The sequence below is a fragment of the Streptomyces sp. NPDC001985 genome, from assembly GCF_040296845.1.
GTDB lineage: Bacteria > Actinomycetota > Actinomycetes > Streptomycetales > Streptomycetaceae > Streptomyces.
This window is the reverse complement of the sequence record NZ_JBEOYB010000033.1, coordinates 1-55758: the sequence shown is the minus strand read 5'-3', so window position 1 is coordinate 55758 and position 55758 is coordinate 1. Positions and strand designations below refer to the sequence as shown.

The 55758-nt window shown below is 72.7% G+C and carries 50 protein-coding genes; 23 read left to right on the top strand and 27 right to left on the bottom strand.

Going from position 1 to position 55758, the window contains the following annotated elements:
• Positions 1 to 138: 138 nt before the first annotated feature.
• Positions 139 to 618 carry a hypothetical protein gene (locus ABT122_RS16975; protein WP_351551912.1) on the top strand — a complete coding sequence of 160 codons (480 nt, stop codon included), beginning with the start codon at positions 139 to 141 and terminating at the stop codon, positions 616 to 618.
• Positions 619 to 723: 105 nt separating this feature from the next.
• Here the strand turns inward: ABT122_RS16975 and ABT122_RS16970 are convergent, their stop codons facing one another.
• Positions 724 to 1653: a DUF4231 domain-containing protein gene (locus tag ABT122_RS16970; RefSeq protein ID WP_351551910.1), complete on the bottom strand. Its 930-nt coding sequence runs from the start codon at positions 1651 to 1653 to the stop codon at positions 724 to 726.
• Between the two features lie 202 nt (positions 1654 to 1855).
• Here ABT122_RS16970 and fxsA point away from each other — a divergent pair, with 202 nt between their 5' ends.
• The 5 genes from fxsA to fxsT are packed head-to-tail and all read left to right on the top strand — an operon-like array spanning position 1856 to position 10572.
• A complete protein-coding gene (fxsA, locus tag ABT122_RS16965) occupies positions 1856 to 2020 on the top strand; it encodes an FxSxx-COOH cyclophane-containing RiPP peptide (protein ID WP_351551907.1) in 165 nt (54 codons plus the stop codon).
• 50 nt (positions 2021 to 2070) lie between these two features.
• Entirely contained in the window at positions 2071 to 4392 is a 2322-nt protein-coding gene (gene fxsBH, locus ABT122_RS16960) for a radical SAM/SPASM protein FxsBH, inactivated beta-hydroxylase extension form (protein WP_351551904.1), read from the top strand.
• Entirely contained in the window at positions 4385 to 5245 is an 861-nt protein-coding gene (locus ABT122_RS16955; protein WP_351551902.1) for an AAC(3) family N-acetyltransferase, read from the top strand. Before fxsBH ends, ABT122_RS16955 begins: the two co-directional genes overlap by 8 nt.
• 31 nt (positions 5246 to 5276) lie before the next feature.
• Positions 5277 to 6647 carry a TIR-like protein FxsC gene (locus ABT122_RS16950; RefSeq protein WP_351551899.1) on the top strand — a complete coding sequence of 457 codons (1371 nt, stop codon included), beginning with the start codon at positions 5277 to 5279 and terminating at the stop codon, positions 6645 to 6647.
• Positions 6631 to 10572, top strand: coding sequence for an FxSxx-COOH system tetratricopeptide repeat protein (gene fxsT / locus ABT122_RS16945; protein WP_351551896.1), 3942 nt, complete (start codon positions 6631 to 6633; stop codon positions 10570 to 10572). The genes ABT122_RS16950 and fxsT overlap by 17 nt, the downstream gene beginning before the upstream one ends.
• A gap of 42 nt (positions 10573 to 10614) precedes the next feature.
• Here the strand turns inward: fxsT and ABT122_RS16940 are convergent, their stop codons facing one another.
• Positions 10615 to 11481 carry an alpha/beta fold hydrolase gene (locus ABT122_RS16940; protein WP_351551893.1) on the bottom strand — a complete coding sequence of 289 codons (867 nt, stop codon included), beginning with the start codon at positions 11479 to 11481 and terminating at the stop codon, positions 10615 to 10617.
• Between the two features lie 302 nt (positions 11482 to 11783).
• Here ABT122_RS16940 and ABT122_RS16935 point away from each other — a divergent pair, with 302 nt between their 5' ends.
• On the top strand, positions 11784 to 12890 hold the full coding sequence (locus ABT122_RS16935) for a S1 family peptidase (protein ID WP_351551891.1): 1107 nt from the start codon (positions 11784 to 11786) through the stop codon (positions 12888 to 12890).
• A 58-nt stretch (positions 12891 to 12948) separates the two neighbouring features.
• Here ABT122_RS16935 and ABT122_RS16930 read toward each other — a convergent pair whose 3' ends face one another.
• Complete coding sequence (locus ABT122_RS16930; protein ID WP_351551888.1) at positions 12949 to 14031, bottom strand: ABC transporter permease; 1083 nt, start codon at positions 14029 to 14031, stop codon at positions 12949 to 12951.
• A 160-nt stretch (positions 14032 to 14191) separates the two neighbouring features.
• Entirely contained in the window at positions 14192 to 15199 is a 1008-nt protein-coding gene (locus tag ABT122_RS16925) for a lytic polysaccharide monooxygenase auxiliary activity family 9 protein (protein WP_351551885.1), read from the bottom strand.
• A gap of 702 nt (positions 15200 to 15901) precedes the next feature.
• Here ABT122_RS16925 and ABT122_RS16920 point away from each other — a divergent pair.
• On the top strand, positions 15902 to 16330 hold the full coding sequence (locus ABT122_RS16920) for a pyridoxamine 5'-phosphate oxidase family protein (RefSeq protein ID WP_351551882.1): 429 nt from the start codon (positions 15902 to 15904) through the stop codon (positions 16328 to 16330).
• A 132-nt stretch (positions 16331 to 16462) separates the two neighbouring features.
• On the opposite strand, the gene ABT122_RS16915 is transcribed toward ABT122_RS16920, so the two are convergent.
• Positions 16463 to 17152: a response regulator gene (locus tag ABT122_RS16915; RefSeq protein ID WP_351551992.1), complete on the bottom strand. Its 690-nt coding sequence runs from the start codon at positions 17150 to 17152 to the stop codon at positions 16463 to 16465.
• A 128-nt stretch (positions 17153 to 17280) separates the two neighbouring features.
• On the opposite strand from ABT122_RS16915, the gene ABT122_RS16910 reads away from it, so the two are divergent.
• Genes ABT122_RS16910 through ABT122_RS16900 form a run of 3 tightly spaced genes read left to right on the top strand, consistent with a single transcriptional unit; the run spans position 17281 to position 20309 of the window.
• A complete protein-coding gene (locus ABT122_RS16910) occupies positions 17281 to 18264 on the top strand; it encodes a Bug family tripartite tricarboxylate transporter substrate binding protein (RefSeq protein ID WP_351551879.1) in 984 nt (327 codons plus the stop codon).
• Positions 18261 to 18809: a tripartite tricarboxylate transporter TctB family protein gene (locus ABT122_RS16905; protein ID WP_351551876.1), complete on the top strand. Its 549-nt coding sequence runs from the start codon at positions 18261 to 18263 to the stop codon at positions 18807 to 18809. The genes ABT122_RS16910 and ABT122_RS16905 overlap by 4 nt, the downstream gene beginning before the upstream one ends.
• A 3-nt stretch (positions 18810 to 18812) precedes the next feature.
• On the top strand, positions 18813 to 20309 hold the full coding sequence (locus ABT122_RS16900; protein ID WP_351551873.1) for a tripartite tricarboxylate transporter permease: 1497 nt from the start codon (positions 18813 to 18815) through the stop codon (positions 20307 to 20309).
• Positions 20310 to 20415: 106 nt separating this feature from the next.
• Here the strand turns inward: ABT122_RS16900 and ABT122_RS16895 are convergent, their stop codons facing one another.
• Positions 20416 to 20919, bottom strand: a complete 504-nt coding sequence (locus tag ABT122_RS16895; RefSeq protein WP_351551870.1) for a ribonuclease FAU-1 family protein — start codon at positions 20917 to 20919, stop codon at positions 20416 to 20418.
• Positions 20920 to 21066: 147 nt separating this feature from the next.
• On the opposite strand from ABT122_RS16895, the gene ABT122_RS16890 reads away from it, so the two are divergent.
• Positions 21067 to 21441, top strand: coding sequence for a GntR family transcriptional regulator (locus tag ABT122_RS16890; protein WP_351551867.1), 375 nt, complete (start codon positions 21067 to 21069; stop codon positions 21439 to 21441).
• 31 nt (positions 21442 to 21472) lie between these two features.
• On the opposite strand, the gene ABT122_RS16885 is transcribed toward ABT122_RS16890, so the two are convergent.
• The 5 genes from ABT122_RS16885 to ABT122_RS16865 form a co-directional block, all read right to left on the bottom strand.
• A complete protein-coding gene (locus ABT122_RS16885) occupies positions 21473 to 22585 on the bottom strand; it encodes a DUF5925 domain-containing protein (protein WP_451066966.1) in 1113 nt (370 codons plus the stop codon).
• 111 nt (positions 22586 to 22696) lie between these two features.
• Positions 22697 to 23476, bottom strand: coding sequence for a polysaccharide deacetylase family protein (locus ABT122_RS16880; protein WP_351551989.1), 780 nt, complete (start codon positions 23474 to 23476; stop codon positions 22697 to 22699).
• A 20-nt stretch (positions 23477 to 23496) separates the two neighbouring features.
• The gene (locus ABT122_RS16875; protein WP_351551862.1) at positions 23497 to 24627 is read right to left on the bottom strand and encodes a glycosyltransferase family 2 protein; all 1131 of its coding nucleotides are present in this window, start codon (positions 24625 to 24627) and stop codon (positions 23497 to 23499) included.
• A complete protein-coding gene (locus ABT122_RS16870; RefSeq protein WP_351551859.1) occupies positions 24624 to 25475 on the bottom strand; it encodes a glycosyltransferase family 2 protein in 852 nt (283 codons plus the stop codon). The genes ABT122_RS16875 and ABT122_RS16870 overlap by 4 nt, the downstream gene beginning before the upstream one ends.
• 332 nt (positions 25476 to 25807) lie before the next feature.
• Positions 25808 to 26224, bottom strand: a complete 417-nt coding sequence (locus tag ABT122_RS16865; RefSeq protein ID WP_351551856.1) for a hypothetical protein — start codon at positions 26222 to 26224, stop codon at positions 25808 to 25810.
• Positions 26225 to 26386: 162 nt separating this feature from the next.
• Here ABT122_RS16865 and ABT122_RS16860 point away from each other — a divergent pair, with 162 nt between their 5' ends.
• Together ABT122_RS16860 and ABT122_RS16855 are read left to right on the top strand one after the other, a co-directional pair.
• On the top strand, positions 26387 to 27196 hold the full coding sequence (locus tag ABT122_RS16860; RefSeq protein WP_351551853.1) for an SGNH/GDSL hydrolase family protein: 810 nt from the start codon (positions 26387 to 26389) through the stop codon (positions 27194 to 27196).
• A 327-nt stretch (positions 27197 to 27523) separates the two neighbouring features.
• Positions 27524 to 27787, top strand: a complete 264-nt coding sequence (locus tag ABT122_RS16855) for a hypothetical protein (protein ID WP_351551850.1) — start codon at positions 27524 to 27526, stop codon at positions 27785 to 27787.
• A 590-nt stretch (positions 27788 to 28377) separates the two neighbouring features.
• Here the strand turns inward: ABT122_RS16855 and ABT122_RS16850 are convergent.
• The 3 genes from ABT122_RS16850 to hmgA all read right to left on the bottom strand — a co-directional run bounded on the left by ABT122_RS16850 (position 28378) and on the right by hmgA (position 31777).
• Positions 28378 to 29538, bottom strand: a complete 1161-nt coding sequence (locus ABT122_RS16850; protein WP_351551847.1) for a type ISP restriction/modification enzyme — start codon at positions 29536 to 29538, stop codon at positions 28378 to 28380.
• Positions 29539 to 29662: 124 nt separating this feature from the next.
• A complete protein-coding gene (locus ABT122_RS16845) occupies positions 29663 to 30415 on the bottom strand; it encodes a GntR family transcriptional regulator (RefSeq protein ID WP_351551844.1) in 753 nt (250 codons plus the stop codon).
• A 30-nt stretch (positions 30416 to 30445) separates the two neighbouring features.
• Positions 30446 to 31777, bottom strand: a complete 1332-nt coding sequence (gene hmgA / locus ABT122_RS16840) for a homogentisate 1,2-dioxygenase (RefSeq protein WP_351551842.1) — start codon at positions 31775 to 31777, stop codon at positions 30446 to 30448.
• Between the two features lie 365 nt (positions 31778 to 32142).
• On the opposite strand from hmgA, the gene ABT122_RS16835 reads away from it, so the two are divergent.
• From ABT122_RS16835 to ABT122_RS16825, 3 genes are all read left to right on the top strand, one after another.
• The gene (locus ABT122_RS16835) at positions 32143 to 33576 is read left to right on the top strand and encodes a CitMHS family transporter (protein ID WP_351551839.1); all 1434 of its coding nucleotides are present in this window, start codon (positions 32143 to 32145) and stop codon (positions 33574 to 33576) included.
• Between the two features lie 202 nt (positions 33577 to 33778).
• Entirely contained in the window at positions 33779 to 35137 is a 1359-nt protein-coding gene (locus ABT122_RS16830) for an ABC transporter ATP-binding protein (protein ID WP_351551836.1), read from the top strand.
• Between the two features lie 85 nt (positions 35138 to 35222).
• Positions 35223 to 36617 (top strand): aldehyde dehydrogenase family protein, encoded by a 1395-nt coding sequence (locus ABT122_RS16825; protein ID WP_351551833.1) that lies wholly within the window; start codon positions 35223 to 35225, stop codon positions 36615 to 36617.
• Positions 36618 to 36644: 27 nt separating this feature from the next.
• Here the strand turns inward: ABT122_RS16825 and ABT122_RS16820 are convergent, their stop codons facing one another.
• A complete protein-coding gene (locus tag ABT122_RS16820; RefSeq protein WP_351551831.1) occupies positions 36645 to 37592 on the bottom strand; it encodes a DMT family transporter in 948 nt (315 codons plus the stop codon).
• Positions 37593 to 37738: 146 nt separating this feature from the next.
• Here ABT122_RS16820 and ABT122_RS16815 point away from each other — a divergent pair, with 146 nt between their 5' ends.
• Entirely contained in the window at positions 37739 to 38383 is a 645-nt protein-coding gene (locus ABT122_RS16815; protein WP_351551828.1) for a TetR/AcrR family transcriptional regulator, read from the top strand.
• A gap of 7 nt (positions 38384 to 38390) precedes the next feature.
• Here ABT122_RS16815 and ABT122_RS16810 read toward each other — a convergent pair whose 3' ends face one another.
• Positions 38391 to 38852, bottom strand: coding sequence for a MaoC family dehydratase (locus tag ABT122_RS16810; protein ID WP_351551825.1), 462 nt, complete (start codon positions 38850 to 38852; stop codon positions 38391 to 38393).
• A 100-nt stretch (positions 38853 to 38952) separates the two neighbouring features.
• On the opposite strand from ABT122_RS16810, the gene soxR reads away from it, so the two are divergent.
• The gene (soxR, locus tag ABT122_RS16805; protein ID WP_351551823.1) at positions 38953 to 39423 is read left to right on the top strand and encodes a redox-sensitive transcriptional activator SoxR; all 471 of its coding nucleotides are present in this window, start codon (positions 38953 to 38955) and stop codon (positions 39421 to 39423) included.
• Positions 39424 to 39670: 247 nt separating this feature from the next.
• Here soxR and ABT122_RS16800 read toward each other — a convergent pair whose 3' ends face one another.
• The 4 genes from ABT122_RS16800 to ABT122_RS16785 form a co-directional block, all read right to left on the bottom strand.
• Entirely contained in the window at positions 39671 to 40282 is a 612-nt protein-coding gene (locus ABT122_RS16800) for a hypothetical protein (protein WP_351551986.1), read from the bottom strand.
• Between the two features lie 298 nt (positions 40283 to 40580).
• Positions 40581 to 41885 carry a serine-threonine protein kinase gene (locus ABT122_RS16795; protein ID WP_351551983.1) on the bottom strand — a complete coding sequence of 435 codons (1305 nt, stop codon included), beginning with the start codon at positions 41883 to 41885 and terminating at the stop codon, positions 40581 to 40583.
• 147 nt (positions 41886 to 42032) lie between these two features.
• Complete coding sequence (locus tag ABT122_RS16790; protein ID WP_351551821.1) at positions 42033 to 43394, bottom strand: erythromycin esterase family protein; 1362 nt, start codon at positions 43392 to 43394, stop codon at positions 42033 to 42035.
• Between the two features lie 91 nt (positions 43395 to 43485).
• Positions 43486 to 44733, bottom strand: a complete 1248-nt coding sequence (locus ABT122_RS16785; RefSeq protein ID WP_351551819.1) for an exo-beta-N-acetylmuramidase NamZ family protein — start codon at positions 44731 to 44733, stop codon at positions 43486 to 43488.
• 159 nt (positions 44734 to 44892) lie between these two features.
• Between ABT122_RS16785 and ABT122_RS16780 the strand changes: the two genes are divergently transcribed.
• A complete protein-coding gene (locus tag ABT122_RS16780; protein ID WP_351551817.1) occupies positions 44893 to 45657 on the top strand; it encodes an SDR family oxidoreductase in 765 nt (254 codons plus the stop codon).
• A 136-nt stretch (positions 45658 to 45793) separates the two neighbouring features.
• Positions 45794 to 46387, top strand: a complete 594-nt coding sequence (locus ABT122_RS16775) for a TetR/AcrR family transcriptional regulator (RefSeq protein ID WP_351551814.1) — start codon at positions 45794 to 45796, stop codon at positions 46385 to 46387.
• A gap of 34 nt (positions 46388 to 46421) precedes the next feature.
• On the opposite strand, the gene ABT122_RS16770 is transcribed toward ABT122_RS16775, so the two are convergent.
• The 5 genes from ABT122_RS16770 to ABT122_RS16750 all read right to left on the bottom strand — a co-directional run bounded on the left by ABT122_RS16770 (position 46422) and on the right by ABT122_RS16750 (position 50809).
• Positions 46422 to 47636 (bottom strand): acyl-CoA dehydrogenase family protein, encoded by a 1215-nt coding sequence (locus tag ABT122_RS16770; RefSeq protein WP_351551811.1) that lies wholly within the window; start codon positions 47634 to 47636, stop codon positions 46422 to 46424.
• 8 nt (positions 47637 to 47644) lie between these two features.
• Positions 47645 to 48667, bottom strand: coding sequence for a phosphotransferase family protein (locus tag ABT122_RS16765; RefSeq protein ID WP_351551808.1), 1023 nt, complete (start codon positions 48665 to 48667; stop codon positions 47645 to 47647).
• 822 nt (positions 48668 to 49489) lie between these two features.
• Positions 49490 to 49819 (bottom strand): DUF202 domain-containing protein, encoded by a 330-nt coding sequence (locus ABT122_RS16760; protein WP_351551805.1) that lies wholly within the window; start codon positions 49817 to 49819, stop codon positions 49490 to 49492.
• Complete coding sequence (locus tag ABT122_RS16755) at positions 49816 to 50241, bottom strand: YidH family protein (RefSeq protein WP_451066931.1); 426 nt, start codon at positions 50239 to 50241, stop codon at positions 49816 to 49818. The genes ABT122_RS16760 and ABT122_RS16755 overlap by 4 nt, the downstream gene beginning before the upstream one ends.
• A gap of 7 nt (positions 50242 to 50248) precedes the next feature.
• The gene (locus ABT122_RS16750; protein ID WP_351551800.1) at positions 50249 to 50809 is read right to left on the bottom strand and encodes an NUDIX domain-containing protein; all 561 of its coding nucleotides are present in this window, start codon (positions 50807 to 50809) and stop codon (positions 50249 to 50251) included.
• A gap of 100 nt (positions 50810 to 50909) precedes the next feature.
• Between ABT122_RS16750 and ABT122_RS16745 the strand changes: the two genes are divergently transcribed.
• Positions 50910 to 52562, top strand: a complete 1653-nt coding sequence (locus ABT122_RS16745; RefSeq protein ID WP_351551797.1) for an FAD-binding dehydrogenase — start codon at positions 50910 to 50912, stop codon at positions 52560 to 52562.
• 202 nt (positions 52563 to 52764) lie between these two features.
• Here the strand turns inward: ABT122_RS16745 and ABT122_RS16740 are convergent, their stop codons facing one another.
• Both ABT122_RS16740 and ABT122_RS16735 read right to left on the bottom strand, forming a co-directional pair.
• A complete protein-coding gene (locus tag ABT122_RS16740) occupies positions 52765 to 54162 on the bottom strand; it encodes a GntT/GntP/DsdX family permease (protein ID WP_351551794.1) in 1398 nt (465 codons plus the stop codon).
• Between the two features lie 75 nt (positions 54163 to 54237).
• Positions 54238 to 54747, bottom strand: a complete 510-nt coding sequence (locus ABT122_RS16735; protein WP_351551791.1) for a gluconokinase — start codon at positions 54745 to 54747, stop codon at positions 54238 to 54240.
• Between the two features lie 154 nt (positions 54748 to 54901).
• Between ABT122_RS16735 and ABT122_RS16730 the strand changes: the two genes are divergently transcribed.
• Positions 54902 to 55618: a FadR/GntR family transcriptional regulator gene (locus tag ABT122_RS16730; protein WP_351551789.1), complete on the top strand. Its 717-nt coding sequence runs from the start codon at positions 54902 to 54904 to the stop codon at positions 55616 to 55618.
• Positions 55619 to 55758 lie beyond the last annotated feature (140 nt).

Sequence of the window (55758 nt, the reverse complement as noted above, 5' to 3'; positions counted from 1 at the left end):
GGTGCTTGCCAGGGGGCCCGGCCCGATTCGGCGGCGACGTGGCGTCCGGCCCTGGTCACCCCCGTGGGTGAGGGCCCGCCGCACGGCCGAGATCCGGGACGGCGGCTCGGCGGGACGCGGGGACGGGGGCGCGGGGACATGAGACGCATCGGGATCACCGGCCACCGGTTCATCCCTCCGGAGGCCCACGGCCACATCCGTTCCGGGCTCCGCTCGGCGCTCGACCGCCAGGGCGCGGCGCTGGAGGCCATCTCCAGTCTCGCGGTCGGCGCGGACCAGATCTTCGCGGACATCGCGCTCTCCTGCGGCGCCGAACTGACCGTGGTCATCCCCAGCGGCGACTACGCGGACGGCTTCACCGAACCGGATGAACTCGCCCGCTTCCAGGAGCTGAGGGGCCGGGCGGCCCGGGAGATCCGGCTCGGCTTCGCGCACTCCACCGACGAGGCGTACTACGCGGCGGGCGCGTACATCGCCGACAACTGCGACCGGCTGCTGGCCGTCTGGGACGGCGCCCCGGCGCGCGGCCTGGGCGGAACGGCCGATATCGTCCGCTACGCCCAGGACCGGGGCACCCCGGTCACCGTCATCTGGCGCGAGGGCCTGGAGCGCCCCTGAGTGCGGCGCCCGGGCCCCGGGCCACCGGCGCCCGCGCGGCCGGAGGCATCCCGGGCCCCGGCGCCCGTACGGCCGGCGGCACCCGCTGCCACCCGGTGGCACCCGTCAACTGCGGTGCCGCGCCAGCCAGTCGGTGTGCTGCGGCGAGACGATGCGCTCGGTCTCGTACACCGCCGAAGGCCACTGCGCCTCCGTGACCGAGGTCTCCATCGCCGTGTGCATCGCCGCCAGATCCTCCTTCACCAGGGAGTGCGCGGCGATCAGCGGCTGATGCCGGCGGATCTCGCTCCACGCCACACAGCCGGCCGCCGCCGCCGCGAGCGGGGCCGCCGCGGTGGCCGAGCCGGTGAGCGCGAGGGCGTGCAGCAGCGAGAGGAAGAGCGCCGCCAGGGTGAGCAGCCCGATCGAGAGCGACCACAGCCGGGTCGCCCTGCGGGAGTTCGCCGCGCTGCGGTGGTACCAGTTGCGCTGTTCGATCAGCCGGTCCCGGATGAAGGTCTCCTTGCGGACGCCGAACGGCCCGGCGCGCAGCCGCCGCATCGCCGGCGTGATGAGTTCCCCGGCGGCGAGTTCGGGCTCCGAGTCCCGCGGATCGTCCCAGCCGACTTTTGTCAGCTCCCGTAAGCCTTCCTTTAGCCGGGAGATGAAGACTTCGTCCGATTCCGTGGACCTGTCGTCGAAGGGTGTTCCATGCACGGAATAGCGCCAGCACATCGACTTGATGAACTCGGCCGCGGAGCGATTCAGTTGCCATTGCGACTTTGCACTGCGCCTGGAGGTGCGGTAGCCCAGCAGGAGCACTCCGGCGTACGCCAACGCGGCGAGCGCGCCGCCCAGTTGGACATCCGCCCACAGCGGCGGAAGCGGCAGCACCACGGCCGTGGCACCGGCCGTCAGCAGCAGGAGTTGGTAGCGCGTGGCGGCAATGGCCTCGCGCTGCCGGGCGATGGCGATCGCGTCGGTACGGTGGAAGAGAGCGGGGAGATCGCTGTTGCGGAACACGATGCTGCCCGTTGCGCCAGGAAACTTGGTCATGTGCCCCCCTGACTGCGTTATGCCTTCACTCTTTAGGCGGAATGGTCTGGTCCGCACCCGCCTGGGAGAATGTGACGAAACTCTTTTGTTCCATGTTCCCGTGCTGAGTTGCTGGCAGTGGGCATGAGAGTAAAGTCGTGCCGCCACCACCGCAATGGTGCGTGGTGCACCGTGCTAGGACACAAGATCAAGGACGGCCGTCATGACGTTTCAGACCACCGCAGTCTTCGCCGTCGCGAAGAAGAACCGAGTCCCGCTGGGGCAGATCGACGTCCGTGGTGGGGACGCGGCCAGAAAGCTCGCGCGCGTCCTGCCCGCCGGGGACGGGCGGACCGGACGTCCGGCGACCTTCAACTCCGCTCTCTAGCAAGGCCCGGAACCCCGGAACGGGCGCCGGACCGCCCCTAGACTGGCGGAATGAAAGGACCACTGGTCCCGTTCCGCGAGATCGTCCTCAAGGTTCACAGCAGATGTGATCTCAGCTGCGACCACTGCTATGTGTACGAACACGCCGATCACAGCTGGCGCGACCGCCCCCGGGCAATCTCCGACGAAGCGATTTCCCAGGCAGCTCTGCGACTGGCCGAGCACGCCAAGTCCCATGCCCTGCCCTCCGTGACAGTGATCCTGCACGGAGGGGAGCCCCTGCTGGCGGGGCCCGCGCGACTGCGCCGGGTCTGCGAGGAACTGACCGCCGCACTCGACGGCGTGGCCGGACTCGATCTGCGCGTCCACACCAACGGGCTCCAGCTCAGCCCCCGCTACCTCGATCTCTTCGACGCCTTCGGCGTCCGGGTCGGCATCTCCCTCGACGGGGACCGCGACGCCAACGACCGGCACCGCCGGTTCGCCGACGGCCGCAGCAGCCACCCCCTGGTCCTGCGCGCGGTCCGGCTGCTCCGCGAGGAGCGCTACCGCCATCTCTACCTCGGTCTGCTCTGCACGGTCGACGTGGCCAACGACCCGGTCGCGGTGTACGACGCGCTCGCCGAACTGGAGCCCCCGCGCGTCGACTTCCTGCTGCCGCACGCCACCTGGGACACCCCGCCGCCCCGCCCCGGAGGCTCGCCCACCGCCTACGCCGACTGGCTGCTGCGGGTCTTCGACCGCTGGGACGAGCGGGGCCGGACCATCCCGGTACGGCTCTTCGAGTCCGTGCTCTCCACCCTCGCGGGCGGCCCGAGCCTCACCGAGTCCCTGGGGCTCGCCCCCACCGACCTGGTCGTCGTGGAGACCGACGGAGCCCTGGAGCAGACCGACTCCCTCAAGACCGCCTACGACGGCGCCGCCGCCACCGGCTTCGACATCTTCACCCACTCCCTGGACCTGGTGGCCGCGCACCCGGGGGTCCGGGCCCGCCAGCTCGAACTGGCCGGGGTCGGCGAGACCTGCCGCACCTGTCCCGTGGTGCGCTCCTGCGGCGGCGGCCTCTACACCCACCGCTACAGCTCCCACCGGGGCTTCGACAACACCTCCGTCTACTGCGCCGATCTCGAGGCCCTGATCCGGGGCGTCGAGCGGCGCTCGGTCCGTCCGCTGACGCCCGCCGCGCTCACCGGGCCCGGGGCCCTCGCCGCCGAGCACCTCGATCTGACCGCGACCCTGCTGGCCTCGCTCCACCGGGAACTCGACGGCCGGGGCGGCGAGAGCTGGGAGCGGGCCTGGGAGACGGCGCTCGCGCTCGACACCGCCGGGCTGCTCGACCCCGTGCTGCGCCACCCCTACACCCACACCTGGCTGCGCCGCACCCTCACCGCGCTCGCCGCCGGCCGTCCGTCGGCCCGCGCCGACGCCCTGCGGCTCCCCGCCCATCTGGCCACCGCCCTCGTCGCCGCCCACGACCCGGCCCCGGTCCGCGTTCCGTACGCCGGCGGGCTGCTGCATCTGCCCGCGCTCGGGACCCTGCGCGTGGGCCCGCCCGGCGCGCGGGGCGAGGCCGTCGTACGGGCCCGGGGGGCGGACGGCTTCTCGGTGGCGGTGGCCGGCCTGCCGGAGCGCCGGGTGCGCCCCGGGGAGGAGGCGGCCGGCTGGCTGCCCGTGCGGACCGTCGGCGGCCGGGACGGGGCGCCGCTGCTCCGGCTGGACGACCTGGACCCCTGGCGGGACTGCTTCGACGCCACCCCGCGCCCCCGGCTCTCCGCCGGCGAGGCCGCCGACTGGGACCGGCTGCTGGTCCGGGCGTGGACGGAGCTGCGGGCCAGGGCCCCGCGCCAGGCGGCGGAGGCGGCCCGGTCCCTGACCACCCTGACCCCGCTGGCCCCGGCGCCTCCCGCACCCCCGCCGGTGTCCCCCGCGGCCCCGGCGCCCCCGCGGCCCCCCTGGCCGGCGCCGGACTTTGGCCGGTCCTCCACGCGTGAGCCGGGCGTGCGCGGGCACGGATACGGAGCGCTGGGGATCGCCCTGACCGCCGCCTCCCCCGACCCGGCCGCCGCGCTGCTGCGCGGTTTCCGGCGGGCGAAGCTGAACGCCCTGCTGGAAGTCGCGGATCTCTATGCGCAGGATGGCTGGTGGCGTCATCCGGCGCCCTGGCAGGAGGGTGAGGTTCCGGTGTCCGAACTGCTGGCGGGAGTCTGCGAGCGGGTGGGCCTCGCGCCCCTCGACCCCGAGGGGGCGCATCAGGCCAGAGCGGGGCTGAAGACGCTGGAGGGCGCGCCAGAGCTGACCACCGGCGGGCGGCTGCTCGTGGCGGAGCTGCGGGACGAGCTCGACGGCCCCGGCGCGGAGCGCGCGCATGGCTGAGGCCGGCCGCCCGGCCCCGCGCCCCACCCGCCCCGGGAGCCCCGGGGACCACCAGCGGCTGGTGCGGTCACTGCGGACGCTGGGTGTGCGGGAGGGCGAGATCCTGCTGGTGCACGCCGCCCTGCGCACCACCGGACTCCGCTCGGACGACCTCAGGGACGCGCTGCTCGACGCCCTGGGGCCCCGGGGCACCCTGGTGACCCCCGCGTTCACCGAGGCGAACTCCGACACCTCCGACGCCTACCGCGCGCTCACCGCGCGGATGACCGAAGGCGAAGCGGAAACCTTCCGGCGGAACATGCCGGCCTTCGACCCGGCCACCACCCCCAGCCAGGGCATGGGACGGCTCGCGGAGTCCATCCGTACCGCCGAGGGAGCCGTGCGCAGCGCCCACCCCCAGACCTCCTTCGCCGCCCTGGGAGCCCGCGCCGCGGAACTGCTCGCCGGTCACACCCTCTCCTCGCACCTCGGCGAGGAATCACCGCTCGGCGCGCTCTACCGGGAAGGTGCCCGGGTATTGATGATCAACGTGGATTTCGATGTCTGCACCGCCTTTCATCTCGCCGAGTACCGGACCAATGCACCCCTTCGGTCGTACCGTTGTGTAGTTCGGCTCCCCGACGGGGGTAGGAAATGGACGGAGTACGAGGACGTCCGGCTCGACGAGAGCGACTTCGGCGCGATCGGCGCCGCATTCACCTGGGGCATGGAACAGAAGGGGCAGTTGAGGGGAAGGCCCGCACGGCTGTTCTCGGTCGGGGCCGCGGTTGATCACGCCGTGGCCTGGATGAACGAAAAGCGGCGCGGCCGGACCGGACAGCAGCGGAACGGAGCGAATCCGGCTCCGGAATGATGAATTCGCCCGTGGACCGCGTCAACGGCGGATGGGGGAGCGGGTGCTCACACAGGACGGGGGTCGTGTGTCGGAAACAGCGCAACGCGCGCCGGACCACCGGCCGTACTTCTTCTTGAGTTACGCGCACACACCGAGGTTCGGGGTCGGAGGGCCCGACCCCGACATGTGGGTCGAAAGGCTGTTCAGAGATCTCTGCGGCCATGTGCTGGCCCTGACCGATCTGCCGGCCGGCTCCCCGGCCGGCTTCATGGACCGGGAGATCCGCACCGGCGAGGGCTGGTCGGAGCGGCTCGGAGAGACCCTCTCCACCTGCCGGGTCTTCGTCCCCCTCTTCTCCCCCCGGTACTTCGCCAGCGAGATGTGCGGCAAGGAGTGGTACGCCTTCGCCCAGCGCGCCATCTACCACCACGCCAAGAGCAACCGCTCGGTGGAGGCCATCGTCCCCGCGCTCTGGGTGCCCGTCCCGCCGAAGCAGCTCCCCGGACCCGCCGAGCGGCTCCAGTTCAACCACCGGGCCTTCGGCGACCTCTATGTCACCGAGGGGCTCTACGGCCTGATCAAACTGCGCCGGTTCGCCGAGGAGTACGAGGCCGCCGTCTACGAACTGGCCAAGCGCATCGTCAGCGTCGCCGACACCACCCGGGTCGCCTCCGGCAGCCCCGTCGACTACCGGCACGCGCCCAGCGCCTTCGGCAAGCCCAGCGGCGGACCCCGCCCCATGCATCTCACCGTCGCCGCACCCACCCGGCACGACCTCCCCGACGGCCGCGCCCCCGAGTACTACGGCAAGGACCCCCAGGACTGGAACCCCTACCACCCGGACTCGGCCCGCCCGCTCGCCCTGGTCGCCCAGGACCTGGTCCGCTCCCTCAACTACCAGGCCACCATCTCCTCCTTCGACCACGAGTCACCGCCCGACCCCCGGCAGCCGCCCACCCGGCCCGAGATACTCCTGATGGACCGCTGGGCGCTGGAGGACGACGAGCGCTGCGCCCGGCTCGCCGCCTTCGACGCCGAACCGCGCCCCTGGGTCAGCCTGGTCGTCGCCTGGAACCGCGACGACCCCCAGAGCCGGGCCTCCGAGTCCGATCTGGTGCGGAAACTGGAGCGGATCATGCCGCGCCAGATGAGCCAGGGCCGCCCCGCCTGCCGGCTCGCGGCCCGGGGCGTGTTCAGCATGGAGGCCTTCGGGCACATCCTGCCCGAGGTCGTGGAATCGGCCGCCCAGGAGTTCCTGCGGCACGCCGAGGTCTTCCCGCCCGCCCCGCCCGCCGTACCGCCGGCGCGCACCCGGTTCCGGCTGACCGGCCCCGCGGGCTACCCCGACACCATCCCCGGCGACACCCACTCACGTGGCACAGACCCCGATGCGGAGGACACGGATGACGGCCAGTCGTGACGGACGCATCGTCACCTTCTACTCATACAAGGGCGGCACCGGCCGCACCATGGCCCTGGCCAACACGGCCTGGATTCTCGCCTCCAACGGCAAGCGGGTCCTGGCCGTCGACTGGGACCTGGAGGCGCCCGGCCTGCACCGCTTCTTCCACCCCTTCCTCGACCCCTCCACCCTCGGTGCCACCACCGGCGTCATCGACCTCATCACCGAGTACGCCTGGGCCGCCATCACCCCCGACACCGGCCGCCGCGACGACTGGCACACCGACTACGCCCGCATCCAGCCGCACGCCGTCTCCCTCTCGCCGGAGAACCTCGGCTGGGAGTTCCCCGCGGGCGGCACCCTGGACTTCGTCTCCGCGGGGCGCCAGAACCGGGAGTACTCGGCCACCGTCTCCACCTTCGACTGGGACAACTTCTACGACCGCCTCGGCGGCGGCCTCTTCTTCGACGCCCTGCGCGAGGACATGAAGGCCACCTACGACTACGTCCTCATCGACAGCCGCACCGGCCTCAGCGACATCGCCGACATCTGCACCGTCCACCTCCCCGACGTCCTCGTCGACTGCTTCACCCTCAGCGACCAGTCCATCGACGGCGCCGCCTCCGTCGCCCGCCAGATCGACGAGCGCTACGGCGGCCGGGGCATCAGGATCTACCCGGTGCCGATGCGCATCGACGAGGGCGAGAAGGAGAAGGCCGACGCGGGCCGGGCGCTGGCCCGGGTGAAGTTCGACCGCTTCCCCACCGGCCTCACCGGCGAGGAGCTGACCTCCTACTGGGGCGCGGTGGAGATCCCGTACCGCCCCTACTACGCCTACGAGGAGACCCTCGCCACCTTCGGCGACGAGACCGGGCTGACCAACTCCCTGCTCTCCGCCTTCGAACGGCTCACCTCCGTCATCACCGAGCACCGCGTCACCTCCATGCCCGCGGTCGGCGACGAGATCCGGCTCCGCATCAAGGACGCGTTCACCCGGCGCAGGCCCGCGCTCCCCGCCGATCTGCTGCTCAGCTATGTCGCCGAGAACCGCATGTGGGCCGACTGGGTCGAAGCCGTGCTCACCCGGGCCGGATTCCGGGTCGTCCCCCGCGATGTCTCCGTCGAGCGCGACCCCGCCGAGGCCCCGCCCTCCGCCGGCACCACCTCCCGTACCGTCTTCCTGCTCTCCAGCGCCTACCTCAAGTCACCCCGCGCGATGAGCCTCTGGCAGCGCGCCTTCGCCGAGGACTCCGGGGGCACCCGCCGGCACGTGCTGCCGCTGCGCATCGGCGACGTCCGGCTCAACACCCCCTTCGCCGACCGCAACAGCGTCGACCTCTTCCGGCTGGACGAGGTCCAGGCCACCAGCGCCCTGCTGCGCGCCCTGGAACGCCCCGTGCAGCCGCCCGACGCCCAGTCGCCGGGACCGCGCTTCCCCGGCACCGTCCCCAAGATCTGGAACGCCCCGCCCCGCAACCCCGGCTTCACCGGGCGCTCCGTCGCCCTGGAGCAGATGCGCGACCGGCTCGGCGGCGGCATGGCGGTGGCCGCCGTACTGCCCCAGCCGCAGACCCTGTACGGACTCGGCGGCGTCGGCAAGACCCAGGTCGCCATCGAGTACGTGCACCGCTTCATGGCCGACTACGACCTGGTGTGGTGGATCTCGGCGGAGCAGCCCGACGATGTCATCGAAGGACTCGCCGACCTCGCCACCCGGCTCGGCGCCCAGGGCGGCGAGGACATGGCCGCCGCCTCCCGGGAGGCCATCGACCTGCTGCGGCGCGGTGTGCCGCACGCCCGCTGGCTGCTGGTCTTCGACAACGCCGACGACCCCGAACAGCTGAAGCGGTTCTTCCCGCCCCAGGGCCCCGGGCACATCCTCGTCACCTCCAGGAACCAGACCTGGTCGCAGTACGGCGACGCGCTCGCCATCGATGTCTTCACCCGCGAGGAGTCCATCGAGCACCTCCAGCGCCGGGCCCGCGGACTGACCATCGACGACGCCGACCGGGTCGCCACCGCCGTCGGCGATCTCCCGCTCGCCGTCGAGCAGGCCGCGGCCTGGATCGCCGAGACCGCGACCCCGGTCTCCGACTATCTGGAGCTGCTCGGGGAACAGGCCACCAGCGTCCTCGCGCTCAACCAGCCCGCCGGCTACCCGGAGCCCGTCGCCGCGACCTGGAACGTCTCCATCGAGAAGCTCAAGGAGCGCTCACCCGCGGCGGTGCGGCTCCTCCAGCTCTGCGCCTTCTTCGCCCCCGAGCCGATCTCCGCCAACCTCCTCTACAGCAAGGAGATGATCGACGCCCTCAAGCCGTACGACGCCTCGCTCCAGGAGAAGCTGGTCCTCGGCCGGGTCATCCGGGAGATCGGCCGGTTCGCCCTGGCCAAGGTCGACCAGGTGAACAACAGCATCCAGGTGCACCGGCTGGTGCAGGCCGTCATCCGCGCCCAGCTCACCGAGCAGGAGCAGCGCGACGCGCGGCACGCCGTCCACCGGGTCCTCGCCGGAGCGCGGCCCGACGACGACGAACCCATCGACAACCCCAGCACCTGGGAGCGGTTCGGCACCATCTGGCCGCATCTGGCCACCTCGGAGGCGCGCACCTGCCGGGAGCCGGAGACCCGGCGGCTCCTCATCGACCGGGTGCGCTATCTCTGGAAGCGCGGCGACTGGGTCACCGCCAAGGCCGTCGCCGACGAGGTCCGCGAGACCTGGCGGACCATGCTGGGCACCGACGACCTCCAGTACCTCTACCTCTGCTTCCACATCTCCAACCTCTACCGCTCGCAGGGCCGCTACCAGGAGGCCATGACCCTCGACCAGCAGACCCTGGAGCGCCAGCGGGTGGTGCTCGGCGCCACCCATCCGCACACCTACATGACCACCAGCGGACTCGCGATGGACCTGGGCACCCTCGGCCAGTACGGCAGGGCGATGGAGCTGGCGCGCGAGGCCCACGAGGGGTTCAGCCAGATCTTCCACGAGTCGCACCCCCGGACCCTGGCCGCCGCCAACAACCTGGCGCTCAATCTGCGGATGGTCGGCCAGTACTCCCGGGCCCGCGAGATCGACCAGGAGGTCTTCGACCGGCGCACCGAGGTGCACGGCCCCATCCATCCGTACACCCTCTCCTCCGCCACCTCCCTCGCCCGCGATCTGCGCGAGGTCGGCCGGTACGAGGACTCGGTCACCCTGCTGGTGCGCACCTACGAGCTGTACAAGGACCACATGGGACGGACCTTCCCGGGCACCCTGGCGGCGGCCAAGTCCCTGGCCGTCTCGCTGCGCAGGGCCGGCCGGCTGGAGGACGCCCGGCGGCTGACCACGGCCACCCGCAACCGCTACCGCGCCGGGTACAACAGCGCCACCCCCGACTCCCTCGCCTGCGATCTCAACCTCGCCGCGGACCTCTTCGCCGCCGGTGAGCCGGTCGCGGCCCGCGATCTGGCGCAGGAGGTGGTGGACCAGTACATGAAGGTGCCGGGGGAGCGGCACCCGTACACCCTCGCCGCCATCAACAACCTCGGGATCTACCAGTGGGGCTGCGGCGACCCGGAGTCCTCGGAGCACCTGCTGCTGAAGGTGAGCACCCGGATGCGGGAGGTCCTCGGCGACAGCCATCCCCACTACCTCTACAGCACCATCAACCTCGCCAACGCCCTCGCCGACCTGGGCGGCGCGGAGGAGGCGCTGGAGATCGAGGAGCGTTCGGTGGCCCGGCTGCGCGAGGTGCTCGGACCGCACCACCCCGAGGTGCTCGGTGTCGCCTCCAACCTCGCGGTGACGCTGGGGTCGCTGGGACGCAAGGCCGAGGCCGCGCAGCTGAGGGCGGAGACCGTGGAGGAGCTGGGCCGGCAGTTGAGCGAGGATCACGCCCTGACCAGGATCGCCCGCGACGAACGCCGGGTGCACCGGGATCTGGAGCCGCTCGCCGTCTGACCCGGGGCCCGGGCCCGGCCCTCCGCCGGACGGGACCGGGCCTCACTCCTCCAGCAGCCAGGTCAGCACCCGCGGCAGCGCGTGGAGGGCGTCGAAGTGCGCCGCCGCGGGTTCCAGCACGGCGGTCACCCCCGGGATGCGCTCCGCGAGCCAGCGCGAGTGACCCACCGGTGAGAAGACGTCCTTCTCACCGTGCCAGAGCAGCACCGGACCCTTGATGTCCGCCGGGTCGAACCCCCAGGGGGAGCAGAAGGCCAGCGCGTCGTCGATCCAGCCGTACGCCGATGTCCGCAGTGCCTCCTGGTAGTTGCGCAGCAGCATCCGCCGCACCCCCGCGTCCGCCACCACCATCCGGTCGGAGTCCGTCAGCTCCCTGCGCAGATCGTCGAGGAGTCTGATGGGGTCCTTCCGGATCTGGGCCGAGCGGAGGATGAACCGCTCCGTGAGCACCGCCGGATTGTCCGACGCGAAGGTGAACTCCAGCACATTGGAGGCCGCCATCCCCTCGAACCAGTCCAGACCGTCCGCGTCCCGGGGGGCCAGTGTCACCAGGGCCGCGGTCCGGGTGACCCGCTCCGGCATCAGGGCCGCGCAGGCCAGCGCGTGCGGCGCGCCGCCCGAGCGGCCCACCACGGCGAACCGGTCCAGCCCCAGTTCGTCGGCGATGGCCCGGACATCCTCGGCGACATCGACCACACTCCGCCCCGCGAGCCGGTCCGAACCCCCGTACCCGGGGCGGTCGTAGGCGATCAACTGGGTGCGCCGCTGGTAGAGCACCATGCCGCGCGGGGCCGGCCCCAGTCTGCTGCCGGGTGTCCCGTGCAGCAGGAAGACCGGTCTTCCGCGCGGATCACCCAGCCGCTCCACCATCAGATGCCGCCCGTCCGCCGCGTGCACCCGATGCCGCACACCCGCCCCTTCCGCCGTATGCGTCCCACGCGAGCAGTCATGAGATTCCGCCATTTCCCACCCCCCATCACGTCTACCCAGCGGGGTCGTTGATCGGGCCTGGTTCCACCGTCTTTCGGGAAATCCCGCCGAAGCGCCCGTACGCACGCGGTGAAGGCGCCGTGAACGCCCGCGCGTTGTCGTGTGCCCGTTCTGGAACCGTCCTTGTGTGCCCGCTCGGCGCCTCTGCATAGTGGGCGGCCCAACCCTCCGTGTCCACCGGGCACCCCACCGCCCGGACACGCCCCCCACAGGAGGCGACGTTGAAGCACCGTCGTATATCCGGCAGAAAAGCCGCGCTGGCCGGAGCCTGCGCACTCGCCCTGGCCGCCACCGGCCTCACCCTCCAGAGCGCCGGCGCGGGTGAGCGGCCCCGCCCCGCCGCCGGGCCGCTCTCCGCCGCCGCCGCCGGGCCGCTCTCCGCCGCCGACGCCGGGGAACTGGCCGCCGAACTCACCGGGAAGCTGGGCGACGGCGCGGCCGGCGCCCACTACGACGCCGGGACCCGGACCCTCGTGGTCAATGTCGTGGACCGGGCCGCCGCGACGGCCGTGCGGGACGCCGGCGCCCGGGCCAGGACCGTCGCCAACAGCACGGCCGAGCTGGACGGCGCCCGCCGGACCCTCGCCGAGAAGGCCGCCATCCCCGGCACGGCCTGGGCGCGGGACCCGGTCAGCAACAAGATCACTGTCACCGCCGACCGCACGGTCACCGGCGCGAAGTGGGACCGGCTCGCCGCCGTCGTCGAGAAGCTGGGCGGCACGGCGGAACTCCGTAAGTCGCCGGGCGAGTTCACTCCCCTCGCCTCCGGCGGCGACGCCATCCACTCCGGCGGCGGACGCTGCTCCCTGGGCTTCAACGTCGTCAAGAACGGCGCCCCGCACTTCATCACCGCCGGGCACTGCGGGCAGCCGGGCAGCCAGTGGTCCGCCACCGCGGGCGGCGCGCCGATCGGACGGATGACGGACTCCAGCTTCCCCGGCGACGACTACGCGCTGGTGAAGTACGGCGCCACCGGTCCGCAGCCCAGCGAGGTCAACCTCCACAACGGCTCCGCCCAGCCGATCGCCCGGGCCGGCGAGGCCACCGTGGGCATGCCGGTGAAGCGCAGCGGCTCCACGACCGGGCTGCACGAGGGCGCGGTCACCGGCCTCGGCGCCACCGTGAACTACGGCAACGGCGATGTGGTCAACGGGCTCATCCAGACCGATGTCTGCGCCGAGCCCGGAGACAGCGGCGGCTCCCTCTTCTCCGGCGACACCGCGATCGGTCTCACCTCCGGCGGCAGCGGCGACTGCGCGGCCGGCGGGACGACCTTCTTCCAGCCGGTTCCGGAGGTGCTCCGGGCCGTCGGGGCGAACATCGGCTGATCCGTCCCCGCTCCGCACCCCGCTCCGGCCCGCCGCACCAGCGGCGGGCCGGACCCGTCTACCGGGACTCCGGCGCCCGCGTGCCGGTGGCGGAGCGCCGCAGCAGCGCGCACCCCACCGTGATCAGCGATCCGGCGACCGCCCAGGCGGCCAGGATGAGCATCGGGCCGCCCGCGCCATGGCCCCGGAAGTACGCGATCGAGCGCGCCGCGAAGGTACCCGCCCCCGGGGGCAGCGCGGGCCCGATCGCCCGCCAGAACGGCGGCAGCAGCGGATACGGGTAGGCGCCCCCCGCACTCGGATTGCCGAGGACCACCACCAGCAGGATCGCCAGGCCGATCCCCACGATCCCGGCGAGCCCCTGAAGGGCGAGGGTGATCGCCCCGACCGTGAAGACCAGCAGCGCGCCGAGCCCCCACAGGGCCGGCACACTGCCGGGCAGGGCGTCCAGCACCGGGCCCGCGATCACCGCGCCGAGCAGCCCCGCCGCGATCGAGTACAGCAGCAGCGCGCCCAGCCGGATCACCGCCCGGTGGGCGTTGGCGGGCCGCGCGCCCGCGCTGATCGCGAGGATCGCGGCGCAGAGATAGCCGCCCACGCACCAGCCGACGACCAGATAGAAGGAGGAGAGCCCCCGGGTGTCGCCGGGGGAGTCCGGGACCGCGTCCACCACGTCCAGGCTCCGCCCCTCGGCCCGCTCCGCCTCTCCCACCGTCTCGATCAGGGCGTCGGCCAGCGACGCCCCCGCGGCGCTCGCCACCAGCAGCCGGTCGGTGCCGCCGCCGGTGATCACCAGCGCCCCGTCGACGTCCCGGTTCCGGATCTGCGCCCGCGCGCCCGCCTCGTCCCGTACCGCCCGGGGGTCGAGCGGATCACCGGGCAGCGCCCCCAGCCGCTCGACGGCCCGCTCGGCGAGCTGTGCGGTGGGCGCGGTGACGGCCAGCGGGACGCGGTGCGGCTCGGGCTTGTGGAAGGCGCCGATGTACGAGGTGATGAAGGCGATCTGAAGCGCCAGCACCCCGATCACCAGCACCGCGGCCCGCACGCTCACCGCGTCCTTGACCTCCGCGACAAAGCCCTGGGGGGCCGCGCGGCCGGGGGGCCGGGGGTCCGTTTCACTGCCGTCCGGTGTCCGGGTCATGACCCCACGCTCCGTGGCGCGGGGCCGTCACGCAGGTGCTGGGCGGCCGAATGGCCGAGCGGGACACCGCCCGGCGCCCGCCCGGACAACGGCCCGCGCGCCCGCCGGACAACGGCGGACGCGCGGGACGATCACCGGTTCGGTCCGGTCGTGCGGGGTGTCAGCGGCGGCTCCGGCCACCGGCGGTGGCGCGCCGGCGGGCGGTGCCGAACATGGCCGCCGCACCGAGGGCCAGCGCCGCGGCGCCGCCGATCGCGATGTACGGGGTGGTGCTGTCGCCGCCGGTCGCGGCGAGGTTGTCCTCCGCCGCCTCCTTCGCCACCGGGGCGGAGCCGCCCTGGGCCTCGGGGGCGTTGCCGTCGGACGCCGCCGACGTGGTGTCGGCGACGTGCTCGGCGTTGGCCTTCTGCTCGGCGGGGGTGTCGCCGCCGTGACCGCCGTGGTCCACGGTGGACTTCTCGGTGCCCTGCTTGATCTCGCCGTCGGAGGGCGCCTGGGCCACCGGGGCGCTGCCCGTGCCGCCGCCGCTCTCCTGGCCGATCACCACGTCGGAGCAGGTGTAGAAGGCCTCGGGGGAGTCCGAGCGCTGGAGGATCGAGTAGACCAGGTGGCGGCCGGTGCGCTCCGGGAGCTTGGCGTCGAAGACATAGGTGCCGTTGACCAGGTGGGGCTCGGTCTCGATCGAGGCGAAGGGCTGGGCCTCCAGGTCGGACCACTTCAGCGGCTGGGCGGGGTTGTAGCCGGCCTTGGTGATGTACAGCTCCAGCTTGCCCTTGTGGGGGGCGGTGGCCTTCCAGCGGAAGGTGTGGTTGCCGGCGGCCAGCTTGGTGGACGGCCAGTCGGTGCGGGGAGCGTCGAGGCCCTTGTACTTGGCGCGGCCCACGCTGCACAGCTTCCCGTCCGGGATGATCTGGCGGTGGCGGCCGGCGGCGTCACCGATGTTGACCTCGTTCCAGTCGTACAGCGGCTGGGTGCCGCCGGCCGCGACCAGGGCCTTGCACGCCGCAGAGTCGGGGCTCTCCGGGCCCTCGGCGAAACACGCCGAGACACGGCTGACCGGGTCCTGCATCGACCCGTGGGCGGCGGCGGGAGTGACGCTCAGCGTGGTCAGGGCGATCGGTGCGATACCGAGGGCGGCGATCGTGGCGACCTTGCGGCGAGCGGTCATGGTGGAGTTCTCCTCATGGAGGGTAGGGGGGGTTCCGGGGCCGGCCCAACACAGACGGTGCGGCTCGTGACCGTCTGCGGTGCTGTCGTTCGAACCGGCCCCGGCGATCGACAAGCTAGCCGTCCCGACCCCGGAAATCGCCGCTGAGGAGGGGTCGGCGATGATCCTTATCCTTGTTTTAAGGACGCGCTAAGAGCGGGCTGAGGAAGAGCCGCGTTCCGGCCGCTATGCCCGGTCCGTGCGGAGAAGCACCGGCGGAGACCTCCGTGAAGGCGTTCGCGAAAGCGAATAATGCATCGCCGAAGCCGTTGGCCGCCGCTCCCTCCGGCCCGCAGGAACGATCCGGCGCGGGTCAGTGCCGCGGTGGGCCCTTGCTCACCCGTTCGGGTGAACTCGCCGGTGGGTGCCCTTGACCTCGCGCCGGGCCCGGGGCGGACTGGTCCGGTGCCGTACCCGGTCCCGGCGCCCGGCCCCGGTGGGCGGGGTGGGGGCGGCGCCGGCCGGCGCCGGTTCCCGCCACGGTCGGCGCTCTTGTTCTGGACGGGACAAAAGTGGTCAACCGGAGGCCCGGGAACTGGTCAAGTGGGGCTTGACGGGGGCCCTGGAGCTGTAGCTTTGCTCTGTCGCCCGGTCGCTTTCCGGCCGACCGCCACACCCGGCCCCGGACCGGTACGACCGGTGGACCGAGCGAAGGAGGCATCCATGACCCTGACCCCCGAAGAGCGTCAGCAGTTCCTGGCCGAACCCCATATCGCGGCCCTGGCGGTGTGCGCGGGGGACGAGGGGCGGGCGCCCCTGACCGTGCCGGTCTGGTACCAGTACGCACCCGGCCGGGACATCTGGATCATGACCGGTCTCGGTTCCCGCAAGGAGCGGCTCATCGCCCGGGCCGGACGGTTCTCCCTGCTGGTGGACCGGGTGACGCCGAGCGTGCGGTACGTATCGGTCGAGGGGCCCGTCGTCGAGACGTCCCCGGCGACCCGGCAGCGGCTGGTGGAGATCACCGCGCGCTACCTTCCGGCGAAGCAGGTCGCGTCCTATGTCGAGTTCGCGGAGAAGGAGCTGGGCGAGCAGGTGGTCATCCATATGCGCCCCCAGCGGTGGAACAGCGCCGACCTGGGCCGGGTCTGACCGGGGCCGTCCGCCGCCCTCCCGCTCCCGTGTGCGGAAGCGAATCCCGGCACCCGGCACTCGGCGCCCCGGCCTCCCCCGCGCCGCGCCCGGCACCTCAGTACCGCGCCCGGCCTTCCCGGCGCGCCGCGCTCATCTGCCGACCAGCCGGTACCTCCGCTCCGGCCGGCCCGTGCCCCCGTACCGCAGGGTGACCTCCACCCGCCCCGTCTCCACGAAGTACTCCAGATACCGCCGCGCGCTCACCCGCGACAGCGACCCCGCCTCGGCGCACTGAGTGGCGGAAAGATCCCCCCGGTGCTCCCGCAGTATCCGCTCCACCAGCTCCGCCGTGTGCGGCGCCAGCCCCTTCGGCAGCCCGCGCGCCCCCGGCGGCCGGCCGCCGAATATCTGGTCCACGTCCTCCTGGCGCGCCTCACCCCCGAGCCGTTCGAAGCGTGACCGCAGCGCCGCCACATGCCTCAACTGCTCTTGCAGGGAAGCCTGGTTGAACGGCTTGATCAAGTAATGCAGCGCACCTGCCCGCAGCGCGGCCCGCACCAGGCCCGCGTCCCGGGCCGCCGTGATGAACAGTGCGTCCACCCTCGCCCGTGTCGCGTTCTGCTCCTCCGCCGCCCGCAGCTCACGCAGCACCGTCAGCCCGTCCATATCGGGCAGATAGATGTCGAGCAAGACCAAATCGGGCCGTAGCCGCTCGGCCGCCCGCAGCGCCTCGGCGCCACTGTGCGCCACACCGACGACCCGGAACCCCTCCGTCGCGGACACATAGCGGCTGTGCAGCTTCGCGACCATGAAGTCGTCGTCCACCACCAGCACATTCATCACGCGCACACGCTAAGCGGTGACCACAATGACCACAACGTCCGTTGATTCCGGAAGAGAGACACTTTCTTAACGCACCGGCAACATGTGGGCCACTTCACACATTCCCCTACCGAAAGGCGGCTCACGTGCGATTGCGCACTCCCCTCGCCCTGCTCGGGGCGGCGCTGCTGGTGTTCGTGGGGCCGCCACTGCTCAGCGAGGGCAAAGGCTCCGACACCGGCACGCAGATTCCCGGGCTCCGGTTCATGGTTCCCAACACGCCGGGCGGCGGCTACGACATCACGGCGCGCACGGCGGCCAAGAACGCCGAGGACGCCAAGCTGACCCACGACATCGAGGTCTTCAACCTCCCCGGGGCCGGCGGCACCGTCGGTCTCACCCGGCTGATCAGCGAGCACGGCAACGGCAAGCTGGCGATGTCCATGGGCCTCGGCGTCGTCGGAGCGGTCCACACCAACAAGACGCCCAAGACCCTCGCCGACACCACCCCGATCGCCCGGCTCACCGAAGAGCAGGACATCGTCGTCGTCGGCAAGGACTCGCCGTTCAAGACCATCGAGGACCTTCTCACCGCCTGGAAGAAGGACCCCGGCAAGATCTCCGTCGGCGGCGGCTCGTCCCCGGGCGGCCCCGACCACCTGGCGCCCATGCTGATGGCCGAGGCGGCCGGTATCGCGCCCAAGACCGTCAACTACATCCCCTACGACGGCGGTGGCGAGCTGCTCGCCTCCATCCTCGGCAACAAGGTCGGCTTCGGCGTCTCCGGCGTCAGCGAGTACCTGGACCAGATCAAGTCGGGCGAGCTGCGGCTGCTGGCCGTCACCGGCCCCGAGCGGGTGCCCGGGCTCGACGCCCCCACCCTGCGCGAATCGGGTCTGGACACCGAGTTCACCAACTGGCGCGGGATCGTCGCCCCGCCCGGCATCTCGGGCGCCGAGCGCGACAAGCTCACCAACCTGATCGAGGAGCTGCACGCCTCCGACGAGTGGAAGGAGTCGCTGGAGAAGAACGGCTGGACCGACGCCTTCCTCACCGGCGACAAGTTCGGTGACTTCCTGGAGGAACAGGACAAGCGCGTGGACTCGGTGCTGAAGGAGCTCGGACTGTGAACTCACAGGAATCCCCCCAGGTCCCCTCGGCCCAGGCCTCCTCCCGGCCCGGCGGCTCCTGGCTGCGAGAGCACTCCGAGCTCGGCGTCAGCGTGCTGCTCTTCCTCATCGGCGTCCTCGTCCTCACCGACGCGTTCACCATGGACGTCGACATCGCCCAGCGCGGCCCCGTCGGCCCCAAGACCGTCCCGATCGTCGTCGGCGCCGGGCTGATCGTGATCGCCGTCCTGCTCGCCGTCGACGTCCTGCGCGGCGGTCGCGGCGAGGCCGAGGGCGGCGAGGACATCGACCTCAGCGAGCCCAGCGACTGGCGTACGGTCCTGCTGCTCGCGGGCGTCTTCCTCGGCTTCGCCGTGCTCATCACCCCGATCGGCTTCCCCGTCTCCGGCATGCTGCTCTTCTGGGGAGCCGCGTTCTCCCTCGGCAGCAGGCACTACCACCGGGACCCGCTGATCGCCGCCTTCCTCTCCCTCACGACGTACTACGTCTTCAACAATCTGCTCGGCGTTCCGCTCCCCGGTGGCCCGCTGATGGGGGTGCTCTAGCCGATGGACTCTCTCAATTCACTGATAGACGGGTTCGGTACCGCGCTGACCCCGATCAACCTCCTCTGGGCGGTGATCGGTGTCCTGCTGGGCACCGCGATCGGAGTGCTGCCCGGTATCGGACCCGCGATGGCGGTGGCCCTGCTGCTGCCCGTCACCTACGGCCTGGAGCCGACCGGCGCGTTCATCATGTTCGCCGGCATCTATTACGGAGCCATGTTCGGCGGCTCCACCACCTCGATCCTCCTCAACACCCCGGGGGAGAGCGCGGCCGTCGTCGCCGCCATCGAGGGCAATCCGATGGCCAAGGCGGGACGCGGCGCCCAAGCGCTCGCCGCGGCCGCCGTCGGCCACTTCGCGGGCGGTCTGATCGGTACGATCCTGCTGGTCGCCCTCGCCCCGACGGTCGCCGAACTCGCCGTGGACATCGGCGCCCCGGACTACTTCGCGATCATGGTGCTCGCCTTCATCGCGGTCACCTCCGTGCTCGGCTCCTCCCGCATCCGCGGTCTCGCGTCCCTGCTGATCGGTCTCACCATCGGGCTCGTCGGGCTCGACCAGATGACCGGACAGCAGCGGCTCACCTTCGGCTCGCTCCAGCTCGCCGACGGTGTGGACGTCGTCATCGTCGCGGTCGGCCTCTTCGCCATCGGCGAGGCCCTCTGGGTCGCGGCCCATCTGCGCCGCGGCGGCGCCGAGCCCATCCCGGTCGGCCGCCCCTGGCTCGGCAAGGACGATGTGAAGCGCACCTGGAAGCCCTGGCTGCGCGGTCCCTTCATCGGCTTCCCGTTCGGCGCGATCCCCGCGGGCGGCGCCGAGATCCCGACCTTCCTCTCGTACGTCACCGAGAAGCGGCTCTCCAAGAACAAGAAGGAGTTCGGCAAGGGCGCGATCGAGGGCGTGGCGGGACCCGAGTCGGCGGCCTCCGCCTCCGCGGCGGGCACCCTGGTCTCGATGCTGACGCTGGGACTGCCCACCACGGCGGTCGCGGCCGTGATGCTCGCCGCCTTCCAGCAGTACGGCATCCAGCCCGGACCGCTGCTCTTCGAGCGCGAGCCGGACCTGGTGTGGGGCCTGATCGCCTCGCTCTTCGTCGGCATGGTGCTGCTGCTCGCCCTGAACCTGCCGCTCGCCCCGGTGTGGGCGAAGCTGCTGCGCATCCCGCGCCCCTACCTCTACGCGGGAATCCTGTTCTTCGCCGGGGTCGGCGCCTACGCGGTCGGCGGCGAGGCCCTCGACCTGGTGATCCTGCTGATCATCGGTCTGCTCGGATTCGGTATGCGGCGGTACGGACTGCCCGTGCTGCCGGCCGTCATCGGAGTGATCCTCGGCCCGGCCGCCGAGCAGCAGCTGCGCCGTGCGCTCCAGATCAGCGACGGCAGCATCACCGGACTGGTCAACACCCCGTTCTCGGTGACGATCTATGTGATCATCGCGATCCTGCTGGCCTGGCCCCTGATCAAGAAGGTCGTGCTGCGGCGCCGCGACGCCGCCGCGTGAGCGAGGACGCCCTCCCCGCCGCACCGGACACGGTGCGGCGGGGAGGGCGTCCGCCGTCGGGGCCCGGCGCGCCGGCCGTCACCCGTGGTCCGCGAGAACGCCTCCGCTACCGCGAGGCGTTCCCCCGTCCGGTCCCCAGCAGCTCCGGGAGGCCCCGCCCCAGGGCGAGGGCCTCCAGCCCGTCCAGGGCCCGCAGGGCCTCACCGGCGGCCTCGGGGTCCCGCTCGGGAAGACCGCTCGCGGTGAACTCGTCCTCGTCGAGGCGGAGCACCGACGCGCCGTCCGCCGACACCCACAGATCCAGCTCCAGGTCCTCCACGCTCAGCTCCCCGCCGGCGAGCCGGGCCGGCCGGGTGATGTCGCAGTACCAGCCCTTGAGCACCCCGTCGCCGGTGCGCACCTCCTTCACCGAGTACCACCGGTCGCGCCAGTAGTGCTCGGTGAACACATCGCCCGGCTCGAAGCGGACGAATCCGAAGTCCCGCACCCCGGCGCCCGCCCAGGGCGCGCGCACCACGGCGTGGGTGCCGTCGTCCAGGACCAGCTCCGCCGGATAGCGGATCTTCGTCCTGCCCGCCTTGATCAACCGCACTTCCACCGAAACCGTCATGGCCGGCACGGTACGCGGGCACCGGACCGGGCCGCCTCCGGGTTTCCCGGCGCCCGGCCCCCTCTGTGCTCCCCCCGGTGCCCGCCCCGCGGGGGCGGCCTCCGTGTTCTCCCCGGCGCCCGGCGGCCCATGGGGGAGAATCGGCGGGTGACTCTCTCGATCGTCATCGACGCCGACGCCCCCTCCGCCCCCTTCGAGCAGCTCCGGGCCCAGATCTCCGGGCAGGCCCGCTCGGGCGCGCTTCCGGTGGGCTACCGGCTGCCGACCGTGCGCGGACTCGCGGAGGAACTCGGCCTGGCCGCCAACACGGTCGCCAAGGCCTACCGGGCCCTGGAGGGCGACGGGGTGATCGAGACCCGGGGCCGCAACGGCACCTTCGTCGCGCCGGCGGCCGACGCCGCCTCCCGGGAACTCGCGGCGGCGGCACGGACCTTCGCCGAGCGCGCCCACCGTCTCGGCGCCACCCGGGAGGACGCGCTCACCGCCGCCCGGGACGCGGCCCGGGCGGCGTACGGCGACTGAGGCACCCGGGCGCCGGAGCGCGCCGGGCGCCTCAGAGGTACAGGCCCGCGTCCGAGCCCTGGTGCTGGTCGGGGATGGCGGCCGGACCGCTGCCCCGGCGCAGCGCGAACAACTCCGCCAGCGTCGCACCGGCGCGGCCCACGCCCTCCTCCGTGCCCAGCCAGCCCACCGACTCCTCCCGGGTCAGCGGGCCGACCTCGATCCTGGCCAGACAGCGGCCCGGCCGGACCACCGCCGGGTGCAGCCGCTCCAGGTCCTCATTGGTCGTCACGCCGACCAGGACATTGCGCCCCTGCCCCAGCAGCCCGTCCGTGAGGTTCAGCAGCCGCGACAGCGCCTGCCCGGCCGTGTGCTTGGCCTCGCCCCTGATCAGCTCGTCGCAGTCCTCCAGGAGCAGCAGCCGCCAGCGGCTCTTCCCCGTCCCCTCGTCCTCGCCGATCGCGATGTCCATCAGATAGCCGACATCGTTGAAGAGCCGCTCCGGGTCGAGCACGCAGTCCACCTGGCACCAGTCCCGCCAGGAGCGCGCCAGGGTGCGCAGCGCGGAGGTCTTCCCGGTGCCCGGCGGGCCGTGGAGCAGCAGCAGCCGCCCCGAGATGTCGTCCGGACCGACCTTCATCAGCCGGTCCATCGCGTCGGCCACCGGGGCCGTGTAGTTGGGTCTGACCTCGTCCCAGGTCCCGGCGGCGATCTGGCGCGTGGTGCGGTGGGGGCCGCGGCGCGGGGAGACGTACCAGAACCCCATCGTCACATTCTCCGGCTGCGGCTCCGGCTCGTCGGCCGCCTCCGCGGTGGACTCCTTGACGATCCGCTCGGCCAGCTCGGCGCTGACCGCCGTCACCGTGACATCGGCGCCGCGGTTCCAGTGGGAGATGAGCACGGTCCAGCCCTCGCCCTCGGCGAGCACGGCGCTGCGGTCGTCGTCCCGCGCGGAGCGCAGCACCGAGGCGCCCGGGGGCAGCAGCTCGAACCCCGGCTTCACCCGCTCGATCTGGTGGGCGTGCGCGTAGGGCTGTTCACCGGTCGCGAAGCGGCCGAGGAAGAGCGCGTCGATGACATCGGACGGTGAGTCGCTGTCGTCGACATTGAGCCGGATCGGCAGTGAGTCCTGTGGCTGGGCGGCTGCGGCAGTCATGCGCTCCATCTGAGGCTGTACGGCTGACATGGGCCCCATGATCCGGCACCGGCCCCCTCGGCGCGAGGAGTTTTGCCCGGTGGCGCGCCCCGGATCGGAGCGCGCCGCCGGGGGAGCCGGTCAGCGGACGCCGCCCCGGATGACCGTGACGGCCCGCCGGGACCGGCGCACCATCGCGTACCCCTTGGTGAGCACCCGGTCGCCGGCGAAGTTCCGGCCGATGGCGCGGCCCTCGACGAGCCGTGCGAACTCGGCCGGTCCCGTGGTGCGCCGCACGGTCACCCGCTGGATGGCGTACGGCCCCTGGCCCGGCCGGGCCAGGGCGTTGCCCACCGCGAACGACTGGGCGAAGCCGGCCTCCCGCACCGCCTCCCGGACCCGCCGGCTGGAGTAGCCGAAGGGGTAGGCGAAGGAGCGCGGGACGCTCCCCAGCTCGGCGTCGACGATGTCGCGGCAGCGGACCGTCTCGTACCGCAGCCGCTCGTCGTCGAGCTGATCCATCTGGGGGTGGCTGTGGGTGTGGCCGCCGATCTCCATGCCCCCGGCGGCCAGCTCCCGCACCTGGTCCCAGTCGAGCATGGTGTCGATCGCGCCCCCCTCGTCGTACGCACCGCGCAGCCAGCCGGTGGAGACGAACAGGGTGGCGGCGAAGCCGTGCCGGGCCAGCACCGGCAGGGCGTGCCGGTGCACCCCCTCGTAACCGTCGTCGAAGGTGATCAGCACCGGGCGGGCGGGCAGCGGGCGGCTGCCGCCGGAGCGCCAGATCCCGCCCAGCGCGGCGGTGGTGAGCGGGGTGAAGCCGCGCTCCGCCAGGAGTGCCATCTGTTCGGCGAAGGACTCGGGCGAGACGGAGAGACCGTGGGTCGCCCGGGCCGGCTGATGGGCGACGGCGTGGTACATCAGCACGGGTACGGGCCGGTTCACCCGCTCTCACCGCCCGCCGCCGCGACCTTGCCGCCCGGCGCCGGGGCCCCGCTGCCCGGGGCCGGAACCTCCGGGGCCGGAACCTCCGGGGCCGGGACTTCGCCGTCCGGGGCCGGAACCCCGCCGTCCGCCGCCCGGGAGGGCTCCGGCAGCGATGGGATCGGGCCCGATGAGAAGCTCACGCCGCCCCGGCGGGCGCGGGCGGTGCCGATCAGATACCCGCCGGCCGCCGTGGCGACCCCGGTGAGGATCGCCCCGGCCCGCCCCGCGCCGCCGCTCCGGCCGAGCGCCGCGTCCCGCAGTCCGCGCACCACGCCCGCGGGCAGCACCCGGGTGGTGTAGCGGCGCTCGGACTCCAGGCCCTTGCCCGCTCCCACGCTCCTGGCCACCAGCGCCTTGGAGAGCCCCTCGGCGTAGGTGCGGGTGCGGAAGTAGGCGAACCGTTCCCGCGCGGCGGGGACCTTGTGGTGGATCACCGCGCGGTCGTCGATCAGGAGGACCGCGCCGGGGAGCGCCCGGGCGAGCCGGATGCACAGCTCGGTCTCCTCGCAGCCCAGGGGCCGCTTGTCGCCGTCCCGCCCGATGCCGGTGGCGAATCCGCCGGAGGCGTCGAAGGCGGTCCGGCGGAAGGAGGCGTTGCCGCCCAGGACATTGCGGACCCGCACCCGGCCCCGGGGCAGCCCCCGGTAGGTGCAGCCGACGACCCAGTCGAACTCGTCGGGGAACCAGCCGGGCCTGCGCCCGGAGGCCCAGGCGGCCTCGGTGCGCCCGCCGACCGCCATCACCTCCGGGGTGTCGTACCCGGCCGCGAACCAGTGCAGCCAGTCGGGCTCGGCCACGGCGTCGTCGTCCAGGAAGGCCACGAACTCGCCCCTGGACGCCGCGATTCCGGTGTTGCGGCCCGAGGAGAGCCCCCGGGGGCCGGCGTTGGCCAGCACCCGTACGCTCCCGGCCTCCCGGTACTCCCGGGCGAGCCGGTCCAGCAGCGCCGGGTTGTGGTCGACCACCAGCAGGGTCTCCAGGGCCGGCAGCGACTGGCTCCGCACCGAGGCGACGGCTTCCAGGATGTCGCCCCAGCGGTCTTCGGTGTAGACGCAGATCACCACCGAGAAACGGCGGTCGTTCAAGATGTCTCTCCCCGGGGTACGCGGACGCCCGCCGAGGCCCCGCCGCGCTCCGCGCGCCGGACACCCTTCTCCTTGAGGATCACCTTGAGCACCCGGATGCCGTCCCGGACCGCGCTGAGGTTGCTCACACCGTGGATGCGGTTGTACTCGTGGCTGGGGACCTCCTGGACGCGCAGCCCGGCCTTGACGACCCGGATGTTCATCAGGGTCTCTATCTCGAAGCCCGTGCAGTCCAGGGTGATCTTGTCCAGGCAGTGCTTCCAGAAGGCGTTGTAGCCGTAGCAGAGGTCGGTGTAGCGGGCGCCGAACTTGGTGTTGACGATGGAGCAGAGCACCGAGTTGCCGAGCTTGCGGATGAAGGTCATATCGTCGGTGCCGCCGCCGTTGGCGAAGCGGGAGCCCTTGGCGAAGTCGGCGCCGGAGACGAGCGCGGAGACATAGGAGACGATCTCGTTGCCGTCGGCGGAGCCATCGGCGTCGACCATGACGATGATGTCACCGGTGCAGGCCGCGAAACCGCTGATGAGGGCGTCACCCTTGCCCCGGCCCACCTGTCTCACGACCTTGACGTCGGGCCACAGCTCCCGCGCCACCTCGACGGTGTTGTCCGTCGAGTTCCCGTCGACCAGGACCACTTCGTGAATCCAGTCGGGCAGGGTCTTGAAGACATGGGGAAGGTTGGCCGCCTCGTTCATGGCGGGGATCACCACGCTCACCGGCGGGGTGATCGCCAGATGAGAGGAGATGGGCCGGTAGGCCCCGGCCGTGCTGCCGGTGCCGTCGCGCGGGGTCGCCGACGGCATCGACGGATCTTGCCCCGGAGCGGCCGGGTGCAGGACTGAGCTCATGGGTTGTATTTCCCTCTCCACCGGTGGACCGCCCGCCCCCGGGCGATCCGGATGAGTGTCCGGTTTGAAAGGGGGGCCGACCTCTCACCTGCCCAGGGCGGAACAACCTCCGGTCCCGATGGGTGAGTTGCGGAACTGGCCGCGCGGTGCCCCGGCTCGTGTTGAGCGCGGAGACCGAGCGCGGCACCCCCCTACCGCGCCCCGCTCCGGAGCCATCTCGACGCCCCAGCCCTCCCCTTGAGCCGTCTGGCTGGATGATCCGTTGCGGGTGGATGCACGACGGTATTGATGTCGGGGACTCTAGAGCAAGTCGTAGGGGCCATTCTTACTTTTTACATATTTGACACCTCATCGGTCGTCTGCTGTTCGAACGTTCGATTGTTCGAGCGCCATGCGCGGGCTCCCGCCCGGGCGAACAGCAGGGCCGTGAGGGCGGCGACGGAGACGATGCCCGCTCCCGTGGGGAAGGCGTCCCAGGAGGCGCGGAGCCACCCGGTCAGCAGGACGGTGACGAGCGCGCCCGACGCCGATACGGCGGCGCGGGCCGCCGGTTCGAGCCCCGGCAGCACGGCGTACAGACCGGCGGCGGGCCCGGTGAACAGGAAGAAGAGGACGGTCGGCGCGCGCAGCGCCGAGTCCGCGTCCAGGAGGGCCAGCACCGCGCCGGTGAGGGCGAAGGTGAACGCCGCGCCGGCGAGCACCGTCAGCAGATCGGACGCGGCCGTGCGTTCGACTCCGTTGTTCCGCATGGCCGATTCCGCTCCCCGGGGACATCCGATGCCGGGTCCTCATGCTGCGCAGCGTCCGGAGTTCCGTCAAGCGCCGCCCGACGTTCTTGGCATGAACACTTCCAGTGAAGTCTACTCACTGGTAAGAAAGTTGAGGCAGAGACTCTGCTAAAGGGAGGTTCCATGAAACTGTCCCGATTCGCGGCTTTCTCCTCCTCGCTGCTGCTCGCCGGAGCCCTCGCTCTCGTCGGAGCGGGCCAGGCGAAGGCCGGCGACCGTGCCCTTGCCCTGGACTATGTGGCCCTCGGCGACTCCTACTCCTCCGGGGTCGGCGCCGGCGGCTACGACAGCGCAAGCGGAGACTGCAAGCGCAGCAATCGCGCGTACCCCAGGCTCTGGGCCGCCGCGCACTCACCCTCCTCCTTCGCGTTCACCGCTTGCTCGGGTGCTCTTACGAGTGATGTCACCGCGAGCCAGCTCGCCCCCCTCAGCGCCGCCACCGACCTCGTCTCCCTCTCCGTGGGCGGCAACGACGCCGGCTTCGCCGACGTCATGACCACCTGCGTCCTCCAGTCCGAGACCAACTGCGTCAACCGGGTGAACCGGGCCCGGTCGTACGTCGACACCACCCTCCCCGGCCGGCTCGACAGCGTGTACCGCGCGATCAGTGCCCGCGCCCCCTCCGCCGAGGTCGTCGTCCTCGGCTACCCCCGCTTCTACAAGCTCGCCGGCACCTGTGTCGCCGGTCTGACCGAGCGCGAGCGGTCCGCGATCAACTCGGCCGCCGACCACATCAACACCGCCATCGGCAAGCGCGCGGCCGACCACGGCTTCGCCTTCGCCGATGTGGTGCCCGCCTTCACCGGGCACGAGATCTGCTCCGGCGACGCCTGGCTGCACAGCGTGAACTGGCTCAACATCGGCGACTCCTACCACCCGACCGCCGCCGGTCAGTCGGGCGGCTATCTCCCCGCCTTCAACGCGCAGGTCTGAGCCCCGCCGCCCGGCCCCGGTGGCGCAGATCACATCCGGCCCCCGGGCCGGGCCGTGAGCCGCCGGGGCCGACGGAGGGTGAGCGGGGAGTGCGGACCCGTGAGCAAAGAGTTCGGTGCGGCGGGCGTGGCTCGCGGGGCAGTGGGAAGAATGGACGAGTGGAGACTTGGATCTGTCCAACTCGCCCTGGAAAGCACCGGATTCGTCGAGACGTCGTCAACTCGCGTACGGGTGCGGTGAATCCTGTGGGCGGGATACCTGGCTGTCCTGGTGGGGCGATAGGGTTAACCTGCCCGGGCCGGGTGCGTCGTACGGGTGGGGAGTGACATGGAACAGATAACAGTGCGCAGCAGGGCGCGGGTACCCGCGATCACCTGCGGGAACAGCGCCACAAGCAGGCGTCTCGACCGACATCTGTCGGTGCTCGGCGGTCCCGCCGTGCCCCAGCGCGAGACCGTCGAGGCGACCTCGCTGATGCGCGAGCTGACCTCGCGCGATGTGACACACGACCGGGACCGGGGCAAGGGCGGGGTCTCGCTCTTCGCGCCGCTGCGGAGGCTGCGCCGCACCCTCTTCGGCAGCCGCCACTGACCCACCGTCCCGGCCCCGCCCGACCGGCGCGCGCCCACCCGAGCGCGCGCCTCGGCTCCCGTGTCACCGTCTGTGCGGCCCCGCGCCCAGGCGACCACACCGTCCCGGCGCAGTGCGGCTGACTCCTCGTCCGTCCTCCCCAGGGAGCGCGGCACCGCGCCGGTGTGCTCGCCCGGCGCGGGCACCGTGTCCATGAGCGCCTCCGGCTCCACCCGCCAGGGTGATCGGGGGCAGCAGCGCCCGCGGCGGCCCCGCCGGAGTCTCCACCTCCCGCCACCGCCCCCGGCCGCCACACCGCGGATGTCCGGCCACATTCGCCACCCGGCCAGCGGCACCCGGGCACGGGCCCGGCTCGCGGGCCCGGCCCAGGGCACCCGCTCGGGGTCCCGATCGCTGGGGCGCGCACCCACCTCGTTCACGGGTTCGGGTCGCGGTGGTTCGCGCGCGACGCGGCTCGTCGTGTCCGCGCAGGGGTCCGGCCGGTGATGGCCGGTCCACGGGCCCGGCCCAGGGCCCCGCTCCGGGGTCCGGCCGCGCCTGCCCCCACCCACCCCCGTTGCCGAGCCCGGCCCCCAGTCCACGGGCACAGCTCACAGCAGGGCGAACTGCCCGTCCGGGCCCTCCTCGTGGTGGTCCAGGACCGAGGCGGGTCGCCGGGCGGCGGCGGGTGGTGGCAGGACGCCCGGGAGCGAGGTGATCCGGTCGGCGATCTCCAGCGCGGCCCGCTCGGCCTCCAGCCCGGCCAGCAGGGCCAGTACGGTGATCAGCTCCAGCAGCTCCGATGTCCACTCCGGGAGCCACCCCGCCGGCCGGATCGCCTCCAGGCTCCCCTGCTCCCCGGCGGCCGTCCGCCCCGCGAACCACCGCTCCAGCACCCGGGCGTCCCCGGTGCGGAACTCCCAGGCGGACGCCGGTACGGGGGAGATCCGGCCGTCGCCCAGGCTCAGCACCTCCGTCGCCGGGTCGTATCCGATGGTCCCGGGCCGCTCCGGCAGCGCGGCCCGCACATAGGGCCGCCGCCCGCCCGGCAGCCTCGGCCGCTCCCGGCCCCCGGCACCGCGCAGCTGCGCCGAGAGCAGCCGGCCGCCCAGCTCCACCCCCGCGCGCCAGACCCCGGGGTCGGCGGGCAGCGGGACCGTGGCACCCGCCGGGGAGTGCCCGGCCGCCGCCGCGATCCACCGGAGGATCTCCTCCGGCTCCACCGTCCGCCCGTACCGCCCGCCCAGCGCCTCCCGCAGCCCCGGCGCGAGATTGGGCTCGCTCCCCCCGGGCCTGCGGAACAGCGGCCGGACCCTCCCGGGGCCCGTGTGGCCGTCCGGCAGGACCGCGGACACCAGCACGGCCGGTCCCGGGCGCTCCCCGTCCGGCGAGCACTCGGCCTCGAAGGCGAAGAGCTGCTCCTCGTCCGCCACCCGCCACAGCTCCGGCCGGGCCGCGTCGATCAGCCGGTGGTCCGGGACGATCCACCGCTGGTCGAAGGGGCCGTGCAGCAGCCGCACCGGAGCGGGGCAGCGGCCCGGCTCCCGGGCCAGGGGCCCCGTACCCGCGCGCTGTCCGGGCAGCTGCGCGACGGCGGTGCGCGGGGTGCGGGCCCGGGTGCAGCCGAAGAGCGCGTCCTGCGCCGCCCCCGAGGCGCCCGCCACCGCGTCCCAGCGCGCCACCAGCGACCGCGCGTCCGGACCCATCACCCAGGAACGTCCCAGCCGCAGGGGCCGCACACCCCACGGCATCAGCTCATCGAGCATCGGCATGGGGACATCCTCCCCGAACCCGCCCCCGCACGCCTCCGTCACCCCTGCGTCACCCCTGCCAGGGGCGGGGCCCGGCCCCGGCCGTGCCCCGCGCGCGCCCCCTCCGGCGGTCACCGCCGGCGGCTCACTCCGCGTCGACGGTCACCGAGAACGAGAAGCGGTCACCCCGGTAGCGGATGCGCGCCACGTCGACCACCCGCCCGTCGGTGTCGCAGGTCACCCCCGTGTAGTGCAGGATCGGGCTGAGCAGCGGCACCTCCAGCAGCTCCGCCGTGCGCGGGTCCGCGAGCCGGGCCTCCACGGTGTCCGTGATCCGGCCGATCCGCACCCCCACCGAGTCGCGCAGCACCTTGGTCATCGGCCACCGCTCCAGGTCCTTCACCTCCAGCCGGGCCGCGATGTCCGGACGGACGGTGTTCTCCGCCCAGTTGACCGGCTCGCCGCTCTCGCCGTCACAGCGCAGCCGGCGGTAGACCACCGTCTCCGCCAGATCCGGGAAGTACTCGGCCAGCTCGCCGGGGACCGGTTCGGGGCCGTGGTCGAGGATGGTCGTCAGCTCCCCCGACTGCTGCGCCACGATGGCGTCGATCGAGCCCAGCAGCCGGCGCGGCGCACCCCTGCGCACCCCCGGTTCGATAAAGGTCCCCCGCCGCCGGTGGCGGCTGATCAGGCCCTCGGCCTCCAGCTCCTTGAGGGCCTGGCGCATGGTCAGCACACTCACCCCGTAGTGCGCGGCGAGCTGCTCCTCGGTGGGCAGCCGCAGGGAGGACTCGGGGGTGCGGCCGAGTATCGAGGCGCGCAGCGACTGCGAGACCTGGTACCACAGCGGCAGCTTGCGGTTCAGGATCAGCGAGTCGGGGGCGAAGGAGGAGGTCACGGGGGCTCCGTCTCTCCGGGTCAGGGCTTATCAGGACGGGAAATGACGTTCAAGACCCTGCCACACCCCGTCGTACCCCTGTTGCAGATGGCCCGCGTTCGCCGCCTGCCCGGTCGCCGTCAGCGGCCACCGGGTCTCGAACATGAAGGCGAGCCCGTCGTCGATCCTCTGCGGCCTCAGCTCGGCGGCGCTCGCCCGGTCGAAGGTCTCCCGGTCGGGCCCGTGCGCCGACATCATGTTGTGGAGCGAGCCGCCGCCGGGGACGAAGCCCTCGGCCTTGGCGTCGTACGCGCCCTCGATCAGGCCCATGTACTCGCTCATCACATTGCGGTGGAAGTACGGCGGCCGGAAGGTGTCCTCGCCGACCAGCCAGCGGGGCGCGAAGACCACGAAGTCGACACCGGCGAGCCCCGGGGTGTCGGAGGGCGAGGTCAGCACCGTGAAGATCGAGGGGTCCGGGTGGTCGTAGGAGATGGACCCGATGACATTGAAGCGGCGCAGATCGTAGACATAGGGGACATGGCTGCCGTGCCAGGCGACCACATCGAGCGGCGAGTGGTCGTACTCGGCGGCCCAGAGGTTGCCGCAGAACCGGGTCACGACCTCCACCGGCCGTTCCACGTCCTCGTACGCCGCGACCGGCGCGAGGAAGTCGCGCGCGTTGGCGAGGCCGTTGGCGCCGATGGGTCCGAGGTCCGGCAGGTGGAAGGGCTGGCCGTAGTTCTCGCAGACGTATCCGCGCGCCCGCTCGTCGAGCAGCTCCACCCGGAAGCGGACCCCGCGCGGGATCAGCGCCACCTCGCCGGGGCGGGCGGCGAGCACCCCCAGTTCGGTGACGAGGAGGAGCCCGCCCAGCTCGGGGACGATCAGCAGCTCGCCGTCCGCGTCGCCGAAGACCCGGTCCACCATGGGCGCGTTGGCGTGGTAGAGGTGCACGGCCATCCCGGTGCGCTGGGCGGCATCGCCGTTGCCGCCGAGCGTCCACAGACCGGCCAGCCAGTCGGTGCCGGGCGGCGGCTCCGGCAGCGGGTTCCACCGCAGCCGGTTGGGGTCGGGGGCGGTCTCGGTGAAGGGCGCGCCGCGCAGGGCGCCATTGCCGGTGCGGCGCAGCGGGGGGTGGGCGGCGGACGGCCGGATGCGGTAGAGCCAGGAGCGCCGGTTGCGGGCGCGCGGCTCGGTGAAGGCGGAGCCGCTCAACTGCTCCGCGTACAGACCGAGCGGCGCGCGCTGGGGCGCGTTCCGTCCCAGTGGGAGGGCTCCGGGGAGCGCCTCCGAGCTGTGCTCGTTGCCGAAGCCGGGGGAGTACCCCAGTGTCCCGGCGGTCTTCCGCGCCCGCTCCATGGCCTGCTCGATGCCGCTCATCGCCGCTCCCGGTACTGAAAGCCGAAAGGAATCCTATGGGTCACCGTAGGATTGACGGCGGGCCCCGTCAACGGCCGCCGCCCCGGCGCGGCGCGCGCGGGCGGGGGTGCGCCGGGCGGCGCCGGGGGTGCCCCAGGGGCCGGCCGGAGGGGCCGCCGGGGGTGCGCGCCGGGTCCGCCGGAGGGGCCGCCCGGGGTGCGTCAAGGGCGGCTCCGGGGCCCCGCTCCTCGGCATCTCCGTGCTGACCTGGGGTTTTGCTCGTATTGCTCACAGGTCAACATCTTGTTAACAGCTTTTGACGGGCCCTAACGTCATCCGGACCGCCGCCTCCGGTGGGAGTTCAAGGATGAACGTTAGGTAACCCCATGCTGACAATCCTCGGCTTCGCCATGATCGCGACCTTCCTGGTCCTGATCATGATGAAGAAGATGACGCCCATCGCGGCGCTGGTCCTGATCCCCGCACTCTTCTGCGTACTCGTCGGCAAGGGCGCGCATCTCGGGGACTACGTCATCGAAGGCGTCGGCAACCTTGCCCCCACCGCCGCGATGCTGATGTTCGCCATCATCTATTTCGGTGTGATGATCGACGTCGGGCTCTTCGACCCGATCGTCCGGGGCATCCTGCGGTTCTGCAAGGCCGACCCGATGCGGGTCGTGGTCGGTACGGCGCTGCTCGCCGCGATCGTCTCGCTGGACGGCGACGGCTCCACCACCTTCATGATCACCGTCTCGGCGATGTATCCGCTCTACAAGCGCCTGGGGATGAGCCTGGTCGTGATGACCGGTATCGCCGCCACCGCGAACGGTGTGATGAACACCGTGCCGTGGGGCGGGCCCACCGCCCGCGCGGCGACCGCGCTGAAGCTGGACGCGGCCGACATCTTCGTGCCGATGATCCCGGCGCTCGCCGTGGGGCTCCTCTTCGTCTTCATCCTCGCCTATGTGCTGGGCATGCGGGAGCGCAAGCGCCTCGGCTACCTCTCCCTGGACGAGGCGCTGGTGCCGGAGTCCGAGACGGTGCTGGTGAAGACCGGCGGCGGCAAGGGCGGCAGGACCGGCAAGGCGTCCGAGGCCGCGAAGGGCTCGGGCTCCGGCGCCGGCTCCGCCCCGGGCGAGGACTCCGCCGCTCCGGCCCCCGGTGCCGCCGACGACGGCCTCCAGGGTCTCGACCCCAACCGCGAGACCCTGCGCCCCAAGCTCTACTGGTTCAACGCCGGCCTCACCATCACGCTGCTCACCGCGATGATCATGGAGCTGCTGCCCATCCCGGTGCTCTTCCTCCTCGGCGCGGCCCTCGCCCTCACCGTGAACTACCCGAAGATGGCCGACCAGAAGGCCCGTATCGGCGCCCACTCCGAGAATGTCGTCAACGTCGCCGGCATGGTCTTCGCCGCCGCCGTCTTCACCGGAGTCCTCACCGGCACCGGCATGGTCAAGAGCATGGCCGACTGGCTCGTCGGCGCCATCCCCGAGGGCATGGGCCCGCACATGGCCATCGTCACCGGACTGCTCAGCCTCCCGCTCACCTACTTCATGTCCAACGACGGCTTCTACTTCGGTGTGCTGCCCGTCCTCGCCGAGGCCGGCGCCGCCCACGGGATCTCCCCGCTGGAGATCGCCCGCGCCTCCCTGGTCGGCCAGGCCCTGCACATGTCCAGCCCGCTGGTCCCCGCCGTCTACGTCCTCGTCGGCATGGCCAAGGTGGAGTTCGGCGACCACACCAGGTTCACCGTGAAGTGGGCCGCGCTCACCTCGCTCGTGGTGCTCGCCGCCGGAGTCCTCTTCGGCATCATCTGACCCCGCCCGCCCCGCTCGGGGCGGGAAAACGGCCCCCGGAAATGAGAAGCCCCTCATAATTCCGGGGGCCGTTGCCGTACATGGGCCGGTGGAACGGTAAAAGCCCTGGTTAAACATCCGTCGCGACGATTCCCCGGCCGGGGATAGTCGGCTATTTTCAAGCGTCTCAGCCGATCCCCATCTGCCCCGGCGGGACCCCCACATGACGCGCGCCATTTCACTGCACAATGTCAGCAAGCGATACGGGAGGGCGGCACCGCGAGCCGTCGACCGATTCACGCTCTCCGTCGAACCGGGAGAATTCCTGGTCCTCCTCGGCCCGTCCGGCTGCGGAAAGTCCACCGTCCTGCGCATGATCGCGGGCCTGGAGGCGATCACCGACGGCGAGCTGCGGATCGACGGCGAGCGGGCCAACGACATGCTCCCCCGCGACCGCGATATCGCCATGGTGTTCCAGAACTTCGCCCTCTATCCGAACATGACCAACCGAGACAACATCGGCTTTCCCCTGAGGGTGGAGAACCCCCGGGAGGACCGCGGTCCCCGGGTCGACGCCACCGCCCGGAAGCTCGGTATCGAGGATGTCCTCGACCGCTACCCGAGCCAGCTCTCCGGCGGCGAACGCCAGCGGGTCGCGATGGGCCGGGCCATCTCGCGCCGGCCCTCCGTCTTTCTGATGGACGAGCCGCTCTCCAACATCGACGCCAAGTTACGCAATCAGCTCCGCGCCGAAATCGCCCAGCTCACCCAGGAAATGGGTGTCACCACCATATATGTCACCCATGACCAGGCCGAGGCCATGTCGCTCGGCGACCGGGTCGCGGTGATGCGCGGCGGGGTGCTCCAGCAGACGGGCGCCCCGCGCGACATCTACGCCCTGCCGGAGAACATCTTCGTCGCCGCCTTCATCGGCACCCCCCGGATCAACCTCCTCCAGGCCGTGGTCCACGCGCCGGTCAATGGCCGGATGACCCTGGACCTCGGCCGCCAGTCGCTGACCCTGCCCGAGCCCCTCAGCGTCGACCACCAGCTGCTCCGCATCCAGCAGGGCCGGCCGATCGTCGTCGGGCTGCGCTCGGAGGCCACCAGGATCGGTCTGCCGAGCCAGGCCAGACCCGGTGAGGTGCCGCTCACCGGGATGGTCGAGCACACCGACTACCAGGGCCACGAGGCGCTGGTCCACCTCGGCATCGGCTCCCGGCCCGCCGTCGTCGCCGATCTGGAGTCGCCCCGCCCGGTGGGCTCCCCGCGCCGCCGCAGACCCCGCGGCGGCCCGGGGGTGCTGGGCCGGCTCAAGGAACTGGCCGCCGCCCAGATCCCCGGCCCCACCACGGTCACCGTCGGCGGACCGGAGCGGCGGCCCTACGACCCGTACGCCTCCTACGATCCCTCCCGGGCCCCCGGCGCGGGCTCGCTGGTCGTCCGCACCGGCCCGCACCTCTGGCTCCAGCGCGGTGCCCAGGTGCCGCTGCTGGTCGATCTGGCGCAGCTGTACGTCTTCGACCACCACGGCCGCAGAATCTGTCCGGCCCCCGCCGATCTGCTCGGTTCCGAAGTGTGAAGGAGGGGTGAATCCGGGCACCCGCGTTCCCGGGGGCCGACACTGTTGCGCGGGTGCGCACGACCGACGCAGTCCGAGGAGTCCCATGAAAGCCCACGACGCGCTGTACATCGGCGGACGGTGGCGGCCCGCCGCCACCGCGGACACCATCGCGGTGGTGAACCCCGCCGACGAGCGGGTCATCGCCCATGTCCCGGCCGGTACCGCCGAGGACATCGACACCGCCGTCCGCGCCGCCCGCCGGGCCCTGCCCGGCTGGGCCGCCACCCCGCCCGGCGCCCGCGCGGCCCGGATCGCCGCGCTCCGGGACGCCCTCGCGGCCCGGACCGAGGAGATCGCCGCCACCGTCACCGCCGAACTCGGCGCCCCGCCCGCCCTCGCCCGCCCGGTGCACGTCGGACTCCCGGTCGCGGTCGCCGGCTCCTACGCCGAACTGGCCGCGACCCACCTCTTCGAGGAGACCATCGGCAACTCCACCGTCCTGCTGGAACCGGTCGGAGTGGTCGGCGCGATCACCCCGTGGAACTATCCGCTGCACCAGATCGTCGCCAAGGCCGCCCCCGCGCTCGCCGCGGGCTGCACCGTCGTCGTGAAACCGGCCGAGGACACCCCGCTCACCGCCCAGCGGTTCGCCGAGGCCGTCCACGACGCGGGGATTCCCCCGGGCGTGGTCAATGTGGTGACCGGGCTCGGCGAGGTCGCCGGGGCCGCCCTCGCCGCGCACGAGGACGTCGATCTGATCTCCTTCACCGGCTCCACGGAGGTCGGGCGGCGGATCGGCGCGATCGCCGGCGGCGCCGTCAAGAGGGTCGCGCTGGAGCTGGGCGGCAAGTCCGCCAATGTCATCCTGCCGGGCGCGGATCTCACCCGGGCGGTCACCGCCGGTATCGCCCAGGTGATGCTGAACTCCGGCCAGACGTGCAGCGCCTGGAGCCGGATGCTGGTCCACCGCGACCAGTACGAGGAGGCGGTGGCCCTCGCGGCCGGCGCGGTCTCCGCGTACGTCCCCGGGGAGCGGATCGGGCCCCTGGTCAGCGACCGCCAGCGGCAGCGGGTGCGCGGCCACATCGAGAAGGGCGTCGCCGAGGGCGCCCGGCTGGTCGCGGGCGGCCCCACCCCGCCGCTCGCCGCCGGCTACTACGTCAGCCCCACCGTCTTCGCCGATGTGACCCCGGGGATGACGATCGCCCAGGAGGAGATCTTCGGCCCGGTGGTGGCGCTGCTGCGGTACGAGGACGAGGAGGACGCCCTCCGGATTGCCAACGGCACCGTCTACGGCCTGGGCGGCGCGGTCTGGGCCGCCGACGACGCGCGGGCCGTCGCCTTCGCCCGCCGGATGGACACCGGTCAGGTCGACATCAACGGCGGACGGTTCAACCCGCTCGCGCCGTTCGGCGGCTACAAGCAGTCGGGGGTCGGCCGGGAGCTGGGGGCGCACGGGCTGGCGGAGTACCTCCAGACCAAGTCGCTCCAGCTCTGACGCCGAAAGGCGCGGGGGCCGGTCCCGTCAGGGGCCGGTTCCCGGCGCGGGGTGGGCGGCGGCCGGCTCGGCCGCGGCCGCCGGGGTCCGGGCCCGCGAGCGCGAGACCGCCACCCCCGCGAGACAGAGCGCGCCGCCCGCCAGGGTCAGCGGCCCCGGCACCTCGTCCAGCACCAGCCACGACATCAGCACCACCAGCGCCGGGACCGCGTAGGTGGTCGCGCCCATCCGCCCGGCCGTCGTACGGGCCAGGGCGTACGCCCAGGTGGTCACCGCCAGCGCGGTCGGGAACACCCCCAGATAGACCATGTTCAGGGTGGCGGACAGCGGCGCCCGCCCGGCCTCGCCGATCAGCTGTCCGGTGAACGGCAGACAGACCGCCGTTCCGGCGAGCGCGCCGAAGGCGGTCACCTGGAGCGCGCTCGCGTGGGCCAGCGCGGGCTTCTGCGCCACCACCCCGCCCGCGTACCCCACCGCCGCCAGCAGACAGAGCACCACGCCGAGCGGGGACGCCCCGCCCGCCCCGGACATCGAGAGCCCCACGGTCACCGCGCCCGCGAACGACACCGCCATCCCGGCGAGCAGCCGCGGTGGCAGCGCCTCGCCGAGCAGCCGGGCCCCGAGCAGCGCGATCAGCACCGGGCCGATGTTCACGATCATCGCGGCGGTCCCCGCGTCCACCTCCTGCTCGCCCCAGTTGAGCACCACCATGTAGACGCCGAACCAGAGCACCCCCGAGACCGCGATCCCCGGCCACGCGGCGCGCGGCGGCAGCCCCTCCCGCCGGATCAGCAGCACACAGCCGAGCACCAGCGAAGCGGCGAGCAGCCGTCCGAGCGCGAGGGCGCCGGGCGAGTACGACTCGCCGGCGCTGCGGATCGAGACGAACGCGGAGGCCCAGAGGACCACGGTGACAGCGGCGGCGGCCACGGTGGGCCAGGGCGCCCGGGCGGGGGAGGGGATGGGTTCTGGCATGCCCCTGACGTTAGGCCGTCTCCCGTGGATCTTGCCGGGTGCCCCGGGCCCGTGCCGGGGCCGTGCGCGCCACGCCCCGCGCGCAGTCCTAAGCGCTTGCTCACCCCAAGGTATGGTGGTCCCTTCACTGACAAGAGAGGCACGCCATGACTGCGGCCGATGGAACCACCGGCGAGAGCGCGCCGTGGGGTGAGGTCGCCCCCGAGGCGGCGCGGAAGCTGCTGGTCGCCGCCGTCGAGGCCTTCGCCGAGCGGGGCTACCACGCGACCACGACCCGGGACATCGCCGGCCGCGCGGGCATGAGCCCCGCCGCGCTGTACATCCACTACAAGACCAAGGAGGAGCTGCTCCACCGCATCAGCGGAATCGGGCACGCCCGGGCCCTGGAGGTCCTCACGGCCGCCTCCGAGCGCGGCACCACCCCCGGTGAGCGGCTCGCCGAGGCCGTCAGCTCCTTCGTCCGCTGGCACGCCGGACGCCACAACACCGCCCGTGTGGTGCAGTACGAACTCGACGCCCTCTCCGCCGAGCACCGCGCCGAGATCGTGGAGCTGCGCCGCCGCAGCAGCGCGGTGGTCCGCGAGATCCTGCTCGACGGTGTGGCGAGCGGTGAGTTCGACGTCCCCGATGTCCCCGGGACCACCCTCGCCGTGCTCTCGCTCTGCATCGACGTGGCGCGCTGGTTCAACGTCAACGGCCACCGCACGCCCGAGGAGGTCGGCGCGCTCTACGCGGACCTGGTGCTGCGCATGGTCAGCGGCCCTCCGCCGCGACCGGGCGCCCAGCGGTAGCCGCCGCTCAGAAGTAGTAGCGGGACACCGAGTCGGCGACGCACACCGGCTTCTCGCCGCCCTCGCGCTCGACCGTCACCAGCGCCGTCACCTGGACGCCGCCCCCCGCGTCCACCGCGCTCCGCAGCTCCGCCGTCGCCCGCAGCCGCGATCCCACCGGGACGGGCGCGGGGAACCGGACCTTGTCGGTCCCGTAGTTGAGCCCCATGCGCATCCCCTCGACCCGCAGCACCTGCGGCACCAGCGCGGGCAGCAGCGAGAGGGTGAGATAGCCGTGGGCGATGGTCGTCCCGAAGGGGCCGGCCGCCGCGCGCTCCGGGTCCACATGAATCCACTGGTGGTCGCCGGTCGCCTCGGCGAAGAGGTCGATCCGCCGCTGGTCGATCTCCAGCCAGTCGCTGTACCCCAGCCGCTCGCCGACCCCGGCGCGCAGCTCGTCGGCGGAGGTGAAGATCCTCGGCTCGGCCATCTCGGGACTCCCGCCTCTCGGTGATCCGGCTACCTGAGCGCTTGCTCAGCATGGTGGGACGCGAGTGTTCTGTCAACGGAGACCCACTAGGGTGGGAGGGGTGTCTCAGTTTCCCGAGAAGACTCAAGAGCTCACGGTCGGTCAGTTGTCGGCGCGCAGCGGCGCGGCCGTCTCCGCGCTTCACTTCTACGAGGCCAAAGGGCTGATCTCCAGCCGCAGGACCAGCGGCAACCAGCGCCGCTACACCAGGGACACGCTCCGCCGGGTGGCCTTCGTCCGCGCGGCCCAGCGGGTCGGCATCCCGCTCGCCACCATCCGGGAGGCGCTCGCGGAACTGCCCGAGGAGCGCACTCCCGACCGCGACGACTGGGCCCGGCTCTCCCACACCTGGCGCAAGGAACTGGACGAGCGGATCAAACAGCTCGGCCGGCTGCGGGACCATCTCACCGACTGCATCGGCTGCGGCTGTCTCTCGCTGGAGACCTGTGTGCTGTCCAACCCGGAGGACGAGTTCGGGCGGCGGATGGCCGGTTCACGGCTGATGCCGGTCCGGTACGAGGAGACCCGCTGAGGAGGCCGCCGGGGTGGGATCGTCCGGGGGCGCGGGCCCGCACCCCCGTGACGGGCCCACCCTCCGGCCCGTCGGGGCCGCCGGCACACCGGCGCCGGCGCATCGGCTCCGCACCCGGCTGCCGCCCCTCACTCTCCGGGCCGCGAATCCGGTGGAACCACGTATTTTCCATCTGGTAGGAGAACGGCGCCCGCCCCCGGGCGTACGGCGGCGGTCCGTGTCCGGCGGAGCCCGCCACCGCCCGCCCTCAGGCGACCGACGCGAGCTGCCGGCGTCCCGCCTCCTTGGCCGCCACCACGGCCCCGGACGTCAGAACGGGCCGCGGCACCACAATGCCGCAGCCCGTGCAGACCGTCCCGCTTCCCGGCTCGTTCGCCAGATCCTGCCGCCACACCATCCGGGTGGCGGCGCAGACCGGACAGGACTCTCCGGGTTCGTTCTCCAGCGCGGCGATCAGCCGCCGCAGCACCTCGTCCAGCGGGGCCGACGGATGACAGCGCGGGCTGTCGCAGCGCGCCACCCCGTACCCGCCCCAGGTCCGCCGGTGCCAGTCGTCGATGGACGCCGGGCGGCGCAGTCCGTCGTGCTTCTCGCGCTTGCGGCGGTCCGCGAAGCTCTCCTCGTACGCGAGCCACACGGCCCGCGCCTCTTCCAGTTCCTCCAGCGCGGCCACCAGCCGCGCCGGATCGGGCGCCCGGTCCTCGGGCTCGATGCCGTGCCGCACACACAGATGATCCCAGGTCGCCCGGTGCCCATAAGGGGCGAATCGTTCAAGGCACTTGCGCAGCGAGTAACGGCGCAGTGCCAGATCGCACCGCCCGTCGCGCACCTGTCTCGCAAGACTCCGGAAACCGGCCATTCGCAACTCCACCTCCGTCGCTCGTACATCGGCGTTGGTGTTGTGACGTACGAGTTCCCCATCCGGCTCCATCGAAAATCCGATGGACCCCATCAAGGAAATGTCGGCCTCCGCTTCCAGGGGAGGCGGCACTCCGCACCTCTCGGTGACGGCCACCCGACGCCGTCTCCCGCTCCTGCCCCGAAGAACGGCGGACATGACCCCCCGTACCGGAAATCGACCAAATCCGGTCGGCGGGGTTCCGGTCAGCCGCCCCTTCGGCCCGGCGCGGACCGGCCGCCCGCGCGCCCCGGCGCGGTCAGCCGCCCATCCGGCCCGCCAGCACGATCAGCCGTGCCAGCTCCCGGTGGCAGATGTCGCTGTGCGCACCGGCCGGCGCCCCGCCGCGCCGTACCACCGACGCCGTGTCCACGCTCACACACCCCGAGCGCGGAACCCCCCGGGCCAGCGCCTCCTCCAGCGTCAGACGCACCGAGGGCGGGCGGACCGCCTGGAGGCCGCTGTGCCCGACCGCCCACCAGCGCCGGTCGGGCCAGACGGGGTGGCGGTCGTCCCCGGCGAGCCGGGACGCCAGGGGGTAGTCCTCGCCGAGCGCGCTGTCGTACCGCGAGTGACAGGCCACCACCGGCCCGTCCACCCGCTGCTCCATGGCCCGCAGCGCACCGGAGTGCTGTGCCGCGTGCGGCAGGCTCGGCGCGAACGCGTAGTGCGAGAAGGCCCCCTGGAGCAGGGTCACCGACTTCACCGTCCGTACCCCGTCGGGCAGTCCGCGCAGGGCGAAGGCGACCAGCCGCGCGCCCTGGCTGTGGCCCACGAGGTGCACCCGTATCCCGGGGCGGCCGCGGGCGAGCTGCCCCAGCAGCGGCCCCAGCCCCAGCTCACCGACGGCGCCGGCCCGGCGCTTCATGGCGTAGTACGTGGTCTGCCGGAGCAGCTCCTTGGCGCCGCGCCACACCCGCTCGGCCCCGCCCGTCCCGGCCGCCGGCGCCCGTCCGGTCCGCTCCAGCGCGAGGGCGAACATCCGGCAGAGATCCAGGGTGTCCTCGTACAGCAGAGCCGGCGGGCCCTGCTCCTCCTGCGGGAGGTCGTCCGTGAAACAGCTCTCCAGACCGCCCGCCGGGGCCTCGGAGAGCAGCCGGGCCAGCCGGCCGAACTCCGTGAACGCGGCCCGGGACTCCGGCCGCTCCCGCAGCAGCGCGGCGAGGCGCGCGACCGTGGCCTCGTGCCCCGGGAAGAGCGCGGTGAGCGCGGACCGGGTGGCGCCGTCCAGCCCCCCGTCCGGGCCGGTGTCCCATCCCCGGTCCGCGCCCGCGCCCGGGTCCGCCGCCGGGTCCGTCGCCGTCCCCGGCACCGGCTCGTCGGCGAACCGCATCGACGGCCACACGATCCCCGCGTACCCCAGCCGCACCCCCGCCGCCAGCAGCCCGGGGAAGGGGGCGAAGAAGGCGGAGTGGAGCACGGCGGCGGTGGCGGGGGAGTTGTTCCGGCCATGCGCGAAGAGCACCAGATCGGTGGCTTCCAGCCGCATCAGCCGATCGCGGCCCGCTTCCCCGATGTCGCCGTCCCGGCTGAAGACAATGTCCTGATACGGCTGCACGCTCATGTCCGGCATGACGGCCCCTCCCCGTTACATCCGCTTCTGTCAGAAGCATGCGGCGGAGGGGGAGGGACCGCCATACCCGGGTCGCGTGCGGTTCACCACGCGCGTGCCCGAGGGCCTCCCGCCGGATTCCGGTACGGTCCCCGCGCGTCACAGCAGTTCGGCGGCGGTGACCCGGTGGAGATGGATGAGGACGTCATAGGCGGTGCGGAGCCGGATGCGGGAGGTGGGGGCGGGCCAGGCGTTGCCGATGTCGAACGTCGGCCGGGCCGCATTCAGCCACGCCCCGGCGGCGCCCGGCGCGGTGCGCAGATCCAGGAACCAGTCCTCGGGCGCCACCCGCCGCAGGGTGTCCTCGTTGCTGCCGGGCTCCGGCGGCCCCACCGAGAACTCCCGGAACGGCTCGCCCGGCGCCTCCAGGTCACGGGCGTTGAACGAGCCCTGGCCGAAGGTGAAGCCGGCGCTCACATAGGAGTCCCCGACCATCTCCCGGAGAAAGGCGCCCTGGAGCTTCGGATACCGCTCGGGCTCGGTCGTCTCGTACCCCACATGGCCGTTGTGGGCGGAGACCATCACCTTCTCCCCGGTCCACCGCTGCCACCACACCGTGTTCTCGGCCATGATCCGGTCGCGGTAGAGCATCATCCGCCCGACCCCGGCCGGGTCGAAGTAGTCGAAGGTGTACTGGGTCCCCACCTGGGCGATGGCGCGGGCGTGCTGGAGCATCCACCGGTGCCGCTCCCGGTCCGGCCCCGGCCGCTGCCGCTCCAGCAGCGCGAGGACCTGCTGGACCTCCGCCGCCATGGCCCGGCGCTCCGCGAGCGGCCGGGTGATGTTCCGCGTCATGGTCTCGTCCGCCGGAGCGGTCGGCCGCGAGGCCCGGTAGAGGCTCAGCACCTGCGGGAGCAGCTTCGGGTACCGCTCGGCGACATAGCCGGTGACCAGGTCGAACAGCTCGGGCCCGGCCCAGGCGGCATCGTTGCCCATGAACCGCGCCGGGCGCCGGGGACGGCGCAGGTTGTACCGGCGCATCCACTGGATCAGCTCCAGGTACTCACGGGTGTTCCAGAGCCGGTACGAGCCCTGGAACTCCTCCCGCATGATCTGCCGGACATCGCCCGTGCCGTGCAGGACGTACGCGTTCAGCCGCACCCCCGAACTCCACGGAGCCTCCAGGGAGAAGGTGGTGAAGCCCCGGTGCTCCACCAGATGGCGGAAGATCCTGGCCTTGGCGCGGAAGAACTCGCGCGAGCTGTGGGTGGCCTCGCCCACGCCGACGATCGTGGCGTCCCCGATCATCCGCTCCAGCGGGCGCAGTCCGGAGAGCGGCCGGGCCGCGCGGGCCAGGGCGGGAACCGGGTCACCGGCGGGGCGGACGGGCGGCCGGCCCGCCGGAGCGGCGGCGGCCGGGCCCGCCACCCCCGCTGTCAGGGAGCCGAGCGCGGTCGCCAGCAGCAGGGAGCGCCGGCGGGGGCGGGGGCGGGGGGACACCGGAGGATTCGTGGAGTGCATGGACCCAGGCTGTCGTTCCGGGGGAGAGCGGACCATCCGGCTGCCCGCCCTCCCCGTGGTGGAGCGGACCCCACCCCGTGCCCTCGGGCTGTCAGTACCGCAGATACCGCTTCCGCACGGCCCGGAAGGCGGCCAGCTCCGTCCGCCACGCGCCCACCACCTCGTCCGTACCGGCCCCCGCGTCGATCATGGTGCGGACCTTCGCGGAGCCGGTGAGCTTGTCGATCCAGTGGTCCGGGCGCCAGGCGAAGCCGCTCCAGGACCGCCGGGCGGTCACCAGCAGCCCGATGCCGGTGCGCACCGGATCGAAGGAGTCCCGGTCGTGGACGTGGAGTTGCACCCCGCCGGCCGTCCTCCCCTGGAACTTGGAGAACGTGGGTGTGAAGTACGCCTCGCGGAACCGCACCCCGGGCAGCTCCAGCGCGTTCGCCGCCTCGGCCCAGCGCCGGTCCACCCCCTCCGCGCCCAGCAGTTCGAAGGGCCGGGTGGTGCCCCGCCCCTCGGAGAGGTTGGTGCCCTCGAAGAGACAGGTGCCCGCGTAGACGAGAGCGGTCTCGGGGGTGGGCATGTTGGGGCTCGGGGGCACCCACGGCAGCCCGGTGTCGTCGAAGAAGTCCGACCGCCGCCACCCCGACATCCGTACGGTCGTCAGCTCCACCGGCCGCTCCCCGAGGAACTCACCGTTGAAGAGCCGCGCCAGCTCCGCCACGGTCATGCCGTGGGCCTGGGCGATCGGCTCCCGGCCCACGAAGGTGGCGAAGGCCGGTTCGAGGACCGGTCCGAGGGCGGCCCGCCCGGTCACCGGATTCGGCCGGTCGAGCACGACGAATCGTTTCCCCGCGAGAACGGCGGCCTTCATGCAGTCGTACAGCGTCCAGATGTAGGTGTAGAACCGGGCCCCGGCGTCCTGGATGTCGAAGACGACCGTGTCCACCCCCGACGCGGTGAAGACATCGGCGAGCGGCCGGCCGCTCTTCAGATAGGTGTCGTACACCGGCAGCCCGGTCGCCGGGTCGTCGTACCGCCCCTCCGAGCCGCCCGCCTGGGCCGTCCCCCGGAAGCCGTGCTCGGGGCCGAAGACCGCGATCAGATCCACCCGTTCGTCGGCGTGCATCACATCGACCACATGGCGGGCGTCGGCGGTGATCCCGGTCGGATTGGTGACCACTCCGACCCGCTGCCCGGACAGCGCGGCGTAACCGCTGTCGGCGAGCCGTTCGAAGCCGGTGCGCACCCGCCGGCCGTGCCGCTCCCCGGCCGCCGCGCCCGGTGCCGCGCTCGCGGCCAGTGCCCCGGCCGCACCGGTGGCGGCCAGCAGTCCCCGTCTGGACAGGCTCATCGGGCTCCCTCCGTACCGCAACTGTCTGTCATGGCCACGCACGCTAGCGCGCCCGGAGCCCCCGGGGAACGATCCCGACGGCACGTCCGCCCTCTTCCGTACGACATACCGACTGGTTAGTGTGCCCCCGGGGGGCCGGTCGCGGAGAGGCGGAGGACGATGGATTCGGTACGGGGCGCGGGTGTGGTGGTCACCGGGGCGGGCGGCGGCATCGGTGCCGCGCTGGCCCGCCGGTTCGCGGCGGCGGGGGCCAGAGTGGTGGTCAACGACCTGGACCCGGAGCGGGCGGCGGCGGTCGCCGCCGGGATCGGGGCGAGCGCCGTCCCCGGCGACGCCTCCGGGATCGTCCCGGCCGCCCGCGAGGCCCTCGGCGGCAGGGTGGACATCTACTGCGCCAACGCCGGACTCGCCTCGCCCGGCGACGCCTTCGCCGGTGAGGAGATCTGGTCGGCGGCCTGGGACGTGAACGTCATGGCCCATGTCCGCGCGGTCCGCGCCCTGCTGCCCGACTGGCTGGAGCGCGGCGGCGGCCGGTTCGTCTCCACCGTCTCCGCCGCCGGACTCCTCACCATGGTGGGCGCCGCCCCCTACAGCGTCACCAAGCACGGCGCGTACGCCTTCGCCGAGTGGCTCTCCCTCACCTACCGCCACCGCGGGCTGAAGGTGCACGCCATCTGTCCGCAGGGTGTGCGCACGGAGATGCTCACCGCGGCCGGATCGGCGGGCGAGCTGGTGCTCGCCCCCACCGCGATCGAGCCGGAGGCTGTCGCGGACGCCCTCTTCGACGGCATCGCCGCGGACCGCTTCCTCGTCCTGCCGCACCCCGAGGTCGCCGGGTTCTACCGCAACCGTGCCGCCGAGCCCGAGGAGTGGCTCACCAGGATGAACGGGCTTCAGCGGAAATGGGAGGACATCTGCGGCTGAGGGCCTCCGGCACTCCGGACGGAACCCGGTCCTGGCCGGATCGCCCGGCCCGCCGAATGGGAAGATCCTCGGGCGGGAGCGGTGTTCCCCGAAGAGATCGTGTATCGGTATCCCAGTGAGAGGTTGGTGGCGGCCCATGGCCAGGACGACGGACGGAGAGGACGGCCCCGTCCCGCAGCGGCTGCTGGCCGCCGCCACCCGGCTCTTCGCCGAGCACGGCTACGACCGCACCTCCGTCCAGGAGATCGTCGAGGCCGCCGGTGTCACCAAGGGCGCCCTCTACCACTACTTCGGCTCCAAGGAGGATCTCCTCCAGGAGGTCTACGCGCGGATGCTGAGGCTCCAGCAGGAGCGGCTCGACGCCTTCGCCGACGCCGACGAGCCGGTGGAGCGCCGGCTGCGGTCCGCCGCCGCGGACGTGGTGGTCACGACCATCGACAACCTCGACGACGCGGCGATCTTCTTCCGCTCGATGCACCACCTCAGCCCCGAGAAGCACAAGCGGGTACGGGCGGAGCGGCGGCGCTACCACGAGCGGTTCCGGGCGCTGGTGGAGGAGGGCCAGGAGGGCGGGGTGTTCTCCTCGGCGACCCCCGCCGACCTGGTGGTGGACTACCACTTCGGCTCGGTCCACCACCTCTCCACCTGGTACCGCCCGAACGGCCCGCTGAGCAAGCAGCAGGTGGCCGACCATCTGGCGGATCTGCTGCTGCGGGCCCTGCGCCCCTGACCGCGCCCGGTCCGGGGCCGCCCGCTCCGTCCGGCTACCGGTGGCGGGCCAGTTCCCGGCGGGCCAGTGAGCGCTGGTGCACCTCGTCCGGGCCGTCCGCCAGCCGCAGTGTCCTGGCCGCCGCCCACAGCTCCGCCAGCGGCGTGTCCTGGCTCACCCCGGCGGCCCCGTGCACCTGCACCGCCCGGTCCAGGATCTCCACCACCGCCCTCGGTGTCGCGATCTTGATCGCCTGGATCTCGGTGTGCGCGCCCCGGTTGCCGGCGGTGTCCATCAGCCAGGCCGTCTTGAGGACCAGCAGCCGCAACTGCTCCACCGTCACCCGCGCGTCGGCGATCCAGTTCCGCACCACCCCCTGATCGGCGAGGGGCTTCCCGAAGGCGGTACGGGACGACGCCCGGCGGCACATCAGCTCGATCGCCCGCTCGGCCATCCCGATCAGCCGCATGCAGTGGTGGATACGGCCGGGGCCCAGCCGCGCCTGCGCGATGGCGAACCCGCCGCCCTCCTCGCCGATCAGCTGGGAGACCGGCACCCGCACCCGGTCGAAGACGATCTCCGCATGGCCGCCGTGCGCGTGGTCCTCGTATCCGTACACCCGCATCGCCCGGCGCACCTCCACGCCGGGAGCGTCGCGCGGCACCAGCACCATCGACTGCCGGCGGCGCGGGTCGGCTCCGTCCGGGGCGGTCTCGCCCATCACGATCAGGACCCGGCAGCCGGGGTTCATCGCGCCGGAGACATACCACTTGCGGCCGGTGATGACATAGTCGTCGCCGTCCCGCTCGATCCGGGTCCGGATGTTGGTCGCGTCCGACGAGGCCACCTCCGGCTCCGTCATCGCGAACGCCGACCGGATCTCGCCCGCCAGCAGCGGCTGGAGCCACCGCTTCCGCTGCCGCTCGTCGCCGAACTGCGCCAGCACCTCCATGTTCCCGGTGTCGGGGGCCGCGCAGTTGGTGGCGGTGGGGGCGAGGTGCGGGCTGCGGCCGGTGATCTCGGCGAGCGGGGCGTACTGGAGATTGGTGAGCCCGGCCCCGTGCTCCCCGTCCGGGAGGAAGAGATTCCACAGCCCCCGCCGGCGCGCCTCCGCCTTCAGCTCGCCGACGACCGCCGGGGTCTCCCAGGGGGAGGCCAGCCGCTCCCGCTGCTCCGCGGCGGTCTCCTCGGCCGGGTGCACCCGCTCCGCCATGAAGGCGAGCAGCCGCTCCCGCAGTTCCTCGGTGCGCGCGTCGAATGCGAAGTCCATGGAGGTGATCAGCCTTCCTTGAGGGTGGTGAGGCCGTGCTCGATGAAGTGGGGGACCACCGCGCCGATGCGGTCGAAGCCGTCGCCGACGGTATGCCCGAGGGTCCAGCGGTAGTGGATGCCCTCCAGGATCACGGCGAGCTTGAACCAGGCGAACGCCGTGTACCAGGGGACGGCCGAGACATCGCGCCCGGAGAGCCGGGCGTACCGCTCGATCAGCTCGGCCGCCGGGGGGTGGCCGGGGGCGCCGGCGGTGGTGCCGACCGGGGAGCCGGGGAGGTCGAGCGGTGTGCTGTACATCGTCAGCAGCCCCAGATCGGTGAGCGGGTCGCCGAGGGTGGACATCTCCCAGTCCAGTACGGCGGTGATCCGGTCGTCGGTGCCGATCAGCGCGTTGTCGAGGCGGTAGTCGCCGTGCACGACGGCGGGCGCGGGGGAGGAGGGGAGCGCCCGGGCGAGCCCGGTGCGCAGCTCCTCGATCCCGGGGAGTCCGCGGTTGCGGGAGGCCTCCAGCTGCTTGCCCCAGCGGCGCAGTTGCCGGTCGAGGAAGCCCTCGGGGCGGCCGAAGCCGCCGAGCCCGACGGCCCCTGGGTCCACGGCGTGCAGCTCGACCAGGGTGTCGAGCAGCCCGAGCACGGCCGCCCGGGTGCGCTCGGGGCCGAGCGGGGCAAGCTGTTCCGCGGTGCGGTAGGGGGTGCCCTCCACGTACTCCATGACGTAGAAGGGCGCGCCGAGCACCGACGCGTCCTCGCAGAGCAGTACGGTCCCCGGCACCGGCACCGGGGTGGCGCGCAGGGCGCTGATGACGCGGTGCTCGCGCTTCATGTCGTGGGCGGTGGCGAGGACATGGCCGAGGGGCGGGCGGCGCACCACCCAGCGGGTGGTGCCGTCGGTGACGGAGTACGTGAGGTTGGACCGCCCGCCCTGGACGAGCCGGGCGCGCAGGGGCCCGCGCGCGAGGCCGGGGTGGTGGAGGTCGAGGTGGTGGCGCAGCCGCGTGGGGTTGAGGCCTGGGGTGGGGCTCTGGCTCATCGGGTACCTCCGGGAGGGGGGACGCAGCGGCCCGCTCATGATGACCGACTGGTCGGTATGCCGTCCACCCCACCGCTCCCCCTGGCCCGAGGCCCTCCTCCGCGCCCGGCCCCCCCGAGCCCTCCCGGCCCGCCTCCGCACTCGGGACAGCCCGACCCCTCCCGGCCCGCCCCCGCACATGACGGATGCCCGCACAACTCCAGCCCGTCTGGGGGCACCTCCCAGAGGCAGCTCTGGGGGAGTTCGAGGACGGCCCCCGCACTCGGGGTGCCCGAGCCGGGCGAATCCCAGCCTGTCCGGCGTTTGAGGACGGACCCTGCACTCGGGGTGCCCGAGCCGAGCGAATCCCAGCCCGTCCGGCGTTTGAGGACGGACCCTGTGCGACAGGTTCCCGCAGGCTGCGGGCCCGAGTCGGGGGCCAGCCCCCGAACCCCCGCTCCTCAATCGCCGGAGGGGCTGGAGTGGTGCTGCTCAGTCGCCGGAGGGGCTGGGGAGTGCGGCTCAATGGCCGGAGGGGCTGGGTGGCGCGGCTCAATCCCCGGCGGGGCTTGGGTGGTGCGGCTCAGTTGCCGGAGGGGCTGGAGTGGTGCTCCTCAGTCGCCGGAGGGGCTGGGGAGTGCGGCTCAATGGCCGGAGGGGCCGAGTGGCGCGGCTCAATCCCCGGCGGGGCCGGATTTCGTGCTTCAGCCCGCCGGGGCCGGGGTTGCCCAGGTGCGGAGGCCGCATGAATCAGCCTGCCTGGGGGCACCTCCCAGAGGCAGCTCTGGGGGAGTTCGAGGACGGACCCCCGGGCCACCGGGACCCGTACCGCGCGGGCCCGCTTCAGAGAACCACCACCACCGCGAACATCGCCAACCCCACCGTGCACCCCACAGCCCCCCAAGCCCCCCCGTACGACAGCGCCCCCGGCGCCACCCCCACCCCCACTCCCAACCCTCTGATCCTCCGGTGCGCCAGCCCCAGAAACCCCAGCCACACCAGCACACTCATCCCCACCGCCACCGTCCCCATCCCACCGGTCCCCCCGCTCACCGCCTGGCGCCCCGCCAGCACCGCCACCACCGTGAAGGCCAGCGTCGTGCGGCGCCAGGCCAGGCGGGTGCGTTCCGGCTGGAGCCCGGGGTCGCGGGCCGGCGGCCCGTCCCCGCTCACGGGCCGCCCTCCCACCCGAAGAGCACGACCACCACCATCGCCACCGCCACCGCGGCGATCACCAGGCTCAGCAGGGCCGGGAAGCGCGACGCCGGCAGGTCCTCGCCCCGCCGCATCGCCCGCTCGCACCGCACCCAGTGGTTGACCGCCCGCAGGGCGCAGAGCACCCCCGCGCCCAGCAGCCCCAGCGCCAGCCCCGCCCGTACCCCCCACCGCAGATCCGGCAGGAACTGGTCCACCGCGAACCCCCCGGCGATGAGCGCCAGCGCGGTGCGCAGCCAGGCCAGGAAGGTCCGTTCGTTGGCGAGCGAGAAGCGGTAGTCCGGGGTCTCGCCCTCCGCCCGCACCCGCCCGGGCGCGAACCACAGTCGCAGGCTGCGCAGGAAGTCGCTCACCCTTCGCACCCTACCCGTGCAGGTCATCGCATGATCAGCCCAGGTCTCGCCGCTCCCGCCGCTCCCCCCGCTCGCGGCGCTCCACCAGCAGCCGGTACGCCGCCATCCCGTCCGGCACCCACTCCCAGGCGCCGAGCCGCTCCGCCAGCTCCTCCTCCGTGAGGAAGGTGTGCCAGGCGACCTCCTCCGGCTGGGGATTCACCGGAAGCGCGCAGCGGACCTCGTACACCGCCGACCACCAGCTCCCGAAGCCCCCGCCCCCCTGCTCCCCGCCGTCCTCGTACAGAAAGGTGAACAGCGGCACGGGCCCCGGCAGCCCCCGCACCCCCAGCTCCTCCTCCGCCTCCCGCAGCGCCGCCGCGTCATAGCTCTCGCCCGCGCCCACCACCCCGCCCACGAACATGTCGTACCGCGAGGGGAAGGTGAGCTTCCCCGCCGTCCGGCGGTGCACGAAGATCCGGTCGTCCGCGTCCCTGGCCAGGATGAACACACAGCGGTGCCGCAGCCCGCGCGCGTAGACCTCGCCCCGGCGGGCCTGTCCCACCACCCGGTCGGACTCGTCGACGACATCGAGTATTTCGTCCGCGGCGCTCATGGAGTCATCCAACACCGTTGACGGGTTACCGGCCCGTACGGAAGATCGGACCGACCGGGGAGACCGCGGAGACGACCCCCGCCGGACAAGGATGGCAACCATGGCGTACGACGCTGATGTGATCGTGATCGGGGCGGGTCTCGCGGGGCTGGTCGCCACGGCGGAGCTGGTGGCCGCGGGGCGCCGGGTCGTTCTGCTCGACCAGGAGCCCGAGCAGTCCATCGGCGGTCAGGCCCACTGGTCCTTCGGCGGACTCTTCCTGGTGGACTCGCCCGAGCAGCGCCGGCTGCGCGTCCGGGACAGCCGGGAACTGGCCCTCCAGGACTGGCTGGGCACCGCCGGCTTCGACCGCGAGGAGGACCACTGGCCGCGCCGCTGGGCCCAGGCGTACGTCGACTTCGCGGCCGGCGAGAAACGCTCCTGGCTGCACTCCCGGGGCGTGCGGTTCTTCCCCGTCGTCGGCTGGGCCGAACGCGGCGGCTACGGGGCGACCGGCCACGGCAACTCCGTACCCCGCTTCCACATCACCTGGGGCACGGGCCCCGGCCTCGTCGCCCCCTTCGAGCGCCGGGTCCGCGAGGGCGTCGCCCGGGGCCTGGTCCAGCTCCGGTTCCGCCACCGGGTCACCGCGCTCGGCACCCACGGGGGCGCCGTCGACACCGTCAGCGGCGAGGTGCTCGAACCGTCCGCCGCCGGGCGCGGCACCCCCAGCGGCCGGGAGGTGGCCGGCGCCTTCGAGCTGCGCGCCCAGGCCGTGATCATCACCTCCGGGGGCATCGGCGGCAACCACGACCTCGTGCGCGCCCAGTGGCCGCCGCGCCTGGGCACCCCGCCCGAGCGGATGCTCTCCGGAGTGCCCGCCCATGTGGACGGGCTGATGCTCGGCATCGCGGAGCGCGCGGGCGCCAGCCACATCAACCGCGACCGGATGTGGCACTACACCGAGGGCATCGGGAACTGGAACCCCGTCTGGGACCGGCACGGCATCCGCATCCTCCCCGGCCCCTCCTCGCTCTGGCTCGACGCCCACGGCAAGCGGCTCCCCGTACCCCTCTTCCCCGGCTTCGACACCCTGGGCACCCTCGAACACATCCTGGGCACCGGGTACGACCACACCTGGTTCGTGCTGAACCAGCGGATCATCGGCAAGGAGTTCGCGCTCTCGGGCTCCGAGCAGAACCCCGATCTCACCGGCCGATCGGTCCGCGGGGTGCTCGGGCGGGCCCGCGCCGACGTGCCGGGCCCGGTGCGGGCGTTCATGGACCACGGCGCGGACTTCGTCGTCGAGCGCGACCTCACCGCCCTGGTGCGCGGGATGAACGCGCTCACCGACGAGCCGCTGATCGAGGAGGCCGAACTGCGCCGCGAGATCACCGCCCGGGACCGGGAGATCCGCAACCCCTTCACCAAGGACCTCCAGATCACCGCCATCCGGGGCGCGCGCGGCTATCTGGGCGACCGGCTCATCCGCACCGCCGCCCCGCACCGGCTCCTGGACCCGGCGGCCGGTCCGCTGATCGCCGTACGGCTGAGCATCCTCACCCGCAAATCGCTCGGCGGGCTGGAGACCGACCTCTCCTCGCGGGTGCTCGACATCGACGGCGAGCCGCTCCAGGGGCTGTACGCGGCGGGGGAGGCGGCCGGGTTCGGCGGCGGCGGGGTGCACGGCTACCGCTCCCTGGAGGGCACCTTCCTCGGCGGCTGTCTCTTCTCGGGCCGGGCGGCCGGCCGCGCGGCGGCGAAGGCCCTCTGAGCCGTACGCCCGCCCGAGCCGCCCACGCGCTGGGCCGTCCACGCGCTGGGCCGTCCACGCGCCGAGCCGCCCACGCCGTCCGCCGGTTCGCGCCGGAGCCCTCCGTGCCCGTCCGCCGCCCCGCGTCCGGACGCGCGAAGGGCCGGCCGGGGCTCATCCGAGCCCCGGCCGGCCCTTCGGCGGTCCTCCGCAGGACGCCGGGTTACAACACCAGCGAGAGCAGCAGCACGAAGACGATGCCGACCACCGAGATGATGGTCTCCATCACCGACCAGGTCTTGATCGTCTGGCCGACGGTCATCCCGAAGTACTCCTTCACCAGCCAGAAGCCCGCGTCGTTCACATGGCTGAAGAAGAGCGAACCGGCGCCGATCGCCAGCACCAGCAGCGCCGACTCCGTGGTGGACATGCCCTCGGCCAGCGGCGCGACCAGACCGGCCGCCGAGATCGTCGCCACCGTCGCCGAACCGGTCGCCAGCCGGATCGCCACCGCGATCAGCCAGGCCAGCAGCAGCGTCGGGATCGCCCAGTTCTCGGAGATGTCCAGGATCATCTGGCCCACGCCGACGTCGATCAGCGTCTGCTTGAAGCCACCGCCCGCGCCGACGATCATCAGCACACCGGCGATCGGGGCGAGCGACTTCTCCACCGTGGACGCCAGCCGGTCCTTGGTGAACCCGGCCGCGGCACCGAGCGTGAACATGCCCACGAGCACGGCGGCGAGCAGCGCGATCATCGGCGAACCGATGATGTCGGTGACCTTCTGCACCGGGTTCTCGGGGTCGTTGACGACGATCTCGACCAGCGCGTTCGAGAGCATCAGCACGACGGGCAGCAGCACCGTGAAGACGGTGGCGCCGAAGCCGGGGCGCTTCTCCAGGTCCTCCGAGGGACGGGCCGGGATCATCTTCTCCGGCGCCTGGATGTCCACCCACCGGGCCGCGTACTTGGCGAAGACCGGACCCGCGATGATCACGGTCGGGATGGAGACCAGCACACCGAGCGCCAGCGTCACCCCGAGGTTGGCGTTGAGCGCGTCGATCGCGACCAGCGGGCCGGGGTGCGGCGGAATCAGTCCGTGCATCACCGAGAGACCGGCGAGCGCGGGGATACCGATCCGCATCAGGGAGTAGTTGCCGCGCTTGGCGACCATCAGCACCACCGGGATCAGCAGCACGATGCCGACCTCGAAGAAGAGCGGCAGACCGATCACCGAGGCGATCAGCACCATCGCCCAGGGCATGGTGCGGCCGTTCGCCTTCGCGAGGATCGTGTCCACGATCTGGTCACCGCCGCCGGAGTCGGCGAGCAGCTTGCCCAGGATCGCGCCGAGCGCGATCAGCACGCCCACCCCGGCGACGGTGGAGCCGAGGCCCTTGGAGAAGGACTCGATGGCCTTGCCGAGCGGCGCCCCGGCGAACGCGCCGAGCGCCAGCGATCCGATGGTCAGGGCGAGAAAGGCGTGCAGCTTGAACTTGGTGATGAGCAGGACGATGACGGCGATGCCCGCGAGGACGGCTATGCCGAGCTGGGCGTTGCCGGCCGAGGTGATCGGCGCTACGGCGTCCGCTGCCAGCATCTCGACGCTGAGACTGGTCACGGTGGTTCCTTAGAGAACAGGGTGAAAGGGACAGTGAGCGGTACGGAGGGAGTGGCTCCGCCGGTGCGGCGCCGGCTAGCTCGCCACACCGCGCAGTGCGGCGAGGGCCCGTGCGGTGATCTCCTCCGGCAGGCCGGAGACATCGACCGAGACTCCGGCCTCGTCCTCCTGGAGCGGCTGGAGCGTGGCGATCTGCGAGTCGAGCAGCGCGGTCGGCATGAAGTGACCCGTGCGCCCCGACATCCGCCGCTCTATCAGCGCGCGGTCGCCGGTGAGGTGGAGGAAGACGGCGTCCGGGGCGGCGGCCCGCAGCCGGTCCCGGTAGGAGCGCTTGAGCGCGGAGCTGGACACCACCCCGCCGAGACCCTGCCGGCTGTGCGCCCACTGCCCGATCGCGTCGAGCCAGGGCCACCGGTCGGAGTCGTCCAGCGGGGTCCCCGCCGACATCTTGGCGATGTTCGCCGGGGGGTGGAAGTCGTCTCCCTCGGCGTAGGGAACGTCCAGGGCTTTGGCGAGCAGGGGGCCGATGGTGGTCTTGCCGGTCCCTGCCACGCCCATCACCACGATGACGTGAGGGGTGCTCATAGATGCCTCGCTGATTCCGTCACACCGGTGCCGACCACGGTGTCGGCATCGGTCCGTGACGCTTACTGAAGCTCATAGGTATGACTTATTCAAGAGTCTGAGACCTAAACGTCACACTTTTTGTTGATGAACTCCGCCCCGTACGCTGTGATCCATGACGACAGCGGGCCAGGGCCTCCACACACAGGTGCTCGACTCCCTCGGCCTCGCCATCACCGCCGGGGCGTATCCGCAGGGCAGTGTCGTGCGCACCGACGAGATCGCCCAGCGCTTCGATGTCTCGCGCACGGTCGTCCGTGAGGTGATCCGGGTCCTGGAGTCGATGCATCTGGTCGAGTCCCGGCGCAGGGTCGGGGTGACGGTCCGCGCCATCGAGGAGTGGAACGTCTACGACCCGCAGGTCATCCGCTGGCGGCTGGCCGGCACCGACCGGCCCCGGCAGCTGCGCTCGCTGACCGTGCTGCGGTCGGCCGTGGAGCCCGTCGCGGCCGGGCTCGCCGCCCTGCACGCCACCCCCGAGCAGTGCGCCGAGCTCACCGAGTGCGCCCTCGGGATGGTCGCCACCTCGCGCGGGAACCGGCTGGAGGAGTACCTCCGGCACGACATCGCCTTCCACCGGGTGGTGCTCAACGCCTCCGGCAATGAGATGTTCGCCCGGCTCGGCGATGTGGTCGCCGAGATCCTCACCGGCCGCACCCACCACCAGGTGATGTTCGACGACCCGGACCCGGCCGCCGTGACCCTGCACGTCCAGGTGGCCGAGGCGGTCCGCGAGGGCGACGCGGCGAGAGCCGAGACCATCACCAGAGAGATCGCGGTGGGGGCGCTCGCCGAGCTGGACGTGCTCGCTCCGGACCCGTCCACCGGCTGACCCGCCGCCTTTCCCCGGCGGCCGGCCCCGCCCCTCCCCGCGCCCCGGCCCCGCCCCTCCCCTCCCCTCCCCTCCCCTCCCCGCGAGGCTCTCCCCGCGAGGCCCGGCGGGCCCCCTCCCCGCGCCCCGGCCCCGCCCCT

What these genes read in the sequence shown, in the direction of transcription:
- ABT122_RS16975 (WP_351551912.1), top strand. Translation starts at nt 139, where the DNA reads ATGAGACGCATCGGGATCACCGGCCACCGGTTCATCCCTCCGGAGGCC.
- ABT122_RS16970 (WP_351551910.1), bottom strand. Translation starts at nt 1,653, where the DNA reads ATGACCAAGTTTCCTGGCGCAACGGGCAGCATCGTGTTCCGCAACAGC.
- fxsA (WP_351551907.1), top strand. Translation starts at nt 1,856, where the DNA reads ATGACGTTTCAGACCACCGCAGTCTTCGCCGTCGCGAAGAAGAACCGA.
- fxsBH (WP_351551904.1), top strand. Translation starts at nt 2,071, where the DNA reads ATGAAAGGACCACTGGTCCCGTTCCGCGAGATCGTCCTCAAGGTTCAC.
- ABT122_RS16955 (WP_351551902.1), top strand. Translation starts at nt 4,385, where the DNA reads ATGGCTGAGGCCGGCCGCCCGGCCCCGCGCCCCACCCGCCCCGGGAGC.
- ABT122_RS16950 (WP_351551899.1), top strand. Translation starts at nt 5,277, where the DNA reads ATGGGGGAGCGGGTGCTCACACAGGACGGGGGTCGTGTGTCGGAAACA.
- fxsT (WP_351551896.1), top strand. Translation starts at nt 6,631, where the DNA reads ATGACGGCCAGTCGTGACGGACGCATCGTCACCTTCTACTCATACAAG.
- ABT122_RS16930 (WP_351551888.1), bottom strand. Translation starts at nt 14,031, where the DNA reads ATGACCCGGACACCGGACGGCAGTGAAACGGACCCCCGGCCCCCCGGC.
- ABT122_RS16925 (WP_351551885.1), bottom strand. Translation starts at nt 15,199, where the DNA reads ATGACCGCTCGCCGCAAGGTCGCCACGATCGCCGCCCTCGGTATCGCA.
- ABT122_RS16920 (WP_351551882.1), top strand. Translation starts at nt 15,902, where the DNA reads ATGACCCTGACCCCCGAAGAGCGTCAGCAGTTCCTGGCCGAACCCCAT.
- ABT122_RS16915 (WP_351551992.1), bottom strand. Translation starts at nt 17,152, where the DNA reads ATGAATGTGCTGGTGGTGGACGACGACTTCATGGTCGCGAAGCTGCAC.
- ABT122_RS16900 (WP_351551873.1), top strand. Translation starts at nt 18,813, where the DNA reads ATGGACTCTCTCAATTCACTGATAGACGGGTTCGGTACCGCGCTGACC.
- ABT122_RS16895 (WP_351551870.1), bottom strand. Translation starts at nt 20,919, where the DNA reads ATGACGGTTTCGGTGGAAGTGCGGTTGATCAAGGCGGGCAGGACGAAG.
- ABT122_RS16885 (WP_451066966.1), bottom strand. Translation starts at nt 22,585, where the DNA reads ATGGAGCGCATGACTGCCGCAGCCGCCCAGCCACAGGACTCACTGCCG.
- ABT122_RS16880 (WP_351551989.1), bottom strand. Translation starts at nt 23,476, where the DNA reads ATGTACCACGCCGTCGCCCATCAGCCGGCCCGGGCGACCCACGGTCTC.
- ABT122_RS16870 (WP_351551859.1), bottom strand. Translation starts at nt 25,475, where the DNA reads ATGAGCTCAGTCCTGCACCCGGCCGCTCCGGGGCAAGATCCGTCGATG.
- ABT122_RS16865 (WP_351551856.1), bottom strand. Translation starts at nt 26,224, where the DNA reads ATGCGGAACAACGGAGTCGAACGCACGGCCGCGTCCGATCTGCTGACG.
- ABT122_RS16860 (WP_351551853.1), top strand. Translation starts at nt 26,387, where the DNA reads ATGAAACTGTCCCGATTCGCGGCTTTCTCCTCCTCGCTGCTGCTCGCC.
- ABT122_RS16855 (WP_351551850.1), top strand. Translation starts at nt 27,524, where the DNA reads ATGGAACAGATAACAGTGCGCAGCAGGGCGCGGGTACCCGCGATCACC.
- ABT122_RS16850 (WP_351551847.1), bottom strand. Translation starts at nt 29,538, where the DNA reads ATGCCGATGCTCGATGAGCTGATGCCGTGGGGTGTGCGGCCCCTGCGG.
- hmgA (WP_351551842.1), bottom strand. Translation starts at nt 31,777, where the DNA reads ATGAGCGGCATCGAGCAGGCCATGGAGCGGGCGCGGAAGACCGCCGGG.
- ABT122_RS16835 (WP_351551839.1), top strand. Translation starts at nt 32,143, where the DNA reads ATGCTGACAATCCTCGGCTTCGCCATGATCGCGACCTTCCTGGTCCTG.
- ABT122_RS16830 (WP_351551836.1), top strand. Translation starts at nt 33,779, where the DNA reads ATGACGCGCGCCATTTCACTGCACAATGTCAGCAAGCGATACGGGAGG.
- ABT122_RS16825 (WP_351551833.1), top strand. Translation starts at nt 35,223, where the DNA reads ATGAAAGCCCACGACGCGCTGTACATCGGCGGACGGTGGCGGCCCGCC.
- ABT122_RS16820 (WP_351551831.1), bottom strand. Translation starts at nt 37,592, where the DNA reads ATGCCAGAACCCATCCCCTCCCCCGCCCGGGCGCCCTGGCCCACCGTG.
- ABT122_RS16815 (WP_351551828.1), top strand. Translation starts at nt 37,739, where the DNA reads ATGACTGCGGCCGATGGAACCACCGGCGAGAGCGCGCCGTGGGGTGAG.
- ABT122_RS16810 (WP_351551825.1), bottom strand. Translation starts at nt 38,852, where the DNA reads ATGGCCGAGCCGAGGATCTTCACCTCCGCCGACGAGCTGCGCGCCGGG.
- ABT122_RS16800 (WP_351551986.1), bottom strand. Translation starts at nt 40,282, where the DNA reads ATGGCCGGTTTCCGGAGTCTTGCGAGACAGGTGCGCGACGGGCGGTGC.
- ABT122_RS16795 (WP_351551983.1), bottom strand. Translation starts at nt 41,885, where the DNA reads ATGAGCGTGCAGCCGTATCAGGACATTGTCTTCAGCCGGGACGGCGAC.
- ABT122_RS16790 (WP_351551821.1), bottom strand. Translation starts at nt 43,394, where the DNA reads ATGCACTCCACGAATCCTCCGGTGTCCCCCCGCCCCCGCCCCCGCCGG.
- ABT122_RS16785 (WP_351551819.1), bottom strand. Translation starts at nt 44,733, where the DNA reads ATGAGCCTGTCCAGACGGGGACTGCTGGCCGCCACCGGTGCGGCCGGG.
- ABT122_RS16780 (WP_351551817.1), top strand. Translation starts at nt 44,893, where the DNA reads ATGGATTCGGTACGGGGCGCGGGTGTGGTGGTCACCGGGGCGGGCGGC.
- ABT122_RS16775 (WP_351551814.1), top strand. Translation starts at nt 45,794, where the DNA reads ATGGCCAGGACGACGGACGGAGAGGACGGCCCCGTCCCGCAGCGGCTG.
- ABT122_RS16770 (WP_351551811.1), bottom strand. Translation starts at nt 47,636, where the DNA reads ATGGACTTCGCATTCGACGCGCGCACCGAGGAACTGCGGGAGCGGCTG.
- ABT122_RS16765 (WP_351551808.1), bottom strand. Translation starts at nt 48,667, where the DNA reads ATGAGCCAGAGCCCCACCCCAGGCCTCAACCCCACGCGGCTGCGCCAC.
- ABT122_RS16755 (WP_451066931.1), bottom strand. Translation starts at nt 50,241, where the DNA reads ATGACCTGCACGGGTAGGGTGCGAAGGGTGAGCGACTTCCTGCGCAGC.
- ABT122_RS16750 (WP_351551800.1), bottom strand. Translation starts at nt 50,809, where the DNA reads ATGAGCGCCGCGGACGAAATACTCGATGTCGTCGACGAGTCCGACCGG.
- ABT122_RS16745 (WP_351551797.1), top strand. Translation starts at nt 50,910, where the DNA reads ATGGCGTACGACGCTGATGTGATCGTGATCGGGGCGGGTCTCGCGGGG.
- ABT122_RS16735 (WP_351551791.1), bottom strand. Translation starts at nt 54,747, where the DNA reads ATGAGCACCCCTCACGTCATCGTGGTGATGGGCGTGGCAGGGACCGGC.
- ABT122_RS16730 (WP_351551789.1), top strand. Translation starts at nt 54,902, where the DNA reads ATGACGACAGCGGGCCAGGGCCTCCACACACAGGTGCTCGACTCCCTC.